This window comes from Streptomyces vinaceus (genome assembly GCF_008704935.1).
Classification (GTDB): domain Bacteria; phylum Actinomycetota; class Actinomycetes; order Streptomycetales; family Streptomycetaceae; genus Streptomyces; species Streptomyces vinaceus.
On record NZ_CP023692.1, the window covers coordinates 7028683 to 7086353 of the forward strand.

At 73.7% G+C, this 57671-nt stretch carries 46 protein-coding genes (1 of these 46 running past the window's edge); 22 read left to right on the forward strand and 24 right to left on the reverse strand.

Annotation, left to right across the window (positions count from 1 at the left end; all coding sequences use genetic code 11):
• Positions 1-7: 7 nt before the first annotated feature.
• On the reverse strand, positions 8-1531 hold the full coding sequence (locus CP980_RS31685; protein ID WP_150529696.1) for an FAD-dependent oxidoreductase: 1524 nt from the start codon (positions 1529-1531) through the stop codon (positions 8-10).
• A 360-nt stretch (positions 1532-1891) separates the two neighbouring features.
• Here CP980_RS31685 and CP980_RS31690 point away from each other — a divergent pair, with 360 nt between their 5' ends.
• From CP980_RS31690 to CP980_RS31705, 4 genes are all read left to right on the forward strand, one after another.
• Positions 1892-2164, forward strand: coding sequence for a hypothetical protein (locus CP980_RS31690; protein WP_132760093.1), 273 nt, complete (start codon positions 1892-1894; stop codon positions 2162-2164).
• Positions 2165-2673: 509 nt separating this feature from the next.
• Positions 2674-3078 carry an aggregation-promoting factor C-terminal-like domain-containing protein gene (locus tag CP980_RS31695; RefSeq protein WP_099888073.1) on the forward strand — a complete coding sequence of 135 codons (405 nt, stop codon included), beginning with the start codon at positions 2674-2676 and terminating at the stop codon, positions 3076-3078.
• A gap of 285 nt (positions 3079-3363) precedes the next feature.
• Positions 3364-4641 (forward strand): enoyl-[acyl-carrier-protein] reductase FabV, encoded by a 1278-nt coding sequence (fabV, locus tag CP980_RS31700; protein ID WP_150529697.1) that lies wholly within the window; start codon positions 3364-3366, stop codon positions 4639-4641.
• A gap of 177 nt (positions 4642-4818) precedes the next feature.
• Positions 4819-7917, forward strand: a complete 3099-nt coding sequence (locus CP980_RS31705; RefSeq protein ID WP_229907447.1) for a glycoside hydrolase family 3 N-terminal domain-containing protein — start codon at positions 4819-4821, stop codon at positions 7915-7917.
• Between the two features lie 71 nt (positions 7918-7988).
• Here CP980_RS31705 and CP980_RS31710 read toward each other — a convergent pair whose 3' ends face one another.
• Entirely contained in the window at positions 7989-9290 is a 1302-nt protein-coding gene (locus tag CP980_RS31710) for an NAD(P)/FAD-dependent oxidoreductase (protein WP_150529698.1), read from the reverse strand.
• Positions 9291-9422: 132 nt separating this feature from the next.
• On the opposite strand from CP980_RS31710, the gene CP980_RS31715 reads away from it, so the two are divergent.
• The 3 genes from CP980_RS31715 (at position 9423) to CP980_RS31725 (ending at position 11627) form a co-directional block, all read left to right on the forward strand.
• Positions 9423-10151 (forward strand): HEAT repeat domain-containing protein, encoded by a 729-nt coding sequence (locus CP980_RS31715; protein ID WP_132761546.1) that lies wholly within the window; start codon positions 9423-9425, stop codon positions 10149-10151.
• Positions 10152-11156: a HEAT repeat domain-containing protein gene (locus tag CP980_RS31720; RefSeq protein WP_132761547.1), complete on the forward strand. Its 1005-nt coding sequence runs from the start codon at positions 10152-10154 to the stop codon at positions 11154-11156.
• 207 nt (positions 11157-11363) lie between these two features.
• Positions 11364-11627 (forward strand): hypothetical protein, encoded by a 264-nt coding sequence (locus CP980_RS31725; RefSeq protein ID WP_132761548.1) that lies wholly within the window; start codon positions 11364-11366, stop codon positions 11625-11627.
• A 49-nt stretch (positions 11628-11676) separates the two neighbouring features.
• Here the strand turns inward: CP980_RS31725 and CP980_RS31730 are convergent, their stop codons facing one another.
• Positions 11677-12294, reverse strand: a complete 618-nt coding sequence (locus tag CP980_RS31730; RefSeq protein ID WP_150529699.1) for a TOPRIM nucleotidyl transferase/hydrolase domain-containing protein — start codon at positions 12292-12294, stop codon at positions 11677-11679.
• 411 nt (positions 12295-12705) lie between these two features.
• Between CP980_RS31730 and CP980_RS31735 the strand changes: the two genes are divergently transcribed.
• Both CP980_RS31735 and CP980_RS31740 read left to right on the forward strand, forming a co-directional pair.
• A complete protein-coding gene (locus CP980_RS31735) occupies positions 12706-15897 on the forward strand; it encodes a S8 family serine peptidase (RefSeq protein WP_150529700.1) in 3192 nt (1063 codons plus the stop codon).
• A gap of 255 nt (positions 15898-16152) precedes the next feature.
• Positions 16153-17679: an MFS transporter gene (locus CP980_RS31740; RefSeq protein WP_150530428.1), complete on the forward strand. Its 1527-nt coding sequence runs from the start codon at positions 16153-16155 to the stop codon at positions 17677-17679.
• Here CP980_RS31740 and CP980_RS31745 read toward each other — a convergent pair.
• Positions 17636-18298, reverse strand: coding sequence for a DUF998 domain-containing protein (locus CP980_RS31745; RefSeq protein WP_150529701.1), 663 nt, complete (start codon positions 18296-18298; stop codon positions 17636-17638). The two genes, CP980_RS31740 and CP980_RS31745, sit on opposite strands and share 44 nt — an antisense overlap.
• A gap of 129 nt (positions 18299-18427) precedes the next feature.
• Positions 18428-18898, reverse strand: a complete 471-nt coding sequence (locus CP980_RS31750) for a hypothetical protein (protein WP_229907448.1) — start codon at positions 18896-18898, stop codon at positions 18428-18430.
• Positions 18899-19155: 257 nt separating this feature from the next.
• Between CP980_RS31750 and CP980_RS31755 the strand changes: the two genes are divergently transcribed.
• Both CP980_RS31755 and CP980_RS31760 read left to right on the forward strand, forming a co-directional pair.
• Positions 19156-19509, forward strand: a complete 354-nt coding sequence (locus CP980_RS31755; RefSeq protein ID WP_150529702.1) for a hypothetical protein — start codon at positions 19156-19158, stop codon at positions 19507-19509.
• 209 nt (positions 19510-19718) lie between these two features.
• Complete coding sequence (locus CP980_RS31760) at positions 19719-20807, forward strand: nucleotide disphospho-sugar-binding domain-containing protein (protein ID WP_150529703.1); 1089 nt, start codon at positions 19719-19721, stop codon at positions 20805-20807.
• A 51-nt stretch (positions 20808-20858) separates the two neighbouring features.
• Here the strand turns inward: CP980_RS31760 and CP980_RS31765 are convergent, their stop codons facing one another.
• From CP980_RS31765 to CP980_RS31790, 6 genes are all read right to left on the reverse strand, one after another.
• Positions 20859-22649, reverse strand: a complete 1791-nt coding sequence (locus CP980_RS31765) for a thiopeptide-type bacteriocin biosynthesis protein (RefSeq protein WP_150529704.1) — start codon at positions 22647-22649, stop codon at positions 20859-20861.
• An 11-nt stretch (positions 22650-22660) separates the two neighbouring features.
• Positions 22661-24649 (reverse strand): TOMM precursor leader peptide-binding protein, encoded by a 1989-nt coding sequence (locus CP980_RS31770; RefSeq protein ID WP_229907449.1) that lies wholly within the window; start codon positions 24647-24649, stop codon positions 22661-22663.
• Complete coding sequence (locus tag CP980_RS31775; RefSeq protein WP_150529705.1) at positions 24646-26478, reverse strand: hypothetical protein; 1833 nt, start codon at positions 26476-26478, stop codon at positions 24646-24648. The genes CP980_RS31770 and CP980_RS31775 overlap by 4 nt, the downstream gene beginning before the upstream one ends.
• Positions 26475-27647: a lantibiotic dehydratase C-terminal domain-containing protein gene (locus CP980_RS31780; protein ID WP_150529706.1), complete on the reverse strand. Its 1173-nt coding sequence runs from the start codon at positions 27645-27647 to the stop codon at positions 26475-26477. The genes CP980_RS31775 and CP980_RS31780 overlap by 4 nt, the downstream gene beginning before the upstream one ends.
• 107 nt (positions 27648-27754) lie before the next feature.
• Positions 27755-30337, reverse strand: coding sequence for a lantibiotic dehydratase (locus CP980_RS31785; protein ID WP_167535909.1), 2583 nt, complete (start codon positions 30335-30337; stop codon positions 27755-27757).
• Between the two features lie 268 nt (positions 30338-30605).
• A complete protein-coding gene (locus tag CP980_RS31790) occupies positions 30606-30797 on the reverse strand; it encodes a thiazolylpeptide-type bacteriocin (protein ID WP_099888074.1) in 192 nt (63 codons plus the stop codon).
• 656 nt (positions 30798-31453) lie between these two features.
• Between CP980_RS31790 and CP980_RS31795 the strand changes: the two genes are divergently transcribed.
• Positions 31454-32191, forward strand: a complete 738-nt coding sequence (locus CP980_RS31795; RefSeq protein ID WP_229907450.1) for an aquaporin — start codon at positions 31454-31456, stop codon at positions 32189-32191.
• 346 nt (positions 32192-32537) lie between these two features.
• Positions 32538-32942, forward strand: a complete 405-nt coding sequence (locus CP980_RS31800; protein WP_099888073.1) for an aggregation-promoting factor C-terminal-like domain-containing protein — start codon at positions 32538-32540, stop codon at positions 32940-32942.
• Between the two features lie 225 nt (positions 32943-33167).
• On the opposite strand, the gene CP980_RS31805 is transcribed toward CP980_RS31800, so the two are convergent.
• Positions 33168-33833, reverse strand: a complete 666-nt coding sequence (locus tag CP980_RS31805; RefSeq protein WP_150529708.1) for a response regulator — start codon at positions 33831-33833, stop codon at positions 33168-33170.
• Entirely contained in the window at positions 33830-35065 is a 1236-nt protein-coding gene (locus tag CP980_RS31810) for a sensor histidine kinase (RefSeq protein WP_132761478.1), read from the reverse strand. Before CP980_RS31810 ends, CP980_RS31805 begins: the two co-directional genes overlap by 4 nt.
• Before the next feature lie 268 nt (positions 35066-35333).
• On the opposite strand from CP980_RS31810, the gene CP980_RS31815 reads away from it, so the two are divergent.
• Complete coding sequence (locus CP980_RS31815) at positions 35334-37574, forward strand: MMPL family transporter (RefSeq protein WP_150529709.1); 2241 nt, start codon at positions 35334-35336, stop codon at positions 37572-37574.
• A 36-nt stretch (positions 37575-37610) separates the two neighbouring features.
• Positions 37611-38645 (forward strand): helix-turn-helix transcriptional regulator, encoded by a 1035-nt coding sequence (locus CP980_RS31820; protein WP_150529710.1) that lies wholly within the window; start codon positions 37611-37613, stop codon positions 38643-38645.
• Here the strand turns inward: CP980_RS31820 and CP980_RS31825 are convergent.
• Both CP980_RS31825 and CP980_RS31830 read right to left on the reverse strand, forming a co-directional pair.
• Entirely contained in the window at positions 38636-39616 is a 981-nt protein-coding gene (locus CP980_RS31825) for an SDR family oxidoreductase (protein WP_150529711.1), read from the reverse strand. The genes CP980_RS31820 and CP980_RS31825 overlap by 10 nt on opposite strands.
• A gap of 36 nt (positions 39617-39652) precedes the next feature.
• Complete coding sequence (locus CP980_RS31830) at positions 39653-41074, reverse strand: beta-propeller fold lactonase family protein (RefSeq protein WP_167535910.1); 1422 nt, start codon at positions 41072-41074, stop codon at positions 39653-39655.
• 238 nt (positions 41075-41312) lie between these two features.
• Between CP980_RS31830 and CP980_RS31835 the strand changes: the two genes are divergently transcribed.
• On the forward strand, positions 41313-41726 hold the full coding sequence (locus CP980_RS31835) for a VOC family protein (protein WP_150529713.1): 414 nt from the start codon (positions 41313-41315) through the stop codon (positions 41724-41726).
• Positions 41727-42273: 547 nt separating this feature from the next.
• Here the strand turns inward: CP980_RS31835 and rph are convergent.
• On the reverse strand, positions 42274-44877 hold the full coding sequence (gene rph, locus CP980_RS31840; RefSeq protein WP_150529714.1) for a rifamycin-inactivating phosphotransferase: 2604 nt from the start codon (positions 44875-44877) through the stop codon (positions 42274-42276).
• Positions 44878-45140: 263 nt separating this feature from the next.
• Here rph and CP980_RS31845 point away from each other — a divergent pair, with 263 nt between their 5' ends.
• Positions 45141-46061 carry an aminoglycoside phosphotransferase family protein gene (locus tag CP980_RS31845; protein ID WP_150529715.1) on the forward strand — a complete coding sequence of 307 codons (921 nt, stop codon included), beginning with the start codon at positions 45141-45143 and terminating at the stop codon, positions 46059-46061.
• Positions 46062-46076: 15 nt separating this feature from the next.
• Here the strand turns inward: CP980_RS31845 and CP980_RS31850 are convergent, their stop codons facing one another.
• Both CP980_RS31850 and CP980_RS31855 read right to left on the reverse strand, forming a co-directional pair.
• Positions 46077-47636 (reverse strand): MFS transporter, encoded by a 1560-nt coding sequence (locus CP980_RS31850; protein WP_150529716.1) that lies wholly within the window; start codon positions 47634-47636, stop codon positions 46077-46079.
• Positions 47637-47870: 234 nt separating this feature from the next.
• Positions 47871-48683 carry a helix-turn-helix transcriptional regulator gene (locus CP980_RS31855; RefSeq protein WP_150529717.1) on the reverse strand — a complete coding sequence of 271 codons (813 nt, stop codon included), beginning with the start codon at positions 48681-48683 and terminating at the stop codon, positions 47871-47873.
• 127 nt (positions 48684-48810) lie between these two features.
• Here CP980_RS31855 and CP980_RS31860 point away from each other — a divergent pair, with 127 nt between their 5' ends.
• Positions 48811-49575: an SDR family oxidoreductase gene (locus CP980_RS31860; RefSeq protein WP_150529718.1), complete on the forward strand. Its 765-nt coding sequence runs from the start codon at positions 48811-48813 to the stop codon at positions 49573-49575.
• A 7-nt stretch (positions 49576-49582) separates the two neighbouring features.
• Here the strand turns inward: CP980_RS31860 and CP980_RS31865 are convergent, their stop codons facing one another.
• Together CP980_RS31865 and CP980_RS31870 are read right to left on the reverse strand one after the other, a co-directional pair.
• On the reverse strand, positions 49583-50245 hold the full coding sequence (locus CP980_RS31865; RefSeq protein WP_099888058.1) for a deoxynucleoside kinase: 663 nt from the start codon (positions 50243-50245) through the stop codon (positions 49583-49585).
• Positions 50246-50476: 231 nt separating this feature from the next.
• Complete coding sequence (locus tag CP980_RS31870; RefSeq protein ID WP_150529719.1) at positions 50477-51256, reverse strand: type 1 glutamine amidotransferase domain-containing protein; 780 nt, start codon at positions 51254-51256, stop codon at positions 50477-50479.
• 194 nt (positions 51257-51450) lie between these two features.
• Here CP980_RS31870 and CP980_RS36075 point away from each other — a divergent pair, with 194 nt between their 5' ends.
• Together CP980_RS36075 and CP980_RS36450 are read left to right on the forward strand one after the other, a co-directional pair.
• A complete protein-coding gene (locus CP980_RS36075) occupies positions 51451-52170 on the forward strand; it encodes an AraC family transcriptional regulator (RefSeq protein ID WP_150529720.1) in 720 nt (239 codons plus the stop codon).
• Positions 52062-52496, forward strand: coding sequence for a helix-turn-helix domain-containing protein (locus tag CP980_RS36450; RefSeq protein WP_167535911.1), 435 nt, complete (start codon positions 52062-52064; stop codon positions 52494-52496). The genes CP980_RS36075 and CP980_RS36450 overlap by 109 nt, the downstream gene beginning before the upstream one ends.
• A 27-nt stretch (positions 52497-52523) precedes the next feature.
• Here CP980_RS36450 and CP980_RS31885 read toward each other — a convergent pair whose 3' ends face one another.
• Positions 52524-53024, reverse strand: coding sequence for a VOC family protein (locus CP980_RS31885; RefSeq protein ID WP_099888055.1), 501 nt, complete (start codon positions 53022-53024; stop codon positions 52524-52526).
• A gap of 119 nt (positions 53025-53143) precedes the next feature.
• Complete coding sequence (locus CP980_RS31890; protein WP_150529721.1) at positions 53144-54040, reverse strand: LysR family transcriptional regulator; 897 nt, start codon at positions 54038-54040, stop codon at positions 53144-53146.
• Positions 54041-54121: 81 nt separating this feature from the next.
• Here CP980_RS31890 and CP980_RS31895 point away from each other — a divergent pair, with 81 nt between their 5' ends.
• On the forward strand, positions 54122-55060 hold the full coding sequence (locus CP980_RS31895) for a DMT family transporter (RefSeq protein WP_132761493.1): 939 nt from the start codon (positions 54122-54124) through the stop codon (positions 55058-55060).
• Between the two features lie 13 nt (positions 55061-55073).
• Here CP980_RS31895 and CP980_RS31900 read toward each other — a convergent pair whose 3' ends face one another.
• Together CP980_RS31900 and CP980_RS31905 are read right to left on the reverse strand one after the other, a co-directional pair.
• Positions 55074-55532, reverse strand: coding sequence for a VOC family protein (locus tag CP980_RS31900; protein WP_132761494.1), 459 nt, complete (start codon positions 55530-55532; stop codon positions 55074-55076).
• A gap of 133 nt (positions 55533-55665) precedes the next feature.
• Positions 55666-56337: a MerR family transcriptional regulator gene (locus CP980_RS31905; RefSeq protein ID WP_132761495.1), complete on the reverse strand. Its 672-nt coding sequence runs from the start codon at positions 56335-56337 to the stop codon at positions 55666-55668.
• A 134-nt stretch (positions 56338-56471) separates the two neighbouring features.
• Here CP980_RS31905 and CP980_RS31910 point away from each other — a divergent pair, with 134 nt between their 5' ends.
• On the forward strand, positions 56472-57671 hold the 5' portion of the coding sequence (locus CP980_RS31910) for a YhgE/Pip family protein (RefSeq protein WP_150529722.1). The gene runs 165 nt beyond the window's last position; 1200 of the gene's 1365 nt are visible here — the first part of the coding sequence; the start codon lies at positions 56472-56474; its stop codon lies beyond the right edge, outside the window.

Below are 57671 nucleotides of genomic sequence, written 5' to 3' on the forward strand. Positions count from 1 at the left end.
GCCGTACTCAGATCGCCGGACTGCCGAACCAACGGCCCGCGGCCCGCTCGAACCCCTCGGGATCAGGGCGGCCCTCACCCGCCCAGGCGACCACGCCGTCCGGTCGTACCAGCACGGCACCCAACCCGAGGTCCTGCGTGGCGGTCCCGGCCGCGTACCGTATCCGTCCCTCCCAGCGCATCGCCGAAGCGTTCAGGCGCCGATCGGTGCTGAAATCGAGCACGACGCCCCGTCCGTCCTCCATCAGGTCGGCGAGGCGAGTCCCGTCGTCGAGACGGAACTCCGGGGCGGCGCGGCCGACCAGTGGGTGCCCGTCGCCCACGTCGTAGCGGATCCACGATCCCGACACCCTCTCGAACACGTAGGTCGCCCCGTCACGGGTCCCGATCAGATCGCGGACCACCGCCTGGACCGCCTGGGCGTGCGGGCCCGGCTTCATGACCGCCACCTGGGCGCGCGACCAGTCGAGCACCGCCGCGCCGATCGGATGGCGCTCGTCGGTGTAGGTGTCGAGCAGCCCCTCCGGTGCGTGCCCGCGGACGGTCGCCGCGAGCTTCCAGCCCAGGTTCACGGCGTCGCCGAGGCCCGTGTTGAGTCCCTGCCCGCCCAGGGGGGAGTGGATGTGGGCGGAGTCGCCCGCGAGCAGGACGCGTCCCCGCCGGTACGTCGTCGTCTGCATGGCCCGATCGGTGAAGCTCGACGCGATGTGGACCTCGTCCAGCGTCACCTCGGTGCCGGACACGCGGCGCAGGACCGCCTGGAGATGGTCCCGGGCCGGCGGCCGCGAGCGGTCGAACGCGCCGCCGTCGAAGTCCATGATGCCGATGTGCCCCTGCCTGGGCATCCGGATGTACATGCCCGCCGGGGTCAGGTTGAACCCGGGGCGCAGCTGGTCGATACCGGAGATGGTGGCGTGCATGCTGTATCCGGTGAACTGCGGCTCGGTGCCGACGAATTCGAAGCCCGCGAGCCTGCGCACCGCACTGCGTCCGCCGTCGCAGCCGACGAGCCAGCGCGCCTCGTACGTGTCCGGGCCGGCGTGCGCCGCCACCGTCTCGTCGCCCTGGGTGACGTCGGTGACGGTGACGCCGCGCCTGATCTCCACGCCCACCTTGGCGGCCTGCTCCGCCAGCACCGTCTCGATCGCGTCGAGGTGCGTCATCACGGACCGGAACGCCGGGCTGGGAAGCCAGTAGGGGAAGGCGGCCACATCGATCTCTGCCCCGTCGAGCATGATCCCGGCGAAGTGGCCACCGAAGCGGGGGCGCGACGGCTCGTCCGCCTCGGGCCGCGTAGCGAAGAAGCCGTTCTGGGCACCCGATGCGGTCAGGAGCGGGTCTAACAGTCCGCGCCGGTAGAACGCCTCGACCGACGCGGCGGACAGGCCCCGCATCCCGAGGGGGGCCGCCTTCCACGGGGAACCGGGCTCGGGCTCGCGTTCGAGCACCAGGACGGAACAGCCGGCGAGGCCGAGCTCGCAGGCGAGGGAGAGGCCGACCGGGCCGGCTCCCACGATCACCACGTCATGCACGAGAGATCCCTTTCGTAAGTTCCACGCCGGAAGTGCACCGGCAGGACCTCTCGAAAGGTGTCAGCCTCCACCGACATCGGACCGACACCCCCGACACACCACCGACACCGGGCGTGGCCGGGCAGGTGGGCCCCGGGGCCCGTGCGGCCTCCTATGGGTGTCCGACCGGACCCGGGCCCGGTCGCGGAACCAGTCGCGCGCCCCCACGAGCACCGCGACCCGAGAGGCGTCGGGCGGGCGGACCGGTGCACGCTGGAGGTGAAGACCCCGCCGGGCGCCGGGCTCGGCGCCGTTTCCCGCACGCTCGGGCATTCCGGGGGACACGGGCCGCGGGACGATCCCGGAAAGCAGGTGCGTCCCATGCGCACGTCGACCCGTATCGCCGGTCTCCTGACCGGCCTGACCCTCGCCCTTGGCGGCGCGCTCGCCGCCCCGGCCGCTCAGGCGGACATCCCGGCCTGTACCCAGATGGCCACCCAGGCGGGTGCCACCGACACCTCCGGCCTCTCGTCAGCGTGCCAGCGTGGTGTCAGCGGCGACCTCCAGGGCTGCGTGTCCGGACTGACGGCGTCCGGCGTGGCGGGCGGGGCCGCCACCGGCGCCTGCCGGATGGCGGCCACCGAACCCCGCTAGCGGGCGGTACGCGCAGGGGGCCGTCGTTCCCTGCGCGTACGAGCCTATGCGGGCGACCTCCGCTGCGGCGGGCGGTGCGGAAAGCGGCGTTCGAGGCACCCGTTTCCTTCGGTTCGCGTTGAAAGTGGCCCGGCGCACACACCAATCCGTGTAACGAACCGCCACAGAACGCGACATTCCGGCCCTCTGGCGGTGACCCGCCCCACAGGACCCACGTCACATACGACCCACGCTAGTAGCCCCCACCACCCCCGATCCCCACCCCGGAACCCGGCCCCCACCTGCACCGACACCCACCGTCCCCACCCGGGCCGAAGGACACCGCTCTGCGAGGACGGCTAGTAACAGGGGCCTTTGCCACGGCGCCCGGGACCTGGCTAACTGGTGATGTCGCCACGGCGGCGGGGCCTTCGCCCCCCGCCCGACGAACCCCTCTCCACCGCGTGAGTGGCTCACGCATGCCCCTGGCGTGCGGCGACCGCCCTTGTCCCCGTCGGAAGGTTCCCTCCGTGTCGAAGTCCGTCATTCGCAGCATCGCCGCTTCCAAGAAGGCCCTGGCCGGTTCGATCGTCGCCCTGGGCGTCGCCGGCACCATGCTCGCCACGGTCCCCGCCCAGGCGGCTCCGACGAGCGCCAAGGCGATCGCCCAGCAGATGATCAAGGACCCGGCGCAGTTCGCGGCGTTCAACAACATCGTTTCCCGTGAGAGCGGCTGGAACCACACCGCGACGAACGCCTCCTCGGGCGCCTACGGCCTGGTCCAGGCCCTGCCGGCCTCGAAGATGGCCTCCGCCGGTGCCGACTGGAAGACCAACCCGGCCACCCAGATCAAGTGGGGCCTGGACTACATGAACTCCCGCTACGGCAGCCCCGTGGGCGCCTGGAACTTCTGGCAGACCCACCACTGGTACTAAGCCACCAGCGGGCAGCACCCCAGACATTCCCGAAGACGCTCGGCCGGACCCCCGGCCGGGCGTCTTCCGCGTTCCGTGCCCCGTCCTACCGTCAACGGGCCGTCGGGAACCAGGAGATACGCCGCCACGCGGCGCGGCGGGAAATGGCGGAACGCCCCAAGATCGGCTCGTGATCGTTGTCGCGGGACAGGACCACTGAACGCGCCCCCGCCGGAACAGACTTGCAGGGCGCGTGGCCCGACCCGCCGCCGCGTCCCAGTTCCGGCGAACCAAGGACCTGCCATCGTGAACGAGCACCTTTTCACGCCCCGCAACCGGGGCTTCCTCTTCCTCGACTCCCACCCCGCGGGATGCGCGCGCTCGGTCGCCGACATGTGGGAGGCCTGCCCCGCACCCTCCGGCCCTTCGGCCGCCGCCGCGACGGAGGGCGAAGGGCCGGCGGCGCTGGTCATCGGCTCCTCCGCCGGATACGGCCTCGCGGCCACGCTCGCCGGACTCAAGCGCGCCGGCATCCGCGGTATCGGCGTCTCCTTCGAGAAGGCCCCCACCGTACGGCGCACGGCGACCGCCGGCTGGTACCGCACCGCCGCCACCGCCGACCTCGCCCGCGCGGCCGGGCGGGACCTGGTCCTCCTCAACGGCGACGCGTTCTCCGACGCGATGAAGGACCAAGTCGCCGACCTCATCGAGCGGCGTTTCGGAGGCCGGCTGGACCACCTGGTCTACTCGGTGGCCGCGCCCCGGCGCACCGACCCCGTGACCGGGACCACGTACGCCTCCGTCCTCAAGCCGATCGGCCTGCCGAACCGCACCAAGACCCTGGTCTTCGACGAGGAGGGCGTCCCCGAGGTCCGCGAGGTCGAGACCGGGCCGGCCGAGGGCGACGACGTGGAGCAGACCGTGGCCGTGATGGGCGGCTCGGACTGGGAACGCTGGATCGACCACCTCGCCGGGCGGGGGCTGCTCGCCGAGGGTTTCGCCACCGCCGCCCTGTCGTACATCGGCTCGCCCCTGACGGCGGCGATCTACCGGCAGGGCACCATCGGGGCGGCCAAGGCCCACCTGGAGGCCACCGCCCGCACCCTGAACGAGCGGCTCGGCAGGACGGTGGGCGGGCGGGCCGTGACCTCCGTCAACGGCGCCGCCGTCACCCAGTCCTCCACCGCGATCCCCGGCATCGCCTTGTACACGGGCCTGCTGCGCGGCGTACTCGGGACCGGCCTCGTCCCGCCGATCCGTCAGCTCGCGACCCTGTGGGACCAGTTGACCGGCGCGGCCCCGCTCGCTCTGGACGACGAGGGCCGGGTGCGTCTGGACACGTGGGAGCTCACCGAAGAGGTCCAGGCGGCCGTCGCCGAACGCTGGGAGAGCGCCACCACGGACACCATCGCCGCCCTGGCCGATCTCGACTGGTTCCGCACCGAGGTCCGGCGCCTCTACGGGTTCTCCGTCCCCGGCGTCGACTACGCCGCCCCGGTGGCCACCGACGTCCCCTGGCCCGTCCCCACGCCCCGTGCGGCCGACGACGACTCCGGGCCGGAAGCGGTCCGGTCCACCGTGTGAGCGGTGTGCGCGCGGCACGTAGCCCCGCTCTGGTTCAGGAGCCGAACCCAAGCGGGCGCCGTTCCCCCGGAACGGGCGGCATTCGGCCAGTCGTCGCGTGAAGTCTTGACGACAGCAGGGCGGTTCAGTTGACTCACGCGGTGTCTTGCCCGGTGGTGTAGACCTCGGAGGCGCTTCGTGAGTACCGCACGCGTGACACCGGCCCGGCGCCGGCTCAGAACCGCCCTGCTCGGTGTGGCCGGCGTGCTCGCCGGACTCCTCCCGCTCGCCCAGGCCACGGCCACGGCGGCCGCCGGGGAACCGCCGCCCCCGACGGCGGTCGACCGCTTCGAGGGTGAGGTCCCCTTCGCCGGACCGCCCGCCGAAGGCATCTTCACGTGGGGCAGCGACGGCGACGACCAGCCCCGGCTGGAGCTGCGGGAGCGCGCCGACGCCCCCGAGGGCGCCAAGGTCCTGCACGGCGACTACGACATCAGCGGCTGGGGCGGCTACAGCCACGACTTCGCCTTCGACAGGCCCGCCCACGACTGGAGCGCCCGCGGCGGCATCCGCTTCTGGTGGTACGGGCAGAACACCGCGCCTTTGCCGCCCGGTTCGGGGCCCCGGATCTCCTTCGAGCTCAAGGACGGCGGGGCCAACGGCGAGGCCTCCGAGCTGTGGACGACCTCCTTCACCGACGACTGGCAGGGCTGGCACCTCGTCGAGATCCCGTTCTCCCGGTTCGAGTACCGCACCGACTACCAGCCGGTCGGCGGCATCGACCACGTGCTCGGGCTGACGCAGATGTGGGGCTACGCCTTCACCTTCCCGGTGGGCCGCGCGGGCGAGTTCATGCTCGACGGGGTGGAGGTGTACGGGACCGCCGATCCGGTCGCGCAGACCAAGGTCCTCACCGATGCGACCGTTCACCCTGTGAAGGAAGGCGGTTCGGCCGAGGTACGCGTCTCCGTGGCCACCACCGGCTCCGGACCGCTCTCCGATCCGGTGACCGTCGGCTACTCCAGCGAGGGCGGCACCGCGACACCCGGAGCCGACTACGAGCCGGTGACCGGCACCCTCACCTTCCCCGCCGGGACCCCCTCCGGCACCTCCCGCACCGTCACCGTCACCACCGCCAAGGACCGCGACGGGGAGACCGCCGAGACCGTACCGCTGAAGCTGACCGTGACCGGGGCCCGGCCGCCCGCCGAGGACCCCCTCGTCGTCATCGACGCCCACGGGCTCCCCTACCTCGACCCGAAACTGCCGGTGAAGAAGCGGGTCGCGGACCTGCTGGCCCGCATGACCCCGCAGGAGAAGGCCGGCCAGATGACCCAGGCCGAGCGCAACGCGCTCAAGTCGCCGGGCGACATCGCGGCGTACGGCCTGGGTTCGCTGCTGTCCGGGGGCGGCTCCGTACCCAGCCCCAACACCCCCGCGGCGTGGGCCGACATGGTGGACGGCTACCAGCTGCGCACCCGGGCGGCCCGCCTCCAGATCCCGCTGGTCTACGGCGTGGACGCCGTGCACGGCCACAACAACGTCGTCGGTTCCACGATCATGCCGCACAACATCGGCCTGGGCGCCTCCCGCGACCCGGAGCTGGCCGAGCGGACCGGCGCGGTGACCGCCGCCGAGGTCCGGGCGACGGGCGTTCCCTGGGATTTCGCGCCCTGCCTGTGCGTGACCCGTGACGAGCGCTGGGGCCGCTCGTACGAGGCCTTCGGCGAGGACCCGGCGCTGGTCACCTCGATGGAAACGGTGATCCGGGGCATGCAGGGAGCGCCCGACGGCCGGGACCTGGACCGCCCGGACAAGGTGCTGGCCACGGCCAAGCACTACGTCGGCGACGGCGGCACCGCGTACGGCTCCTCCACCACCGGCTCCTACACCATCGACCAGGGCGTCACCCGGGTCACCCGGCAGGAGCTGGACGCGGTGCACCTGGCGCCGTTCCGGGAGGCGGTCAAGCGCGGGGTGGGGACGGTCATGCCCTCCTATTCCTCAGTGGACTTCACGGACGACGCGGCCGGTCCGGTGAAGATGCACGCCAACGCGGAACTGATCAACGGTGTGCTCAAGGACAGGATGGGATTCAGGGGCTTCGTCATCAGCGACTGGCAGGCCATCGACCAGATCCCCGGCGACTACGCGAGCGACGTCCGCACCTCGGTCAACGCCGGCCTGGACATGGTCATGGTGCCGAGCGCCTACCAGGACTTCCACCGCACGCTGGTCGGTGAGGCGGCCGCGGGCCGGATCCCGCAGGCGCGGATCGACGACGCCGTGGCGCGGATCCTGGAGCAGAAGTTCCGGCTGGGCCTGTTCGAGAAGCCGTACGCCGACCGTTCCGGCCTCGGGGCGGTCGGCTCGGCCGAGCACCGGGAGGTGGCCCGCGAGGCGGCGGCGAAGTCCCAGGTCCTCCTGAAGAACGAGGGCGGTCTGCTGCCGCTGAAGCCCTCGCAGAAGGTGTACGTCGCGGGCTCCAACGCGGACGACCTGGGCAACCAGGCGGGCGGCTGGACCGTGAGCTGGCAGGGCTCGTCGGGGCGCAACACCGTGGGCACCACGATCCTGGAGGGCATGCGCAAGGCCGCCGCCTCCCCGGAATCGGTGACGTACTCGAAGGACGCGAGCGCGCCGACGGCCGGGTACGACGTGGGCGTGGTGGTCGTCGGCGAGACCCCGTACGCGGAGGGCGTCGGCGACGTGGGCAACGGTCACGACCTCGAACTGTCCGCGGCCGACAAGGCCGCCGTCGACCGGGTCTGCGCGGCGATGCGGTGCGCGGTGCTCGTGGTCTCCGGGCGCCCGCAGCTGATCGGCGACCGGCTGGACCGGATGTCGGCCCTGGTCGCCTCCTGGCTCCCGGGCACCGAGGGCGACGGGGTCGCGGACGTGCTGTACGGCAAGCGGGCGTTCACCGGCCGGTCCCCCGTCACCTGGCCGAAGTCGCAGGCCCAGCTGCCGATCAACGTGGGCGACGCGGCGTACGATCCGCAGTTCCCGTACGGCTGGGGGCTGACCACGCTCGGCGCACCCGCGCAGGGCGGCGAGGCTGCCCTGCGCGCCCTGGCGATCGCCGCGGTGGCGGTCGAGCGTACGACCGGGGCCGACTCGGAGGCCGGTCGTGCCGTGGCGGACCGGGCGCGGGCCATCGCCGCACAGCGGATCGGCGGACGCTTCACGCAGGCCACGTCCGGACCCTTCGCGGAGGCGGACCACCTCCTCCTCACCGGCGACCTGACGGGGTCGGTGGCCGCCCTGACCGCGGCCTTCCGCGCCGCGCCCCGCTAGCCGGGCGAGGCCCCGACCCTCCCTCGCGGCAGGCCGCGGGGGAGGGGCGGGCGGGCTTCAGCGGCCGGGCTTCAGCGGCCGGGCGCTGGCGCTGGCGTGGAGGCGGGCGTGCCCGTTCCGCGGTGCCTGATGTTGACGACCGCGGCCTTGGCCAGCGCCGTCGGGTTCAGGAACCGCAGCGGCCCGATCAGGCGCTGAGCGAAGAGGTGCATGTGCCGCGCCAGCGACTCGTCGCGGGCGGCCGCCGCGAACACCAGCCGCTCCGCGGGATTGAAGGGGCGGGCCTTGGCGAAGTCGGCGGCCATGGACTGGTGACCGCGCAGCCGGCGCCGGTGTGTGCGTGCGTACGCCGCTAGCGACCTGTCGAGGTCGCCGCGACCGGTCGCGGCCGCGGCGACCGCCTCCGTCAGCCACCCCGCGGACTCCAGGGCCCATCCGCATCCCACGCCCCACAGCGGATCGCTGGTCAGGGCGGCGTCGCCGATGAGCGCGACGCCCGGTGCGGTCGGCTTGCGGGTGTGCAGCGGGTAGTTGACCGTACCGATGATCTTGGTGATGCGTTCGGCGGAGTCGATGGGGGGTGCCTCGGGCAGGGCCCGGACGAACGCGTAGAAGCTCTCTTCCAGGTCCTCCCGGAAGGCGGGCAGCCGCTCCCTGTCCGGAAGCACCGCGAGGACCGTCACCCCGTCGTCGTTCGGGAACGCGTAGGCCATGTCGGGCTCCAGGAACCAGGTCTGCCCGATCCCACCGGGCAGCGGGAGGTTGCGGAAGTGGGCGAGATAGCCGAACCGGGTGTTCTCGTACTGCCGCTCCGCCACCCCGGCCAGCTTCGCCACGGCCGAGTCCTTGCCGTCGGCGCCGACCACCAGACGGGCCCGGATCTCCCGCTCGCCCTGCGGTGTCGAAGCACGGAGCCCCACGGTCCGGCCGCCGGCACCGCGGACCAGCCCGGTCACCTGGTGACCGAGGAGCAGGTCGACGCCGGGGGTCTGCCCCGCGCGCGACCTGATCAGCGGGTCGAGGGTGCTGCGCCGGACGTTGTACGCGTACGGCAGCTCGGGACCGGTCGGCGCGGCCCTCGGCTCGATCCACCCCCAACGGGTGTACCAGCGGGCGTGGTTGCGGACAGCTCCGGCCTTCTCCAGGGCCGGGACGAGGCCGAGCTCGTCCAGGACGGGGTAGGCGTTGGCCGTGAGGGAGTGGGTGCACAGCACCTTGTACGCCTCGGGGTCCGACCGGCGTTCCAGCAGGGCGACGCGGACGCCGCTCCGGGCGAGCAGGATCGCTGCCGCGCTGCCGGCGAGACCGGCTCCGCAGACGGCGACGTCGTACGCGTACCCCGCCCCGTCTCCCGCGCTCTCAGGCCTGGTCATGCGCTGATCGCCCCCTTCTGTCGCTCTGTCAGGCACAGGACCGATCCTAGGGAGCGGTGATCCCGATGGCTTGGACACATTTGACCTTGACACGATGACAAGGTCTTCACTGTGGCCGAGGAGGTGGTTCCGATGACCACGACGAACCAGGACCCGGGCACGGACACGGACCCGGACACGGACACGGGCAGGGGCACGGACAGGGGCACCGACATGGCGGGGGCGGTCCGGGGGCTCGACGACGCCCGCCCTTCGGTACGGCTGCGGGCGGCGCTGGCGATCGGCTCGACCCCGCACCCCCGGTCCGTGGACGAGCTCGTCGAGCGGTGCGCGGTCGAGCCCGACTTCTCCGTGCGCGAGATGCTGACGTGGGCGCTCACCCGGCACGCGCCGTCCGTGACGGTCCCGAGGCTCGTCGACGAGCTCCGGTCCGGGCGGGCGCAGGCGCGCAGCCAGGCCCTGCACACCCTCTCCAAGATCGGCGACGGGCGGGCATGGCCGGCGATCACGGAGGCTCTCCTGTCCGACGCCGACGACGAGGTGGCGCGCAGCGCGTGGCGGGCCGCCGTCGTACTCGCACCCGAGGGCGAGGAGCCCGGGCTGGCCGCAGCACTGGCGGCGCAGCTGGGGCGGGGCGGGCGCGAGACGCAGTTGAGCCTGAGCCGGGCGCTGATCGCCCTCGGCGAGGCGGCCGCGGAGCCGGCCCTGGGCCCGGCGATGAAAGATCCCGACCCCGGCGTGCGTCATCATGCGATGGCCACGCAGCGGCTGCTGCGCGATCCGGAGTCCGGATTCGAGTACGCGATCGAGGAGGCCAAGCGCGTCACGGCCCTGCAGGACCGGCCCGGAGGAGAGCGGTAGGTGTTGATCGGCGAGGTGGCCAGGCGGTCCGGGGTGAGCGCCCGCATGCTCCGGCACTACGAATCGATCGGCCTGGTGCGTCCGACGGAACGTACCGGGTCCGGGTACCGGGAGTACTCCGGCGAGGACATCCGGCGGATCTTCCACATCGAGAGCCTGCGCTCCCTGGGCCTTTCGCTTCGGGAGGTCGCACGCGCCCTGGACGACCCGGGCTTCGAGGCCACGGTCCTGGTGGACGACCTCATCCGCACCACACAGGAACGCATCGCGGCCGAGACGGAGCTCCTCACCCGCCTGCGCCGGATCGGCGCCGCGGAACCCACCGGCTGGGAGGAGGTCCTGCACACCGTCGCGCTCCTGCACGCGCTCGGATCGGAGAGCCCCGGCCGACGCCAGCGCGCGGCGCTGGCATCGGCCGACACGACGCCGCTCCCGGTGGAGGCGCTCGTCGAGGCGGTGCTCGGCGAGAGCGATCCGAACGTGGCCGGAGCCCTGCGCTGGGCCGTGGCCCGATCGGGCGACGACGCGCTGGAACTGCTGGCGCGGGGCCTGGCCTCACCGGTCGCCGAGGTACGGGAACGGGCCGTCCGGACGATCGCCGAGATCCCGGGCGAAGGGGCGACCGCCCTCCTGCGCACCGCCCTCAGGAGCCCCGACGGCGGGGTCCGCGGGCCGGCGGCCCTGGCACTCGGAGCGCAGGGAGCGGCCGACGCGGTACCGGTGCTCATCGACATGATCGTCGAGGGGACGAACGACGTCGAGGCGGCCGACACGCTGAGCGCGCTGGCGAGCCGCCCCGCACTGGCCGACCGGATCGCCGGCCGGCTCGCGGCCCGCCTCCCGCACGGCCCCGCCGCACCGCCCGTACGCCGGCGGCTGACGCAGGCGCTCGCGGAGATCCCGGGAAGCACGGCCACCCGCGCCCTCACGGACCTGGCACGGGACGAGGACCGGGCCGTCGCCCTGACGGCGGCGTACGTCCTCACCCTGCGGGACGCCCGCTGACCCCGCCGGTGCGAGGGCTCCGGTCCGTCAGTTCGTCCACGCCGATGCGCCGGCCGTCCGGGGCCGGGGTGATGGCGCCCGAGACCGCGGCGAGTGCCGGCCCGATCCTCCGCCGCTGCCACGGAGGAGGAGCACTGGGAGAGGAGGGCGGGCCCGGATTCTCGTACAGGGCCGTGACCTGCGGCGTTCGAAGGCGTTGAGCAAGACATGAAGAAGATCATCGCCAGCGGCCTGATGGCCGCCGCAGCCCTCGCCGGTGCCACCCCGGCCTTCGCCGACAACGACAGCAACTTCGGTGGGGGTGTCAACGCCGCGAACAACTGGAACTTCACCGCGGCCGCGGTCTGCCTCCAGGAGGTCGCCGTGGTGCCGGTCATGGGTGACTGGGTGGGCGACCACGCCAACAACTGCTCCAACGGCAACGTCATCGACCACTCGGGCGGCGCGTCCGAGGACCAGACCGCTCGCTGACGCCGCACCGGTACCACCCCCGTGACCCGGGCTGCGCCGGCGGCCCGGGTCACAGGCTCGCCAGCAGGTTCCCGAGCGGCGCCGGTACCCGGCCGGGGCCGAGGCTCTCCACGAGGAGGCGGCCGTAGCGGATCTTGCGGCCCTTCTTCGTGCCGAGGAAACGCCGCAACTGCTGCTCCCGAGGGCGGCCCTCCTGTGCGGGCTGCCGCAGGAACGTCTGCCAGGCCCGCACGTCGCCTTCGGCCCGGACGATCTCCTCGACCGCCGCCGCGCCGAGCGCGCGGATCAACTCGTCCTCCAGGTCCGCGGCGCACACGAAGAACTCCCCGCCCTCCGCCCCGGCGCGCTTCAGCCCGCGCTCGTAGTACGGCCGCTCCCTCGCGTCGCACAGCCCCGTCAGGCGCAGGCCGAGTCCCGGCGGCCCGAGCAGGCCGGCGTAGCGGCCGACGTTCATCGCCCCGCCCATCGACACGACGCACACCCCTTCGGCGGCGAGGTCCCGGCCCCTGCGCTCCGCGAGCGCTTCCACAGCCGCAAGATCGCTCAGCCCTTCCAGCAGGACCGCCGTCCGCAACCCCAGTCGTACCGCCAGATCGCTCGCCGGTCCGCCGGGACCGCCCGCCGCCCAGCCGCCGACCGCCTCCCGGAACGCCCCCATGTCCACCATGGGGCGAGTCTGCACGCCCGGCGACCGGCGCGACACGCAATATCCCTCCTCCCACCAGAGTGGGTGTCCGCCTCCCACCAGGGGGAGCGCCCGTCTACCACCACGGTTGTATTTCTCCGCCGAACGCCCTTCGACCCGCGTCCGCCGCGAACCGGAAGCCGCCGGGAGGCGTGCATACCGGCGAACACATCGGTAGGCACGCCACGTTGGGGGACACGGGTGGGAATCGTTTCGAGGGCGAGAGCGGCGGCACTGTCCGCCGGCGTGGTCGCCGCACTGATCACGGGGGCGGCATCGGCGGGCATCCAGCCGGCGCGGGCCGCGAGCCCCACCGCGCCGGACGGTACGACGGCGTCGGCCGGGCCGTCGGCCAGGACGCCGGCCAAACCACCGGAGAAGGCGCCTGCGACCGTGACACTGGTCACCGGAGACCGCGTCGTCGTCGGCGGCGACGGCCGGGTCGGCCAACTCGTGCGCGGCAAGGGCCGGGAGGGGATCGTCTTCTCGGTACGGACCGAGCCGGACCACACCTACGTCATCCCCCAGGACGCCCTCCGCATGATCGGCGAAGGCGTCCTCGACCGGCGGCTGTTCGACGTCGCCCAGCTGGTCCGGGACGGCTACGACGACGCGCACCGCACCACCCTGCCCCTGATCGTCGGCTACCGCCGGGACGGCGCCGCGGCGGGGGCCTTCGCCCTGCCCGAAGCGCTCGCCGGACTCGCGCGCGGGCGCCGCCCGCTGCCCGCCGTCCAGGGCGAGGCCTTCCAGGCGCCCAAGGTCGACACCGCGGCCCTGTGGGCGACGGTCATCGGCCGCACGTCCGGCCCCCGTACGGCAGGAGCCGCCCCCGCGGAGCCCATCGCCCGCCTGTGGCTGGACGGCAGGGTGCACACGGCCCTCGACAAGAGCGTGCCGCAGATCGGCGCGCCCGCCATGTGGGCGGCCGGCTACACCGGCAAGGGCATCAAGGTGGCGGTCCTGGACACGGGCGTCGACGAAACCCACCCGGACCTCGCGGGGATGGAGGTGGCGCAGCAGAACTTCAGCTCCTCGCCCGGCTCCGCGGACATCGACGGGCACGGTACGCACGTGGCGTCCACCATCGCCGGGTCCGGAGCGCGATCGGGCGGCGTCTACAAGGGCGTGGCGCCCGGCGTGCGGATCCTGGACGCCAAGGTGTTGGACGACGACGGCTTCGGCGCCGAATCGAGCATCGTCAGCGGTATGCAGTGGGCGGTCGACCAGGGTGCGCAGGTCGTCAACATGAGCCTCGGGTCCCAGGACTCCGCAGGGGTCGACCCGATGGAGGAAGCCGTGGCCCGGCTCTCCGACAAGGCCCTCTTCGTGGCGAGCGCGGGCAACGAGGGCGACAAGGCCGCTACGATGCGTTCGCCCGCCAGCGCCCCGGCGGCGCTGGCGGTCGGAGCGGTCGACAAGCAGGACCAGCTCGCCGATTTCTCCAGCCGCGGCCCGACGGCCGACGGGGATTCCAAGCCGGACCTCACCGCCCCCGGTGTCGACATCACCGCCGCCCGGACCACGCAGAACCCGGACGTCCCGCCGGGCGACGGCTACGTCTCCATGAGCGGCACCTCCATGGCCGCCCCGCACGCCTCGGGCGCCGCCGCCCTCCTCCTCCAGGAGCACCCGACCTGGAGCGGCGCCCAGATCAAGGCGCTGCTGACCGGATCGGCCGAGCCGAACCCGGCGCTGGGCGCCCACCAGCAGGGCGCGGGACGGATCGACCTGGAACGGGCCATGAGCGCCGTGGTCGTCTCCGAGCCCGGCGCCCTCTCCTTCGGCACGCAGTCCTGGCCGCACGGTGACGACGAGCCGGTCGCGAGGACGCTCACCTACCGCAACTACGGAACCGAGCCCGTCACCCTGCGGCTGACCGCGGCCGGGACCGATCCGGCGGGCCGCCCGGCCCCGGCCGGGATGTTCACCTTCAAGGACCCCGAGCTCACCGTCCCCGCGGGCGGCAGCGCGCAGACCACCGTGACCGCCGACACCCGGCAGGGCACGGTCGACGGGGCGTTCGGCGGCAGCGTACTGGCCACCGGCGAGGGCCAGTCGGTGCGTACGGGACTCGTGGTCGAGCGAGAGGTGGAGTCGTACGACCTCACCCTGCGGCACACGGGCGGCACCGGCCCGGACCCGCTGTCCTACTACGCCACGGTCACCGGGACGGGTCCGCAGACGCGGGAGCGCCACGACTTCCCGAACGACCCGACCGGCGTCGTCACCCGGCGGCTGCCCAAGGGCGACTACCAGCTGGAGAGCTTCGTCTACGGCTCGGACGACCGGTTGGCCATCTTCGTCCAGCCGGTGCTGAAGCTCGCCGCGAAGACCACGATCACGCTCGACTTCCGCAAGGCGAAGCCGTTCGCCGTCACCGCCCCCGATCCGGCCGCACGGCTGGTCAGCGCCACCGTCGGGTACGAGGACGGGGCCGCGAGGGTGGGCAACGCCTGGTTCACGGACGGCCGGACACGGATCCTCACCGCAGCACTGGGCCCGGCCGGCTCCGCGATGCGCTCCCAGTACAACGGGGTGTGGAAGAGGCCCGGCGCGGAGGGCGGGAAGACGGACTACCGGCTCGCGTTCCACCGCAAGGGCACCTGGTTCACCGGCCTCGACCGCACCGTCACCCGGGCCGACGTCGCCGAAGTCAAGCTCGGCTTCGGGGCGTCGGTCGCCGGGGCGAAGGGCCGGATCCGGGTGACCCCGACCGACGCGGACGGCTTCGGCGCCGGCGTGTGGGACCCGGTCGACCAGGACGTGCCGTTGGCCTCCACGCAGTACGTCAGCACCGCGGGTGTGTGGTGGTCCTGGAGCGCCTCGCAGGTCAACGCGCGGGGCGAGGAGCGGATCATTTACACCGAGGGCCCGGTGGCCTACGAGCCGGCCACGCGCCGGACCCTGAACTTCAACACCGGCGTGGTCGGGCCCGATCTGGGAGCCGGGGAGGACCAGGGCGCCTTCCGGAGCGGCGACTTCATCGACACGAGGGTCCCGCTCTTCGACGACGGCGCCGGCCACGCGGGCTCGTCCGTGACCACCGGGGGCTTCGCCCGGCTGGAATCCGGCGGCCGGGTCCTCGCCGAGGGGCAGCCCAACGACTGGCTGAGCGCGGAGGTTCCGGCCGCCTCCGCACCGTACCGGCTGAGCATGGAGGCGAGCCGCTCCGCCGAGGACACGTCCACCAGTACGAAGGTCGCCGCGGTGTGGACGTTCGCCTCCGCTCGCCCGTCCACCGACGAGGCGGTCCGGCTGCCCCTGTCGACCGTACGCCTCGCGCCGGCCCTGGGCCTGGACGGGACCGCCCCGGCGGGCGGCACGCTGCGCGTGCCGCTGGTGCTGGGCGGAGCGGCCGCGGGGCCCGGCCGGGTCGCCGCGCTCACCGTCGAGGTCTCGTACGACGAGGGCGCGAGCTGGCAGGCGCTCCCGGTGCGGACGGACGCGAAGGGGGCGCGCTCGGTGAGCGTCAAGCACCCGGCTGCGGCGACGGCCGTGTCCTTCCGCGTGCACCTGAAGGACAAGGGCGGCAACACCGCGCAGGAGACGATCACGAACGCCTACCGGCTCGCCGCACCCTGACCCGGCCGGGTCAACGCCGCCGAGGGGGCCTGGGGGGCTGGGGCCGGGAAGGCGTGGAAAGCCCCTGCCAGGATGCCAGGGGTCCGATGGCGCCGACGCCGGCGACATCCCCCTCACCCCACCGGCGTGCGCAACGGATGTGCGGCGGGGAGGATGAGGACTGTGCGGGACAGAGACCGGCAGGGGAAGGCGCCGAACCAGGGAAAGGAGCCGGACCGGGGGAAGACGCCGAACCAGGTCGTCGCCCTCGCGGCCATGGTCTTCGCCGTCGCGATGATCTTCGTGGACCAGACGATCGTCAGCATCGCCGCCCCCAGCATCGTCGAGGAGCTCGGACTCTCGGCCTCCGGAATGCAGCGCGTGGTCAACGCGTACCTGCTCGCGCTCGCCGCGTGCTTCGCGCTCGGCGGGCGCCTCGCCGACGTCCTCGGGCACCGCCGCGTGGTGGTGGCGGGCACGCTGCTGTTCGTCGTCTCCTCCGTGCTGTGCGGATCGGTGCCCTCGGGGGACTTCGCCCAGAGCTGGCTCGTCATCTTCCGCGCCACCCAGGGCGTGGGCGCGGCACTGGTGTACCCCGCCGCCCTCGCCGTCGTCGTGTCCGTCGTCCCCGTCGACCGACGCGGCCGGGCGCTGGCCCTGTTCTTCGTCCTCGCCGGTGCGTTCACCGCCCTCGGGCCGCTGCTCGGCGGCTGGCTGACCGCCTGGACCTGGCGGGCCATCTTCTGGATCAACGTCCCCGTGGCCGTCGTCGCGCTGGTCCTGACCGCCCGCGCCCGCGTCCCCGAGGCCCGCAAACGCGAACGCCTCGACGCGCCGGGCGCCGTACTCGTCGCCACCGGCATGGCGCTGAACGTCTTCGGGATCCAGCAGTCGTCCACCTGGGGCTGGACCAGCCCCGCCACCTGGGCGTGCATCGCCGGCGGGCTCCTCGTCCTCGTCGTCTTCTGCCGGTACGAGCTGCGCACCGACGAGCCGCTCATCAAGCTGCGCGTCTTTCGCGACCGGGCGTTCACGGCCGATACCCTCGTGCTCTTCTTCTCGATGCTGGCGTTCATCCCCGTGCTGTTCTTCGCATCGGTGTACGCACAGACCTCGCTCAGCTCCTCGCCCCACCAGGCCGCGCTCTACGTCCTGTACTTCTTCGCGGGGTTCGGCCTCTCGGCCCAGTGGGGCGGCCGGATCCTCGACAAGCACGGAGCCCGGCCCACGATGAAGCTCGGCACCGCGCTCGCCTGCGTCGGATTCGCCCTGTGGGCGTGGAAACTGACGGACCTGTCGGCCCATGACCAGTGGCCCTACGCCTGCATGGCCGGGGCCGGCATGGGCCTCGTGCTCTCCCCGGCCTCCGCCGACGCCGTGAACCGGGCCATCGGCGCCTCGTACGGCGAGGTCACCGGCATCACGCAGACCGTACGCAATTACGCCGGAGCCCTGGGCATGGCGGTCTTCGGCACGCTCCTCACCCACGCCACGACCAGCCGCGTCGCGCAGACGCTCACCGCGAAGGGCCTGCCGGAGCAGGCGGTGCCCGGCGCGGCCCGCGGCATCGCGGAGGCGGTCATCGGCCACCCGGACGACCGCGCGCCGACCGGCGGCGGACCGACCGCCACCCTGATGCGGAGTTCGTTCGAGGCCGTCCACATGGACTTCGCGCAGGCCAACCAGTGGGTGTTCTACGGGATGGCCGTCGCGCTGGGTCTGGCGTGGCTGTGCACGTTCCTGCACCCGGGGACACGGGTCACGGACGGCGACCGGGGGACGCCCGCCGCGCCGAGACGGTGAGGTACGCCCCGAAGCAGATGACCCATACGACGCTGGGCCAGGCGGCGATCCGCTCGAACAGGCCTTGGACGTAGGGGTCCGGCCTGAGCGCCGTGAGCGTGGCCGAGACGATGGAGACGACCCCGCACACGATCCCCGCCGCACCCCAGTAGGGCCGGTGTGCCTGCCGGAGCATGCCGCCCAGCAGCAGCACGCCCAGGGCTCCGCAGAAGAAGCAGATTCCGGCGGACAGCAGATGGACGGCCGGGCGGAGGTTGTACGGATTGAAGCCGGTGGACACCAGTCCCACCCCGCTGGCGCCCAGGACGCCGAACGCGAGGTTCCGGAGCCGGTCCGGGGGCAGCACCGCGGCGTTGAGGAGCGCGCCGAGGACGAGGCAGAACCCTCCGACGATCCAGGCGACGTCGGCGGCCTCGTGCCAGGGGGAGCAGAAGCGGAATCCGCCGACGCGACCGCACCGGGTCACGCCGAGCGCCGAGATGATGTGGTCCACCAGGTTCTGGCTCGAAGCCCGGGGCAGGACGACGGCGTTGTTCACCACGAAGATCTGGACCAGGGAGGCCCACAGGACGCCCCCGGCCATGAGTCGCCTCGAAGCCGTGAAGGTGAGTTCGCGCATGCCGCCTGTGCCTTCGGGTCCGCTGTGAGCCGTGCGGTGGCTGCGTGATCAGTATGTCCCGCGCGGGCCGGAGCCGGGCCATCTGACCGCGGCGAGTCCCGGGCCGGCCTCAACCTGACGCACGTCCGCCTACCCGTAGGGGTTGAGCGCCGAGAAGCGGACGGTGTCGGTGCCGCGGTCGAACCACAGGTGGGTGGACCGGCCGGCGGTGTCGCGGTCGAGCTCGTCCGACCGGATCCACTGCGGGTTCTTCGGGCCCTCGCCCCTGAGCGGTTTCTCGAACCACGAGGTGAAGTCGGAGGCGGGCGCGCCGGGGACGAAGGTGTGGGCGGCTGTCAGTTCGGCGAGTTTGCCCGGTGCCAGTGTGGCGAGGCCCGAGATCGCCAGCTCCGGTGACGGTATGCCCGACCGGTCGTCGCGGTCCCGGCTGCTGACCCACCGGGCCTCGGTGAGCGGGCCCAGCAGCGGGAACGCCTGCTCCAGCGGCGCCGCGTCGGTGTGCCAGCCCGGCCCGTCATCGCCACCCGACCGGGTCAGGGCCCACGCCACGGGCAGGACCACCAGCCCCGCCCCGATCCCGATCAGCTTCCGTCGCTCCAACGCGATCCCCCCTCGGTCCCCGCCCCCGGGCACCCTATCCGTCGGCGACGGCGATCCTAGGAGCCGCCGTCCCTCTCCTCGCAGTGGGTTTTGCCTGCTGCTCCCGGGGGCAGCCGGGAGCAGTGTCGTTACTGCGGTGAACTCGTGCGCCCGCTCGGGTGAGTTCCGGGGCCGTGCCCTGTCCCTCGGCTCCCGGGGCCACTACAACTCTGGTCCGGCTCTCGCAACCTTTCCCGCCGACGGAGAGAAGGCCTTCCATGAACCACCGCCTGCGCCACCTGACCGCCACCCTGGCCGCCGCAGCCGCCCTGGCGCTCGCCGCGGCGGCGCCCGCCGACGCGCGCCCGAGCGGTGTCGACAGCCACTGCGGGAGGTACATCTGCGTGATGACCGCGCACCACAACCGCTTCGTCCAGGACATCACGGTGCAGACCCGGGACGGACTGCACGGCACGCTGCGCTCCTACTGGGGCAACTTCCGCAGCGCGAAGGTGAACGCGGCCTCCCACCGGTGGGAGGTGGGTTACGAGCAGAAGGAGGCGAAGCTGGTGTGCGGCGGGCTGGAGCGTGACGGCCGGACCATCGAGGACGGCATCTGCGTCACCATCTGACCGAGGGTGGGGCCGTCCCGCGTGGCCGGTTCGAGAACGTCCGATTATCGACCCCTTTCCGGGGAACACAGCCGGCCTCGCCCCCAGTTCACTGAGGGGAACCGGGGGCGGGCTCGTACGGTCTGTCTCCGACTGTCAGACCGCGGGCAAGGAGAACGGCTGTGCGCATACTTTTCACCGGTCCGGCTTCGGCCGGCCACCTCTTTCCGATGATTCCGACCGCCCAGGCCTTACGTGCCGCCGGTCACGAAGTGCTGTTCGCGGGTTCGCAGCCGCTCGACCGGCTCCGTGAGGCCGGCTTCGCGATCGTCGAGATCGGCGACGGCCGCACCATACGGGAGGCCATGGAGCAGTCCTCGGCGGGGCAGTCCCCGGGCGAGGAGATGCGCTACGTCGCCCCCGACCTGTCGCAGGACCAGATCCTCGACAGGGCGGCCCGCGGATTCGCGATGATCTCCCGCTGCACGGTGGACGGCTTGTTGGAGGTCGCCGGGAACTGGGGCGCCGACCTGCTGGTCTACGACTCCTTCCAGGCCTCCGCCCCACTGGTCGCGGCGAAGCTGAAGATCCCCTCCGTGATCCAGAACTTCGGTGTCACCTCCGGCCTCGACATGGTCGGCCGCCTGGCCGCCAACTTCACCGAGGCGTACGAGACGTACGGGGTCTCCGGCCCGGCCGAGGCCGTCGCGCTGAACATCGTCCCCGCCTCGCTCGGCGGAGACGCGGGCGGCCTGCGGATGCGCTACCTCCCGTACAACGGCGGCGGTACCGTGCCCGCCGCGCTGCTCCGCCGCGGCGAACGGCCCCGCGTCGCCATCACCCTGGGCACCGTGCTCACCGAGATGGACGGCGTCCGCGCCATCGTCCGCCTGATCGAGGCCGCCGCCTCCGTGGACGCCGAGTTCCTGCTCGCGGTCGGCGACGCCGACCTCGCCGCGCTCGGCACCCTGCCCGACAACGTCCGCCCGCTGCCCTGGGTCCCGCTCGCCGAGCTGCTGACCACCTCCGACGCGCTGATCCACCACGGCGGCTCCGGCACCCTGCTCACCGCCCTGCAGGCGGGCCTGCCCCAGCTCCTGCTGCCCCAGGGCGCCGACCACTTCGCCAACACCGACGCCCTCACCGCGACCGGCGCCGCCCTGCGCTCCGCCTCCGACGACGTCGACACCCCGCTCCTGACCCGCCTCATCACCGATCCGGCCCTGCGCGAGAGCGCCGCCCGCCTCCGCGCGGAGAACGAGGCCCTGCCCTCCCCGGCCGAGACGGTCCCCGCCCTGGAGGCCCTGGCCGCCTCCTAGAACACGCCACGACCGCCGGTGGCGGAGCGCCGCCGCGCCCAGCCACCGGCGTCACGTCCGCGGGGCCTGGCGGCCGAGCGGTATGAGGTACTGGACCGGCTCGTCGAGGTCGTCCAACCCCAGCAGCTCGTGCGCCAGGTCGTCGTGCAGGCCGCCGAGCGGGATCGTGCCCAGCCCGAACGCGCCCGCCGTGAGCTGGAGGGTCTGGGCCAGGTGCCCGGCCTCCAGGAGGCCCAGCCGCAGCGCCCGCAGCCCGTAGCGACGGCGGAGCAGACCGAGGTCCAGGTGGACCGCGAGTACGGCCGGCGCCTCGTCGATCCCCACGGAGTCCGGGTCCTCGGCCGGGCGCGAGAAGTACGACGACAGCGCCTTCAGCCCGTCGAGGTCCGGCGCGGGGCCGAGGGCGACCAGCGACCGGCGCTCCGGCACGCAGTGGTAGGTGCCCGGGGCCAGTCCCGACACGGACAGCGCCAGGAGCCGCACCCGGACGCTGTAGAGGGCGCCCGCGCTCGGGTACGGGCGGTGGCGCAGGGCGCGCTCCGTTCCGTCGGCCAGCGCCTGCCGGGACACATGGCTCGGGGCGTGGGCGTGCCACAGCACCCCGCCCAGTTCCTGCGCGGTGAGCGGCCCGCGCAGCGCCCCGCGCGCCGAACTGCGGCGGCTCAGCGCCTCGGCGAGGGACAGCTCCGGCAACGGGGCCGCCGGGAGCTCCCGTTCGGCCCCGGGGCGGTGCCCGGACGCGGCCTCCGGCCGCGCGAAGCTCCGTACGGCGGTGTCCTGGGGACGGCCGATCTGGAACTTGCTCTGCTCCAGGTACCGGTAGTCGGCCGCGCGCGCCCCGGCGCCGAAGAAACCGCCCCCGTCCTCCGTCTCCAGCAGCGCGCGTCCCGCGAGTCGGCAGACCGCCCGCTCCTCGTCCGGCGTCACGCCCAACCGGTTGAACAGCATGTGCAGTTGTGATGCCCACACCCACAGCCGGCGCTGCGTGCGCTCCGGGGCCTCCGGTCGCTCCGCGAGGGGTACGGCGGTACGCAGCCGGGCGTCGGCCGCGCGCACCTGCCCGGCCCACTCCGCGAGCCAGGCATCGGCGGAGCCCTCCTCCAGCCCGGCGCGGACGGCCCGGGCACGCCGGGCCAGGCTCGTACGCTGCGCCGCGAACACCGTGTTGACGCGGGTGTGGACGGCTGCCCCGGGCAGCGGCCGCACCTCGGAGGCCCAGCGCCAGGAGGCGGCGTGCCGGCGCAGCCAGCCCGCCGAGGCCAGTTCGTCCAGGCCGAGGGCGTACGCCGTGGCGTGGGCGAGGTCCAGTGCGAGCCGCAGCCGGTCGGCGGGCCCGGGCACGGCACGCAGGGCGGCGACGGCCACCCGCGTCGAGTGCGCGAACAGTTCCTCGGCCACCGGCAGTGCCGCCGGCCCGCCGTACCGTTCGGTCTCCGGCTCGTACGCCACCGCGCGCACCTCTGCGTGCCGGCCCGGCCAGGTGCCGGCGGCGGGGGTGGTGCCCGCGGCCGACCGGGCCAGTTCCTCCGCGAGTCCGGCGGCCTCTCGCGCCGCGTCCCCCGCGGATCCCGCACCGCGGAACCTGATCCGCAGGTGGGGGCCGCCCTCGTGGTAGCGGATGAAGAACCAGGCGCCCGTCCGCGGACCGTACCGCTCGTCCATCAGGGGGGCGAGCGCCCCGGTGACGAAGGCGTCGGTGTCCGCGCCGTCGGTGTGCAGGGTCAGGTGGAGGCTCTGCCAGCCCCCCGCCGGAGCCGGTGCGAGGGTCGCCGTCGCGGAGGCGGACTCGGATACGGACGCGGAAGCGGGTGCGGATGCGGTTGCGTACGGGGTGTCGGTCATGGGGGATCGCCTCACGGGAACGGGTGCGGATGCAGGGGGAGTTCGTCGTGGCGCAGCGGACGCGCGGTGCGCCCCAGCCGGTGGGGCACCTCCAGCAGCCGGTCCAGCCCGAGCGTGCGGCGGTTGACGTGGCCGAAGGTCATCGGGAGGGTGCCGGGCACGATCACCTTGGCGCAGTGCAGCCCCAGACGGTCCCGGATCCCGGGCTCGTCCTGCGTCACGACGACCACCTCCAGCCCCTCGGCGGCCAGCCGGGCGACCGTCCGCGCCAGTAGCCGGGTGAGGTCGGCCACCGGCGCGGGCGCACCCGGCCACCGTTCCTGCCAGGGGAGCTCCGGGACGTCGCCGAGCAGGAACTCCAGCCGGTGCTGTGCCTCCGGCAGGGTGTTGAGCCCCACGTGGTCGTCGAGGCCGACCACCAGCTCGGGTTGCCCCAGCATGGGGCGCAGCCGCTCCGGATCGCGCGCCCCGCCCGGACCGGCCGGACGGTGCACCGCGTCCTGGACGTTGGTGACCACTTCCGCCACCGCCGAGCGGATCGCGGCGCGCGGATCGTGATGGGCCCCGGCGGCCAGGAAGGTGCGGGGAGCGTCGGGGTGAGCACCCTCGTAGTGGCAGAGCGAGACCACCGCCGGGATGCCGAGGTCGTTGGTGGCGTCCAGCAGGCGCAGCCGGTAGCCGAGCAGCGCGGCGCGCGAGGCCAGGGCGGTCACCAGCGGGTCGTCGCCGGGCAGGGCGATGCCCGGCAGCGGCGTGCGCGCGTACCAGGCCATCAGGAACGCGTCCCGTTCCGCCACCTCGAACAGCCCGTAGAGCGCGGCCTCCTGGGGGCTGTTCCCGAGCCCGCAGCCGTTCGACGATTCGTAGACGACCCGGGTCCGGCCGGGCCCTTGGGCGAGGTCCCAGTACGCCACGTGCTCGGGCACCGCCCGGGCCCGGCCTTCGGTCAGCGACCAGCCGTGCACCCAGTCCAGTTCCAGGTCCGCGTCGTACGGGACGGTCAGGGAGGCGGGGTGCCCCCGGTGGGCCGGGTCGGGCAGACCGAGCCGGGTGGGATCCACGGCGGCCTGTGGACCCAGCTCGGCGAAGGAGGCGCGCAGGACGGTACGGCGGCCCAGCGGGCGCATTCCGGCCAGCCGCTCCACCGCCTCGAACAGGGCCACCCGTTCGCTGGAGCGGAAGTCGGCGGAGCGTCCGTAGCCGCCGTCGTCGACCAGTCGGCCGTCCGTCACCCAGGCCGTGGTGAGGGCGAAGGCGGAGTCCTCGGTACGGAACAGTCGGCGCACCGGGCCGAACCGCTCGTCGAACAGCTCGTCCCGCAACCGGTCGGCCTCCGTACGGGCGTTGGGGCCGCGCAGCACGGACGGGTCGGCCAGCGGCAGCGGCGTGTCCGGGAACCCGGCCGCGGCAGGGGAGTCGGCCGGCAGCGGGCGGCACACCGGGCAGCCGCCGACCGGGCGGACGCGATGGGTGGACCAGGTGGCCCGGTGGCCCTGGACGATGTGGACGGTGGCGGGGGGCGCCGCCGTCTCGGCCCCCGTTTCGGGCTCCCCCGTCCCGGCCCCCGTCTCGGGTTCCGCCGTCTGCCCGAGTTCCAGAAGCGCGGCGGCGAGCAGCAGGGCCGCCTCCGCCATGGCCGGGGTGCCGGTGCCGCCGAGCGCCAGCCGGGGGCTCTGCCAGGGCACCCGGCCGCCCGCGGTGGCCAGCCGCCGGTACTCGACGCACGACAGGCAGGCCCGCGCCGAGGGTTCCAGTACGGGACCGATCACGGTCAGGGCACCGTCCTCGCGCACCGGCACCAGGCGTACGGGACGGGACCTCGCGTGGCGGCTGAGCCGCTCCGCCAGCTCCAGCGTCCAGGAGGTGAGGTGGACGATGGCGGCGCCGGCGGTGGTCTCCAGGGCGGCGGCCGGATCCAGGACCGGTACGGCGCCGGCGGCGCCGGCCGGCACGGTCGCGCCGTCAGCCGTCCCGTGCGTCGTCATCGTGGTGCCGCTCATCGCGCTCCTCCCTGCCCGGTCAGAACGGTGAACCCGCAGGCGTACAGGGCGGCCAGGACGGGCCCGGCGGACCCTGCGGACCCTGCGGATCCGGTCGGCCCGGTGCCGGCGGGATCCGCCCCGCCCGGCCGCCAGGGTTCGGGGCGCAGTCCGGTCAGCCGGGACAACGCGGTGCACAGCTCGGGCTCCCGCCGTGCGATGCCGGTCAGCCAGCGGTCGGTCCAGCCCTCGTCCGTCCACGCGGCCGGCTCGGCTCCGGCAACGGCGAGCGGCGCCTCGGCCCCGCTGAACGCGGCGTGCACGGCCCCGGCCGGACCGTGGTCGGCGGCCATCGCCCGGGTCACCGCGCCGAGGGCGGCCAGAGCCGCGGCGTCGGCGGGTGTCGCCTCCACCGCACGGGCGGCCGCTCCCGCGGTCCCGGTCCGGCCTGCGGGATCCCGTACGACGGCCAGGTACGCCTGCTCCGACGCCAGCCGGTGAACCGTCATCCGCATCGGAAGCTCCAGATGCCGGGTCAGTACGGTCCACCAGTGACGGGCCTGGGGATGTTCGCGCCACTCCTCCTCGCCCAGGGCGTGGCCGGTGCCGGAGGAACCGGTCGTGGCGAGCACGGCCCGGCGCAGGGCCCGGCCGAGGGCGTGCTCGGAGCCCGCGCCGACCGACACCGGGCCCTTTGTCCCTTCGTCCAGGTGCAGTTCGGCCGCACGGCAGGCCGCCGCGAGCCGGGCGAGGTCCGTACGGGGAGCCCCGGCCACCAACGGCCCGGCCACCGAGGCACAGGTCGCCAGCGCCGCGGGCAACTGGGGCAGATCGTCCGGGCGCGGCGCGTCGAGCACCCCCAGGTACGGGTCGGTCAGTGCACCGATCCGGCGCAGGGACTCCGACAGGTCCCCGGCCGGGGCAGGGGCGGGGGAGGCGGGGCCGGCCGGTCCGGTCACCCAGGGGCGGTACGACGCGTGCGGCGGCCGGGCCACGGCGACCAGCACGGCCGGACGGCCGGGAAGCAGCCGCGGGTCCTCCTCCTGCCCGGCCGGATCGGGCAGGCCGGCCGCGGCGCACAGCAGCCGCTGGGCCGCGGCGCCGGCCAGCAGGGCCGTCACCGCCGCGCCCGACGCGCCCGCCATCCGGTCCGTCGTCCCCTCCGCCCCCTCGGCCGACGCTCCGGCGGGCGCGGAGCCGGTGTCGCGGTCGAGGCGCACGGCGATCGACTCGGCGTCCGTACGCGCCCGTTCCGGCTCGGTCGGGGCCGTGACGAAGCCGCCTTCGGACGTACGGGCCACGGCGACGGCCACCGGCGGAGTCCCCGCGACCGCCACGACGCGGTCTGCGGCCAGCCCGGTGTCCCGGTACGGCCGCGGCAGGGTCCCCGCCCGGTCCAGCGCGCTGATCAGGGCCGTGGCGAGCGGGCCTTCGGGGTCGGCCGCCGCGACCACGGGCCGCGCGGCGGCCAGCGCGGCGGCCGCGGGTCCGGGCCGCGGCGCACAGGCTCCCAGCCAGGCGGCCGGCTCGGGTCCTCCTGCCGGGTACTCGGTGAGCAGATCGTGTGCGCGCAGCTGCGCGGTCAGCGCGTCCAGCGCGGACTCCACCCGGGGGTCGGCCGGATCGAGGCGGGGCGTGCCGGGCCCCGCCTCGACGTACCCCCGCACGCCGGGCCGGTGCTCGTCCTCCTCGCCGAGCCGCTCGCGCAGCAGCTCCCACAGGGCGGGCAGAGCCCTGCTTCCTTCGAGCGTCACGCTCGCGTCCCGGCCCCGCAGGTGCAGGCCGTGGCGCAGCGGGGTGACCGCCAACCCGGGCCGCAGCCGCGGGCGTGGCGGTTCGGCGCCGGTCACCGCGTGCCCTCCACGGCGGCGACGGCCTCGCCGACGCGCGTCTGCCACCGGTGCCCGGTGAGCTCCGGCACGCTGCGCACGACGAGGTGGGCGGCGAGGTAGCGCTCCACGGGCCGGACGTCGCAGATGGTCAGGAGCCGGTACAACCCGTTGGTGCAGGCCCGGTAGACCAGGTAGTCGGGACGGCTCCACATCGTGCCCTGGGGGTCCGAGCGGTGCAGCAGCCGGTGGAAGTCGCTGTACCGGGTCCGTGTCCCGCGGTCCCAGCGCTCGGCGGTGGCCCGGCCCAGTGCCGCGGCCCGGTCCACGTACTCCGCGCGCACCCCGGTGAAGTCCGCGCCCGCGTCGAACCGTTCCTCAGCGATCCGCCAGGCGTCGGCGGACCAGTCGGCCCAGGCCCGCTCCCATCCCGTCTCCCCACCGTCCGCGATCCGGCCCACCAGTGCGGAGATCCGCCCGCCGACCGCGTCCCAGCGGCGTTCGAAGGCCGCCCGGATCCGCCCGTCGTGGTCCTCCTGCACGAGGAAGTCCTCCAGGTGGGAGACGTACGAGTAGTGGCCGCCGACCAGCCCTTCGGGGTGCGCGGCCGCATGGGCCGCCAGGGCCGCCACCACGAGTTCGACCCGGGCGGTGGAGGTGTTCGCACGCTCTTCGAGGAACGCGGTGCCCGCATCGAGGGCGGGCAGGCCCAGCGCCAGCAGGTCCTCGCGCAGCCGCACCCCGTCCGGGCCGATCAGTGCGGTCAGTGAGGACCGGTCCACCGGCTCCACCCGCACCGTGTTGTCGGGTACGAGAGGTCCGTACGGGGGCGGGACCAGTTCCGCCCGCCCCGCGGCCTCGGCCTGTGCCAGCAGGCGCCGCTCGTCGACGGCGGCCCGCGAGGGATGCGAGGCCACGCGGGCGCGCAGCTCGGCCGCGGTGCGCTCGGCCGCGGCGGCGACCGGGCCCGGGAGGCCGCGCAGGCGCAGCCGCAGGTGCGGGCCGTACAGCCAGTGGCGTTCGACGTGGGCGGTCAGCCCGTCCGCGGCGGCCTGTCGCGCGAGGGGCAGCACGGCTTCGCGCAGGAGCGGTGCCTTGACCGGCTCGTAGTGGTGGACGACCACGTCGAGGGCGGTGGCGGCCGTCGCGGCGGGCCGGGCGGTGTCCGGGCTGGTGGCCGGGGCGTTCATGGGGTGTCTCCTCGACGGATGACGGACGACGGGCGGATGGGGGGAGCGCGCCGGGACGGGTGGCGCGGGCCGGGCGGGGGCTGGACGGGGCTGGGTGGGCACGGGAGTCAGCCCGACCGGGCGGTGCGTGCGGCCCGGTACGTCTCGGCGATGAGTTCCACGGCATGCGCGGGGCGGCTCCGGCCGCCGAAGACGGGCAGTGATTCCTCCAGGACCACGCCGCGCGTATGGCGGGCCAGCCAGCCGGAGAGGCAGCGCAGGTGCAGGGCGCTGCCCAGGTCGAGGGCCTGCGGCTTCGGCGCGCGCAGACTCCGTACGAAGTCCTCGGCGGGGCGCCCGGCGGCGGGTTCCGGCACGGCGTGCAGGAACAGCTGCTCCGGAAGGCCCAGCAGGGCCCGCCAACGCGCCACCGCGGCGGCCGGCACCACCGCGGGGTCGGCCGCGAGGTCGGCGCGGAGTGCGGCCAGTACATCTGCGGGCAGGTGCCAGCGCTGCCGGGCGAGCACCGCGTGCCCGTGGCGCAGCCGGGGGGTGTGCCGCACCTCTCCGCCGGGGGCGGCCAGGGCGCGGCGGGGGAGGAGCCGCCGGAAGTCGACGACGCCGCCCGGGTGGTCGCAGAGGAACGGCGCGAGGCGCTGCGGCAGCATGACCGGGGCGAGGAAGCCGAGGTAGAGGACGTCGAGGGGTTCGCCGGTGGCCCGCAGCCGCAGCCGGAGCTGGTCGGCGGCGGTGTCGTGGACCAGCTCCACGTCGGCTTCGGAGAACGTGCTCCGGAACCGGTCGGGGCCGATCTCCTCGTCGACCAGCAGCGGATGGAGGTTGGCGTTGAAGCCGCCGACCGGCCGGATCTGGGCGGCCCGGGCTCCGTCGCCCAGCGCGCGGCGGATCTCGTGGGCCACCTGTGCGGCGGCGCCCGCGGGCAGGTCGTCCAGGAAGCGGCTGGTGAAGCGACCCCAGCCGCCGTAGACGTGGTTGACGCAGAGCAGGCCGCGGGGGAGGGCCCGCTGGACGAACCACGCGTAGCTCAGGGGGCGGGCGGAGGTCCAGTGGGGCAGCCGGCCGGCGAGGGCGCGGACCTCCTCGGCGGGCAGGACGAGCTCCTCGGCCCAGCCGCCGGGTGCGGCAGCCGCAGCGGCCCGCACACTTTCGGTTAACTCCTCCCGCAGCAGGGCCAGTTCGGCCAGCTCGCGGGAGAGTCCCGGGTCGCCGGACGGCCGGACGGCGAGACGCGCGGTCTCCTCCCACGCGGCGGCGGTGTCGGGGCCGAACTCCCAGGGGGCCGGGCAGGTCCCGCCGCGCCCGTAGCGGGCGGTGAAGCGCTCCAGCGCGGCCCGCCGCATCAGGTGCCCGAGGTCGAAAAGCTCTGCCAGGGCGGTGAGTTCGCCGAGTACGGCCCGGTCCGCGCCGGTCAGCGCACCGGCGGGGCCCGGGCTGGGGTGCCCGCCCTCGACGAGTACCTCCCCGGAGGGCCCGCCCTCGACGAGCACGTCCCCGGAGGGCCCGCCCTCGACGAGCACGTCCTCCGAGAGCACGTTCAACGCGGCGGCATCGGCCGGTACGGGCCGGCCGACGTCCGCGAGCAGGCGGCGCCAGCGCTCCGCCAACTCGGCCAGCAGAGCGGGCCGCTGCTCCGCCGGGGCGTCCGCGAACCCGGCGGTGTCGGCGGCGATCCGGTCGATCCGGTCGCCGAGCGCCGCGTCCTCGGGCCATCGGCGCAACCAGTCGGCCAGAGCGCGCAGCGGGTACGGGTGCTGCGGATCGACGGGGGCCACGGGGACCAGCAGACCGCCGTCGGTGAGCTGGTCCAGGAAGCGGACGACGGCGGGGTCGGCACCGGAGCGGCCGAGGGCCGGACCGAGCCGGGCCGCCAGCTCGTCGAGGGGCGCGGGTTCGGCCGCGAGCGCGTCCAGCGCCGTCAGGGCGGGGCGGACGGCGAGCTCGACCGACTCCTCGTGGGTGACCAGGTACCGGCCGCCCGCGAAGAGCGTGTGGTCCCGTGTGTACAGGGCCCGCCCGTCGTCGGTGTGCCGGGCGCTGCTGGTCATACGGTGGGCCAGGGCGCGTCGGCGGCGCGGTTCCTCCAGCAGCGCGGCGGCGAGCGCCTCGACGAGGGTCCGGTGCTCGCGCACCACGGACCGCAGCGCCGCTTGCGGCCCGGCCGACGGGCCCGGGGCGCCGGACCAGCCCACGGCGGTGAACCACGACAGGGGACTGGTCTTCGTACTGGCGCGCAGGGCGTGCCGCAGTACCGAGGGCTCCTCCTTGCGGGCCCTGCGCCCGCCTTCGTCCCGGGCCGCCCGGGACACCGCGCGCAGCAGATCGGCGCTGGTGAGGGCGACGGCCCGGGTGAAGCCGGGGGAGCGGCACAGCTGCGCGAGGGCGGAGCGTTCGGCGGTCAGGGCCTCGGGTGCGGCCGCCGCCAGCTCCGCGAGGAGGGCGTCACGGAGCCCGCACAGGTCCAGCCAGCTCCCGAGCCGGGGCACCCGTACGGGCAGATCGGCGAGGCGGGCCAGCAGGGCGGGGCGGGGGACGCGGCCGTTGTGCAGGGCCCGGCGCAGCGGGAGCACCACCTGCCGGTGGAAGTCCTCGTCGTGTCCGGGCCGGGAGGCGAAGAGGTCGTCGCACAGGGCCGGACGCAGTGCGTCCTCCTGTGCGGTGAGGGCGGTGAGCCGGCCGATCAGGGACCGCACCCGTGCCGCTTCCCCGGGCTGTGCGGGGTGCGCGGTCACCGTCGTGCGGACGAGTGCGTACGGGGCTGTCCCGGCGGGAGCCACCGCCGAGGGGCGGGCGGTCCCCGACACGGGCGCGACGCGTTGCGGTGCGACTGGTTGGGCGGGGTACGGCAAGGCGGGCTCCCGTGGTGCGGTCTGGGCCAGTGAGCTGTCCTCCGGCTCGGGCCGCCGCCCGCGCGGCCGGCCACGGAGGGCCGGCCGCACGGGAGCGGCCTCGTCACGGCCGTCAGACGGTGGGCGTCTCCACCTGCGGCTGGGCGCAGGAGGACGAGCCCTGACAGGAGCAGGAGCCCCAGGAGGCGCCGTTCTCGGGCAGCGCGGCGGTGTCGCTGAGCGCGGTGACGGTCAGCTCGCTGAGGTCGAGGTCGAGGTCCAGGTCGTGGTCGTCGTACCCGGGGGTGGCAGCGTTTTCGGACATGCGGATTTCCTCTCGTTTCTGAGGGATTGCGGTACCGCGAAGACGGCGTCGGCTGGCCGGCGCCCGCGGGGGACGGGCGAAGTGCCCCTGAGGAACAGATGGTTCGTGGTCGGGTCCATCTGGGTGAGCGGGTGGCGCAGAACGAGTCTCCGCGCAGTCGGGATCGACGGCAACTGCCCGTGTCACGTTGGCGAGTTGTCTCGTCATGTCCGTCACTTCACCCCTGACCACCGGTCTCTTTCCGACACCAGGAAGGGCGGCGCCCGCCTCGGGGAGCGACGGCCGTCACCGCTCGTGGTCACGGGCAGGGCGGCCGGAAGGGGCGGTTCCGTCGAGTGGCGCGGGATGCCGGCGGCCGCTCCGCACCGCCGGCGCGAGGCATGGTGTACCGGCCAATCCCCCCTCGCGACGTCAGCCGCCCCGGCGCTCCCGCCGGCCACGCCCGGTCCGCCGTGTCACCCATACCGCCTGATTCCGGGGCGCCCGGCCCCGGCCGTCGGCGTGTGCGCGCACCCGCGGCCCGGGAGTGCAGCACGCTTCCTCGGCGGGCGCATCGTGCGCACACGCGAACACCGCAGTCCCGATCGAAGGGAGAAACCATGAGCGGAGCCGAGATGTCCAGGACCGGTTCCCTGGCCGCTTCACCCGGAACACGCGTGGGATCAGGCCCGGCGCCCGTGCGCACCGGGTCCGTACGCGCCGGTTGGCCCCTGTACGAGTTCGCCCTGACGGCGATGCTGATGTTCGCCGTGGTGACGGTCATCCGCTGGGTACTCGATCCGGCTTCCCCGTTCTTCCTCGCCGACTTCCAGCAGGCCCTGCTCGTCGTGGGCGCGCTCACCGGGGCGATGGTCTGCGGACTGATCCTCTCCCCCTGGGGGCGGCTCTCGGGCGCGCACATGAATCCCGCGATCACGTTCGCCCTGTGGCGGCTGAAGTTCTTCCCGGGCCGGACCGTGGTGGTGTACGTCTTCGCGCAGCTGTGCGGGTCGCTGGTCGGGACGGTGCTGGCCCGCCTGGCCTGGGGGCCGGCGGTCGCGCGGGTCGGCTACGGCGCGGTGGCCGCGGCCCCGTCGTGGGACGGCTGGGCCGTCTTCGCGGCCGAGGGCGCCTGCCTGGTCCCCGTCACGCTGATGATCGGCTTCTTCCTGGCGCACCCGGCGCGGGAGCGGTGGTTCCCCTGGGTCCTCGCGGTCCTCGTCTGCGCGATCATCGCCGTTCTGGGCCCGCTCAGCGGCGGGGCCGCCAACCCCGCCCGGCAGTTCGGACCCGCCCTGATGTCCGGAACCACCGCCTACCTCTGGATCTACCTCGTGGCGCCGGGCCTGGGAGCGGCCCTGGGGGCGGCCGCCCACCACCGGATGACGGCCCCCTCGTACGGGTACGGCCGATGACGTTCGGTGAGATGCGGGTGCCCTGGGGGTGAGCCGCCCCATAGGGCCCACGTCACATACGAGCCGGGTTAGTAGTTTCCGCGGGGCGGCCGCCGGCGCCCTCGCGCCCGCTGCGGCCTGAGGGAATCCCGTCGACACAGGCGGCGGCCGCGGGCGCGCCGCTGCGAGGTCCACTAGTAGGTGGGGTCGTTGCCAGGGGGTGGGGGCGTCGGTAGAACTGGACGAGTCGCCGGGCGGCACGGGTGATGCACCCCGCCGCCGACGAACCCCTCTCCACCGCGTGAGTGGCTCACGCATGCCCCTGGCGTGCGGCGACCGCCCTTGTCCCCGTCGGAAGGTTCCCTCCGTGTCGAAGTCCGTCATTCGCAGCATCGCCGCTTCCAAGAAGGCCCTGGCCGGCTCGATCGTCGCCCTGGGCGTCGCCGGCACCATGCTCGCCACGGTCCCCGCCCAGGCGGCTCCGACGAGCGCCAAGGCGATCGCCCAGCAGATGATCAAGGACCCGGCGCAGTTCGCGGCGTTCAACAACATCGTTTCCCGTGAGAGCGGCTGGAACCACACCGCGACGAACGCCTCCTCGGGCGCCTACGGCCTGGTCCAGGCCCTGCCGGCCTCGAAGATGGCCTCCGCCGGTGCCGACTGGAAGACCAACCCGGCCACCCAGATCAAGTGGGGCCTGGACTACATGAACTCCCGCTACGGCAGCCCCGTGGGCGCCTGGAACTTCTGGCAGACCCACCACTGGTACTAAGCCACCAGCGGGCAGCACCCCAGACATTCCCGAAGACGCTCGGCCGGACCCCCGGCCGGGCGTCTTCCGCATACCCGGGGGGCGGAACCCACCCGTTCGATGAGGATCAGCTCAGCTCCGTGCCCGCCTCGGCGAGGGGGACGAGGAGGCGGTCGTACCCCTTGCGAACTCCTGGGCCGGGATGCGCCGCCGACGGCGCGGCCGGGGCGCCGGTCGCGCGCTTGCTCAGCCGTTGCGGTGTCCCGCGGCCACCAGGCCCGATTCGTAGGCCGCGATGACGGCCTGGGCGCGGTCGCGGACGCCCAGCTTCGTGAAGACGCCGGTGATGTGGTTCTTGACCGTGGAGACGCTGATCTCCAGGCTCCCGGCGATCTCCGCGTTGTCGAGCCCGCTCGCGAGCAGCTGCCAGATCTCCAGCTCGCGGGGCGTGAGCCCGTTCGGGGCCGTCGGCGCCGGGCGCGGGCGCGCGGGGGACCGTACGTACGTGGAGATCAGCCGGGTGAGCAGGCGGGGCGCGACGGCGGCCTCCCCCGTGTGGACCGTGTGGACCGCGGCGATGAGCTCCTCCGGCGAGATGTCCTTGGGGAGGAACCCGTACGCGCCGGCGCGCAGGGCGGCGACCACGTACTCGTCCATGTCGAAGGTGCTGAGGGCCAGGACGCGGGATTCGGGCCGCGTCCGCGCCAGCTCCTCGGTGGCCTGGACCCCGTCGAGGACCGGCATCCGGATGTCCATGACGACCACATCGGGGCGCAGCTCGTGCGCCAGCGCGACCGCCCGGGCGCCGTCCTCGGCCTCGCCCACCACCTCGAACGCCGGGTCGGGCGCCAGGATCAGGGCAAGGCCCCGCCGTACCAGAGGCTGGTCGTCGGCTATGAGCACACGGATCATCCGCGGCAGTCCTCTCGCTGTCCCCCCGGGTCGCCCGCCGGGAGCCTGGCCGCCACCCTGAAACCGCCGCCGTCGCACGAGCCGGTTTCCAGGGTGCCGCCTTGCAGCGCGACGCGTTCCCGCATTCCGATCAGACCGTACCCGCTGCCGGTTGCGGTCCGCGAAGCCCCCGTCCGCGCGCCCCCCGCGCGTGAGGCCGCGGGCCGGGCGCCGCCCGCGCCGTCGTCCCGTACCTCCACCTCGACGCCGTCCGGCCCGTACGTCAGCCGTACGTGCGCACGGGCGCCGACCGCGTGCTTGCGCGCATTGGTCAGGGCCTCCTGGACGATCCGGAACACCGTCAGGCCGACGGTCGGCGGCAGCGGCCGGGCGGCGCCCCGCACGGTGAACTCGGTGGGCGTGCCGGCGAGCCGGGACTCGGCGATGATCCGGTCGAGGTCCCCGGTCCCGGGCTGCGGCGCCGCAGGGGCCTGCTCCGGTTCCTCCCCGGCCCGCAGGACGTCCAGGAGCTGGCGCATCTCGCGCAGCGCCATGCGCCCGGAGCCCTCCAGCGTGACCAGCGCCTCGCGGGCCACGTCCGGGTCGTGCGCGAGGTTGGCGCGGGCGCCGCCGGCCATCAGCTGCATGGTGGTGATGTGGTGCGCGACGATGTCGTGCAACTCGCGTGCGATGCGCCGCCGTTCCTCGGCCACCGCCCGGTCCGCCAGCAGGGTGCGCTTCGCCTCGGCGTCCCGTTGCCAGCGCCGCACCACCAGCCCGGTGCCGACGACGAGCACCACCGCGACCGTGTTGCCGAGCAGGCCGGTCAGGACGGACGGGTCACCGTAGCCGCCGCTGATCACCGTGACCGGTACGGTCGCCACGGCGGCGGCCGCCGTGACCACTGGACCGCGCAGGCGGGTCACGGTGTAGAGCGCGACCATGTAGGCGGCCGAGAAGTGCGGGCCCTGCGGGGTGGTCAGGTTCAGCGCGGCGCCGAGCGCGAGGACCGCGCACAGCACGGTCACCGGCCTGGACCGGCGGGCCAGCAGGCAGGGCGCGGCGAGGACGACGAGGACGAGGGCCCGCACGGTGAGGGGCCGGCCGTCGTCCGCCGCGCCGAGCGAATAGCCGATCAGGTCGTTCACGGCCGCCCCGATGGCCACGAGCGCGTCATTGCGGGTCCAGTCGAAGACCGGCCCGCGCGCCTTCGCCCCGTCGTCGCCCGTACGGCCCCCACTGCGTATCGGCATGCCCGCCGGTCCCCCTCCGTCACCGGCCCGCCGGATCGTTCCGGGGCACCGCCATTCGCGTACGGAAACCATTCTCGCAGCGGTGGCGGGGCGCTCCCCGGACCCTGAGGGGGAGGCCGGACCAGGACTCCGGTCCTGGTCCGGGGGGTGCGCCGGACCCCGGTCCCGGGCTCGGGTTCCTCCCGGGCAACGACGTTTCACGGCGCGGGCGCTGATGAGCTGGACGACGTCCGGGAATCCCCGGTCGATCCAGTTACGGAGGACCCCCTTGATCCGCGCCCTGACCGGCTTCGCCACCCGAAGTCCCTGGAAGGTCATCGCCCTCTGGGCGGTGCTGGGCATCGCCATGACCGTCCTCGGCCAGGCCTTCCTCTTCCGCGTCACGCAGCCCAGTACCGGAGAGTTCCTGCCCGCCACCTACGATTCGGCGGCCGCGCTGAAGGTCGCCGAGGAGCACTTCGGGGCCGAGCCCGACGCCAATCCGCTCACCATGCTGGTGGCCCGGGCGGACGGGGCGAAGCTGACCGACGCCGACGAACGCCGGATCGACGACGAGGCCGCGAAGCTGGCCCGGCGCGAGGTGGCGATGCCGAAGCCGAAAGACGCGCCGCCGTTCACACAGGACCATTCACAGGTCCCCCGGGTCAGTCCGGCGATGACGGCACCGGACCGGAGCTTCCGGCTCCTGGCGGTCGAACTGACCGGCAATCCCATGGACCCCGGCATGCAGGACCTGTACCGGGCCTTCCGGGACCACGCCCGGGCCGATTTCGCCGAGGCCGGGCTGCGGACCGGGTTCACGGCCGGACTCGCGGACACCGTGGACAGCGCCGATGCCGAGAAGACCCGCTCGACGGTGGTCGGCATCGCCATGCTCGTGGTGATCGTCCTGCTGCACGTCCTGGTGTTCCGCAGCCTCCTGGCCGCGCTGCTGCCGCTGCTCGTGGTATCGGTGATCGGCGGCGCGGCCGCCGGTGCGGTGGTCGGGGCCTCGCTGCTCACCGGCATCCAACTCGATGCCTCCACACCGCAGTTGATCAACGTGGTGCTGATCGGGATCGGGATCGACTACTTCCTCTTCCTGCTGTTCCGCTTCCGCGAGCAGCTGCGCACCAGGCCCGAGCAGACCGGGCGCGCGGCGGCGGCCGAGGTGGCCGGCCGGGTGGGTACCGCGGTCACCTCCGCCGCGCTGACCATCGTCGCCGCGTTCTCCACCCTCGCCGTCGCCTCCTTCGGCCAGTTCCGCGTGCTGGGACCCGCGATCGCCGTATCCGTACTGGTCATGCTCCTGGGCAGCCTCACTCTGATGCCGGCGCTGCTCGCCGTCACCGGGCGCAAGATGTTCTGGCCCTCGCGCGGCCTGCGCCGCGAGCCCGCCGAGGGCATGGCCGGGCGGATGGGCCGCCGGGTGGCGAAGCGGCCGGTGACGATGGTGCTCGCCTCGCTGGCACTGCTCGGTGCGCTGGCGGCGGGCCTGGCCGGGATGCGCATGGACTACGGAACGGGCGGCGGGGGAGACGAGAAGACGGCGTCGGCCCGCACGGCGGCCGAGATCTCGCGCGCCCTGCCCGCCGGAGTGTCCGACCCGACCACCGTGTTCGTCACCGCCTCCGGCGGCGGCCCGGTCGACCCCCGGGCGCTCGGCGGACTGTCCAAGGCGCTCGCGGCGGTCGACGGCGTCGGCCAGGTCGCCCCGCCCGTACCCAGCCAGGACGGGAAGGCGGTGCGGATCGACCTCTTCCTGACCGCCGACGCGCACGGACAGCAGGCCCGTGACCTGGTGTCCGGGCCGGTCCGGGACACGGTCACCGCGCACCGGCCCGACGGCACCGAGGCACACGTGGGCGGCACGGCAGCGCTCTTCGCCGACATCTCCGCCGCCGTATCCGGCGACCTGAAGCTGGTCTTCCCGGTGGCCGCGGGCCTGATCGCGCTCATCCTGATCCTGCTCCTGCGCAGTCTGCTCGCACCACTGGTCCTCATGATCTCCGTAGGCCTGGCCTTCGCGGCGACTCTCGGCGCCTCGGCGCTGGTCTCCGAGGACCTCCTGGACCGGCCGGGGGTGAACTTCATGCTGCCGCTGGTGCTGTTCCTGTTCGTGGTCGCGCTGGGCACCGACTACAACATCCTGATCAGCGACCGGATACGGGAGGAGATGGAGAAGCCCGGTCCGGCCCGGGCGGCCGTGGCCCGGGCCGTACGGCACACCGCTCCGGCGATCGCGACGGCGGGCCTGGTCCTGGCCGCCTCGTTCGGGAGCCTGGCCGTCAACCCGAATCCGGGTACGCAGGAGATCGGCTTCGCCACGGCGCTCGGGATCATGCTGTCGGCCTTCGTCCTGTCCATCGTGCTGGTCCCGGCACTGGTCGCGCTGCTGGGCCGCTCGGTGTGGTGGCCGGTACGGCCGCGCCGCGCCGACGACCGCACCGCCGGGCACCACGGGCACGACCGGCACCACGGGCACAACGGTCCCGCGGAACACGAGGAGCGGTCGCTGCCGGTGGGCTGACCGGGACGCAGGGGCGGCGTCCGTGATCCTTGGAGCATGCGCGCCGCCCGCCTGATCCGTATGGCCCTCCTCATCCAGTCCAGCCCCGGCCTGACCGCGGCCGCCCTCGCCCGCGAGCTGGAGGTGTCCGAGCGGACCGTGATCCGCGACGCCCAGGCCCTGCAGGACGCCGGCATCCCGGTCAGGTCCGAGCGCGGCCGGGTCGGCGGCTACTTCCTGGCCCCGGGCTACCGGACCCGCCTCACCACCTTGAACCCGAGCGAGGCGGAGACGCTGTTCCTGTCGGGGCTGCCGTCGGCCCTACGGGACCTCGGGCTGTCGGCCGCGGCGGACACCGCCCGGCTGAAACTGACCGCGACCCTGCTCCCGTCCCTGCGCGAGGCCGCCCGGTCGTCGGAACGCCGCTTCCACCTCGACGCCCCGGCCTGGTTCCGCGAGCCGCCCACCCCGGACGTGCTGCCGGAGCTGGCCCGCGCCGTATGGGCCGACCGGGCCGTCGAGCTCTCCTACGCGCGACCGGGCCGCGACGGCGCCACGCCGGCTCCGGTGTCCCGGGTGGTGGAGCCGTACGGACTCGTCCTGAAGGCCGGCACCTGGTACGTCGTGGCGCGCGTCCCCGGCGGGGCGGACCTCGACGGCGGCTGGCGCACCTACCGCGTCGACCGCGTCACGGCCCTGGCCCCCGCCCCCGGGCGGGACGAGCCCTTCGTACGCGACCCGGCCTTCGACCTCGCCGCCCACTGGGAGGAACGATCCGCCGCCTTCGCCCGCACGCTGCTGCGCACCACCGTCCGGGTGCGGCTCACCGCACGCGGACTCGGTGCCCTGCCCGGCGTCGTCGACGGGGCCGCCGTCACGGACGCGCTGGCCTCCGCGACGGCCCCGGACTCCGCCGGGCTGGTCACCCTGGACCTGCCCGCGGAATCCGAAGAGGTCGCCTACGACCAGCTGGCCCGGCTCGGCGCGGACGCCGAGGTACTGGCCCCGGCCAGGCTGCGCGCCCGCTTCCACGAGCGCGCGGCGGCCCTGGCCGCCCTCTACGGAGCGATGGAACCGGACGATCAGCGGTAGTCCTCGGCCGAGCCCTCGTGCCCGCCGTACACGACGTCCTCGAAGTACGCCCAGACGTCCGGCCGGCTGCCGTCCACGTCCCGCACCCCGTACGTCCTCGCGAGCTCACTGCTGGACGTGGACTTGCCGTTCCACTTCTCGGCGCGGTCCGGGTCGGCGGCCAGCGCCGCGACCGCGCGGGCCAGGAACCACGGGGACTCCGCGATCGCGAAGGCCGGATCCGTCGCGACGGCGTCGCGCCAGTTCTCCTCGCTCACCCCGAAGTGGGCGAGCATCTGCTCCGAGCGCAGGAAGCCCGGCGAGACCGCGACCGCCGCGCCCCCGTACTCCGCCAGCTCCTGGCCCAGGCCGAACGCGAGCCGGATCGGGGCGTTCTTCGCCAGGTCGTAGTACATGTTCTCCCGGTAGCGACGGTTGAAGCGCGCGGTGCCGTCGGTGACCTCCACGTGCAGGGGCGCGTCCGAACGGATCAGCAGCGGCAGCAGCAGGGCCGCGGTGATCACGTGGGAGCGGGCACCGAGCTCCAGGATCCGCAGGCCGTCGGCGAGCGGTGTCTCCCAGCTCTTCTTCCCGAACACCGAGCGCGCCAGGAGGTGTTCGCCGCCCCACAGGTCGTTGATCAGGATGTCGAGCCGTCCCCGCTCCCGCTCGATCCGCTCGGCGAGGGCCCGTACCTGCTGCTCGTCGAGGTGGTCGGTGGGCACCGCGATGCCGACGCCACCGGCCGCGGTGACGAGCTCGGCGGTCTCCTCGATCGTCTCCGTCGTCCGGCCGACTTCACTGGCACGGGTACGCGTCGTGCGCCCGGTGACGTACACGGTCGCTCCCGCCCGGCCCAGCTCGACGGCCTGGGCCCGCCCCGCACCGCGCGTGGCCCCCGCCACGAGTGCGATCCGGCCGGCGAGCGGGCCCGCCGGAGCGTCGCGCCCAGTCCGGTCCGCGTTCTGTTCGGTCTTGTCCTCGTTCTCCATGGGATCCATCGTTCACGTCAAACCTGACAGAACCCGTCACCTTTTCCCGTCCACCGCACCCCGCCGTTCGGTACAGGTGGTCGCGGTGGCGGGCGCGTGCGTGCCGTCGCCGGGGAACGTGGCGGTGTAGCAGGCGTCGTCGTCCTGTTTGCCGCGTACCACGCACGCGGCCCGGCCACGGCTGTCGGTCGTTTCGGTGCACCAGACGTGCGAGTCACCGGCGAACAGGATGCTCTGGCCCGCCAAGGGCCGGCCGCCTGCGGTCAGCCGGGCCTTGAGGGTCGGGCCGCGTTCGCCCCGGACGCCGGATGCGTCCCTCCCGTGGCCGTTGCCGTGGCCGCGGTGCTCCTCCGTCAGCGTCAGAGAGGTCGGGGCCCCACCGACCCCCCTCGTCGCCGTCGCCACCCCCAAGGGGATGTCGAAGCCGCCGATGGTGTCGGTGACCGTGCGCGTGGCGGTGTCGATCACGGAGACGGTGTTGTCCATGGAGCTGGTGACGTACGCCCGGGAGCCGTCCGGGGTGAGGGCCACGCCGAGCGGTTCCTCCCCTACGGGGACGGCGGCGATGACGGCCGGCGGGTTCGCCGCGGTATCGATCACCGATACGTCGTCCGAGCCGAAGTCGGCCACGTAGGCGCGGCTGCCGTCCCGGCTCACCGCCACGTCGGCGGGGCTCGTGCCGTTCCCGAGGGGCACGGTGGACAGGACGGTGTTGCTCGCGGTCTCGATCACGGAGAGGGTGCCGTCGCCGAAGTTGGTGACGTACACGCGGGTGCCGTCCGGGCTCGCCGCCACACCCTGCGGGAGCTGGCCGACGGGGACCGTGGTGAGGAGGGTGTTGTCGGTGGTGTCGACCACCGCCACCGTCCCGTCGAGGAGGTTGGCCACGTACGCGCGCGTGCCGTTGACGGCGATCGCCACGTCCTGGGGCCGGGTGCCGACGTGCACGGTGGCGATGACGGACGGCGGGATCGCGTCGGCGGCGAGCACCGTCATGTTGTTCGAGATCGTGTTGGTGACGTAGGCGCGCGTGCCGTCCGGGCTCACCGCCACGCCCACGGGGTTGTCACCGACGGGGACGGAGAGGGCGGCCTCCGCGGCGGGGACGACCAGCGACACGGTGTCCGACAGCCTGTTGGCGACGAAGACGCGGCTGCCGTCCGGGCTGACGGCCACGCCGTTGGGGTCGTCACCGACGTCGATGGTGGAGGTGACGGTGTTGTCGGCGGTGTCGATGACCGACAGGCTGCCCGCGAGGCCGTTGGCGACGTAGGCGAAGGTTCCGGCGGCCGGCACGGGGACCGGCTGCGTGGTCGCCGAGGCGCTCGGGACGACCGCCGCGGCCAGCAGCGCCAGCCCCGCGAACCCGGTCCTGGCCGGCGCCCACCACGGGCCCCCGCCCCCACCTCGCCGCGCCCGCCCCCGCCCTGGTGTGTCCGAGACCGCGATACCCGACATCCAACCTCCCGCAGCGCGCGACACCGACGTACGATCTTCTGCGCGGCCGACGCTAGGCAGCGCGAGGACACACGGCCCGGCTCCACGCGCGCGGACGGGGACCATACGGACCACCCGAATACCCCGAACGGCTCCGCGCCGGCTGCTCGGCGGTGCCGCTCGGCTCGTCGTCAAGCTCCGCGCACACCTCGCCCGCCGGCCTGCACGCGGTCGTTTGATCTTGTGGCAAGATCGCGGAATGTTGCGACTAACCGATTTCATTGTCGATTGCCCGGACACGATGAAGCTGGCGGCCTTCTACTCCGAGGTGACGGGGTGCCCGGTCAAGGCGAGCAGTAACGAGCACTGGGCCGGCATCCAGTTCGGCGCGATCGAACTGGCCTTCATCCAGGTGGAGGACTACCGCGCCCCGCAGTGGCCTGACAGCGAGCACCCCAAGCAGTTCCACATGGACTTCGAAGTGGACGACATCGAGGCCGAACAGTCCCGCGTCCTGGCCCTCGGTGCGACCCTGCTGAGGGACTGCATCGAATCCGACGGCTACGGCTTCCGCATCTACGCCGACCCCATTGGCCACCCCTTCTGCCTCTGCCGCAACAAGGGTGTCGTCTGGACCGATCAGGGCCCCGTCTGGCCCGAGCGCGACTCCTAGGAGCTGATGCCGTCGCCGGGCAGCAACTCGATCGGCTCGCGCAGGCGCAGCGCGGGCCGCGGTGGCCGTGGCTGAGCAACACGTATCCCGCGAGGGCCGGCAGGGCCGCGCCGAGCAGAGCTTGGAGTTGACCAGGCAGAGGGCGGTGACGTCGTAGCTGCCCGGCGTGGTGCCGGCCGGCACGGTGAGCTCGGTCTCGGACTCACCGGCGACGTCGGCCGTGACGGGCGCCGTTGCGCCGCCGCCCTCCCAGGTGGCGCGGATCTCGATGGGTCCGGGAGGGCGCGGCCGCAGCACGAGGCCGTCCCCAGTGCAGTGCTCGAACCCGTAGCCGCGGACGCGCACCGTGCTCCACGCGAACACCGTACTCAGCAGCACCGCGGTCAGCGTGCTTCCCATTGTCCCCCGCCCCGCCCCGCCTGCGCCGCCCCCGATGCCGCTCCTCGGCCGTCGCCGCCTGCGGGTCCAGCGCGACGTCGACGGGGGAGAACGGGCCGGGCCCGAGCGGCTGCCGGTGGGGGACGGGCGCGGCCGCTGCCGCGCGCGGTTACGGCAGGAGTTCGACGTAGCCGTCGGTTCCGTGGACGCGGATGCGTTGGCCGTCGCGGATCAGCCGGGTGGCCCGCTCCACGCCCACGACGGCCGGCAGACCGTACTCCCGGGCGATCACCGCGCCGTGCGTCATCAGGCCGCCCACCTCCGTCACGAGGCCCGCGATGGCGACGAACAGCGGCGACCAACTGGGGTCCGTGAAGGGCGTGACCAGGATGTCGCCCTCTTCGAGATCGGCGTCCGCCATGTCGAGGATCACGCGGGCCCTGCCCTCGACGGTCCCGGCGGAGACCGGTACGCCGGCCAAGGCGCCGGCCGGCACGTCGTCGCGCCGGTACGCCCCGGTGAGGGCTTCGCCGTCCGAGGTGAGCACCCGCGGCGGCGTGAGCGCGTGGTGGGCCCGGAACGCCTCCTCGCGCTCCCGGATCAGCCGGGGGTCGACCACCCGGTTCGAGCGCACGACGTCGTGCAGTTCCTGGAAGGTGAGGTGGAAGACCTCCTCCCGCTCACGGAGCACACCCGCCCGGACCAGGCGCCCGGCCTCCGCCAACAGGGCCTGCTTGTACAGGAAGTAGCGGCTGATGATGCCGTACTTGGGGTACTCGCGGTACCCGATGAAGGTTCTGACCCGGTCGATCATCGCCTTGGTCTCGTCGGCCTTCCGCTCGCCGTCCGGCAGCGCGCGCAGGCGGGACAGCACGTCCCGTTCCTTCTCCTGCGCCTTCCGCCGGCCCTGCTCGAAGCGCCGTTCGGCCGCGCCCGGTTCGAAGTTCCGCACGTTGTCGAGGATCACGGGCACGAGCGTGCTCGGGCGTTCGCGCCAGCGCGGCCTCGTGATGTCGATCTCGCCGACGCAGCGCATGCCGTACCGGTCGAGGTACGCCTCGATCGCGTCGCGCGCCTCCGCGCCGCCCGGGACCTTCGCCAGCTCCTCCAGGAAGTCCTCGTCCCGCGCGCCCTCCAGGTACGCCACCACCTCCGGATGCGGGCGGACCACGTCCGCGACGTCGAGCAGCGCCAGACCCATCTCGGACGTGATGTTGTCGGGGGCGGACAGCGTCAGCGTGTCAGCGGCGTTCTTCTCGCCCAGCCACTCCCACAGCGTGTCGTTGAGCCACCACGTGGCCTCCATCCCCGCCATGATCGCCTGAATGCTCAGCGGATCACTGAGCACGCGCTTGTGCTCCTCGAAGGCCTCCAGCAGGAAGTCGAAGAGCGCCGGTCCGCTCTTGCTCCTGATGTCGCGCTCCAGGGCGGCGATCGACGCCTCGCTGCGCTCGATCAGCCCGGCGACGAGGGCCGGATCGGTTTCGATCGGGGCGGGCGCACCGCCGCCGGGCGGCGGCCCGCCGGGCCCCGTGTCCGGGAGCGACGGGACGAAGCCCTCGCGTTCGAGGACGGTCTCCAGAGCGTCCCTGATCAGCGGATCGCCCTTCCCCATGGCCTCCAGGAGTCCGGCCCGGGCCGCGGGCGAGGCCAGGCGCCGGGTGACGTCGACGAACAGCCGCCCGCCGGCCTCGTGCATCGCCACCATGGCCGTCAGCTGCCACATGGAGTACCCCAGCGGCTTCATGGGGTCGGTCATCATCTGCCCGTGGCCGACGGAGACGTAGACGTGGTTCTCGTCGTCGTCGGTGACCGGGACGGGGAACAGCGTGGTGATCGGCCGGCTCTGCACGATCCGGAAATCGTCGTCGACCAGGCACCACTCGATGTCCTGCGGGCTGCCGAAGTGCGCTTCGATCCGCCGCCCGAGCTCCACCAGGCGCACGGCCTGCGCATCCGTCAGCGCCGGCAGCTCCTGCCGCCGCGCGTCGATCGCGACCTCCTGCGTACCGCCGTCCGGCAGGGGGGTCACGGCACGCCGTTTGACGGCGATCGTCCTGGCCACGACCTCGCCGTCCCGCACCTTGAAGACGTCCGGGTTCACCAGGCCGGAGACCAGGGCCTCGCCGAGCCCGAAGCCGGCGTCCACGGTGGCGACCTTGCGGTCGCCGGTCACGGGGTCCGCCGTGAACAGGATGCCGGACGACTGCGGGAAGACCATCCGCTGCACGACCACGGCCATGTGGACGCTGCGGTGGTCGATACCGGCCCGCTGCCGGTAGGTGACGGCCCGCTCGGTGAACAGCGAGGCCCAGCACCGGCTGACGTCCCGCAGGACGGCAGCGGCCCCCATGACGTTCAGGTACGTGTCCTGCTGGCCGGCGAAGGAGGCCGTCGGCAGGTCCTCCGCCGTCGCGCTGGACCGGACGGCGTACGCGGTCTGCTCACCGGGCCCGGCCAGCTCCTGCGAGATCGCCGCCGCGACGTCGTCGGGGATGGCGGTTTCCTCGATGGTCCGGCGGATCCGCGCACTGAGCGCGCGGATCGCCTCCCGGTCGCCGGGGTCCACGCGCGACAGCTCGGCGATCTGCTCGTCGAGCGACGGTGCTTGCGCCAGGATCCGCCGGAACGCGTCCGTCGTCACGCAGAAGCCCCCCGGTACGCGGACGCCCTCGATCCGCGACAGCCCGCCCAGGTGCGCGCCCTTGCCGCCGACGAGAGCGCCCTGATTCTCGCCGACCTCGTGAAGGGCCACCACGTACCGCCGGCTCATCGCGACACCTCCGAGACGGCCGCGCCCGTCCTCATCCCCGGGTTCCTTCCATACGCCGACAGCAACACACGCACGTCGTGCCCTCATTTCCGCAGGTTGTGGCATCGGTCGCCGATTCTCCGCCGTGATGGGGGCCTTGTGGCAAGCCCCCTGGTGCGCTATAAGTTGAGAGTGGCAAGGAGAGTCCTCTCCTTGCCTTTGCTTTTTCCGCGGCCGCTTTTCTCCCGGACCGCTGCGCCCCCGCCCGGCTACGGTTGCTCCCCATGACGGACACCGGGACGGACATCACCGAGCACCTGATCCGGGACCTGCTGCGCGAGCAGCACCCCGATCTGGCGGAGCACCCCTTGGAGCTCGGAGCGCGCGGCTGGGACAACCAGGTGTGGCGGCTCGGCGACGACTTCGCCGTACGGCTGCCCTGGGCGACGCAGGACGCGGACGCGCTGCTGCGCAAGGAACACGCCTGGCTGCCCGTCCTGGCCCCCGGCCTTCCGCTGCGGATCCCCGTCCCCCAGCGCCTCGGCCGGCCCTCCGAACGGTTTCCGCGCCCCTGGCTCGTCACCACGTGGGTGCCGGGCGAGCCCGCCGACCGAGCGCCCGCGACGCACCCCACGGACGCGGCCGTCACCCTGGCCGCCTTCCTGACGGCTTTTCACCGGCCCGCCCCCGAGGGGGCACCCGAAGGCCGGGACCGCGGGGGACCGCTGCCCGACCAGAGCGAACGCTTCACGCTCGGGCTCGCCTCCGCCACCGAACTCGGCCTGATCCGCGACCCGGACGCCGTCCGCGCGGTCTGGGAGGACGCCGCCGCCGCGCCGGACTGGGCGGGACCGCGCCTGTGGCTCCACGGAGACCTGCATCCGGCCAACATCCTGACCGCGAACGGCACCTTCTGCGGCGTGATCGACTTCGGAGACCTGTTCGCCGGCGACCCCGCCTGTGACCTCGCCGCCGCCTGGATCCTGCTGCCGGACGGCGCCGTCGACCACTTCCACCGGGCCTACCGGCCGACCCCCGACGCGGCGACCCTGCGCCGGGCCCGCGGCTGGGCCGTGCTGCGCGCCCTCGCCGGCATCCACATCGGACACGCCGGCGTTCAGGGCCACCCCGGGGGCAAGCCCACCTGGGGCCCGCCCGCCCAGGCCGCACTCCGCCGCCTCACCGCGTCGGTCCGGCGCCGGTGAGCGGCGCCCCCTCGCTCAGGCGGGCTCGTCGCGGCCGCCGCCCGGCTCGGAGAACTCGGCCTTCCCGGGGAGGAGGACGACGGCCGCGGCCGCCACGACCATCACCGCCGCACCGACGTAGAACGCGGCCGAGACGGCGCCGGTGACCGCGGACTTGAGCGCCGGGACCAGATCCGCGGGGATCCCGGCGGGCAGCGGCGAGCCCTGCTGCGTCGCCGCCACCGCCTTCCCGATGGACCGCTCCACCCGGTCGAAGCGGTCGGAGGCGATACGGCCGTCCTCGTGCAGGATCCGGCTCAGCCGCCCGCCCTGGAGGTGCGCCACGATCGCGCCCATCACCGCCAGACCCAGCGCCGCGCTGATCTCCCGCGCGGTCTGGAGCACACCGGCCGCGTTGCCGCGCATCCGCATGGAGGTGTTGTTGAGCGCGGTGATCCAGGCCGGGCTGACGCAGAGCCCCATTCCGATGCCCATGGCGCAGTAGAAGGGCACCAGCCAGCCGTAGTGCTGGCGGTGCAGTTCCACCGCCGAACACAGCAGGGCCCCCACGCACAGGACCATCCCGGCTCCCAGCGGAACGCGCGGCCCCAGCCGGTCGTACAGCCTTCCCCCGAGCGGCGCGAACACCACCGTGGGGAGCGTGAGGGGCAGTACGGCGATACCGGCCTCGAAGGGCGACATCCCCACGACGTCCTGGAGCCAGACGACTCCGAACACCGCGAAGCCGACGAACGCGAAACGCACCGAGGAGATGACGCCGGCCCCCACCGCGAACTCCCTGTTCTCGAACAGCTCGAAGTGCATGAGCGGATCCGGACGTCGCCGCTCGCGCAGCACCAGGAGCGTCATCAGGACGGCTCCGGTGGCGAGGAGCGAGATGACGGCTGCCGAGTCCCATCCCCAGTACCGGGCCTGCATGAGGGGGAGGACCAGGCAGACCAGGGCGCCGATCAGCAGGGGGGCGCTCCTCCAGTCCACGGGTTCGCGCCGACGTGGCTCGCGCGCGAGCAGGAAGCGCGCGAGGACCAGTGCGCCGATGCCCAGGGGCGGATTGACGAAGAAGATCGCGCGCCAGGAGAACGCCGTCGTCAGTACGCCGCCGATCAGCGGAGCCGTTCCGTACAGGAGGGTGGCGATGCTGGAGGAGATGCCCATGGCCTGGCCCCGCTCGCGGCGTCCGAACTCCTTGATGATGAGCACCTGGGAGGCGGGCCGCAGGATCGCCGCACCGGCCCCCTGGGCCGCGCGCGCGGCGATGAGCCAGGCCTCCGTCTGGGCCAGGCCCGCCGCGACCGAGGCCAGGACGAACAGGGCGGTGCCGAAGCGGAAGGCGCGTTCGTGGCCGAAGGCGTCGCCGATGCGTCCGCCGATCGGGCTCATGCAGGCGAAACTGAGCAGATAGGCGTTGATGACCCACTGCAGTCCGGTGGTCGAGGCGTCCAGGCTCCGCTGGATGGTGGGGAGCGCGACCAGTACCACCAGGGCGTCGATGGCGACCATCGACGAGGCGCAGGTCATCACGCCCAGGACCCACCAACGGTGACGCTCGCCCTTGAACCGCTGTCGCCGCGTCACGGGTTTCCTTCCGGCAGATTCGGTCCGCCCCTTCCTTCTTACACGGTTTTGCCGCCGCTCTTCCGCAGCCGTGCAGGACACCCCGCGAGGTGGTGCCCACCGACCGGCACGACAGACGCGGAGTGGGCACGGCACAGGTGAGCGCGGCACGGTGTTCGCCCGTGCGGCCGAGGGCGGCGGCGCGGAGGTGGGCTTCCACCTGCCGCCCCACACCCCGGTCCGGGTCCGAAGCCGTCAGGCCGGGTCGTTCGACGCCGCGTAGACGACGAGGGTCTGCTCCGGCCGCCCCGCGACGTGGAACGCCGTGTAGGCGTACGTGACCACGCCCCCGTCCGGCGACCGGAGCCGCTTGTGCCCGCCCCCGCGTGGCTCGACCTCGAACCGCGGCCACCATTGCCGCACTTCGGGGCTGCCTTGGTGCAGTTCGTCCACCAGCCGGCCGAAGCGCGGATCGCCGGGGCGGGCGCCGGCCAGGGTGCGCAACCGCGCGAGCAGCCCCCGCGCCTCCGCCTCCCAGTCCACCAGGACCTCCCGGGCCCGCGGTTCCAGGAACGTCCAGCGTGCGAAGTTCGGCGGGCGGCCGCCGGCGGTGACGAGGCCGGGGAACACCCTTTCGGTGGCCGGGTTGTGGCTCAGCACCTCGTACGCGCCGTCGATCACGAACGCCGGATGCGACGGGAGCAGCAGCGGTACGGCGGCCACCTCCGGGTCGATGGGCTCGGGGCGCGGCTCCCCGGCGGCCGGGGCGCGTCCGGCGAGCCGGAAGAGGTGGCCGCGCTCGTGCTCGTCGAGGCGGAGGGCGACGGCGAGGGCGTCCAGGACCTGGTCCGAGACACGGATGTCGCGGCCCTGCTCCAGGTACGTGTACCAGGTGGCGCTCATCCCGGCGAGCAGCGCCAGCTCCTCGCGCCGCAGCCCGGGGGTGCGACGACGGCCCGTCGACGGCAGACCGGCCTCGCGCGGGGTGATGCGCTCGCGGCGGCTGCGCAGGAAGGCCGCGAGCTCGCGGCGCCGCTCCACGGCGTCGGACAGGTCGCTCTCCGACATGGCACTACCACCCCTGATTCCAGAATAAGTCGGCTCTGGATACCAGGCTAAGCCTCTCGCACACTGGCCATGGCCGGCCGTCGACAGGGGGGCCGGGGCGAACGTCATGAGAGGGCGGAACGAGGACATGGGCAACAGCACGCAAGGACCCGTCACGTCGGGCATCACGGGCAAGGTCGTGGCCATCACCGGGGCGAGCAGCGGGATCGGGGAAGCGACCGCACTGCTGCTCGCCGAACGCGGCGCCCGCCTCGTGCTGGGCGCACGCCGCACCGAGCGCCTCGCGGAGCTGACCGCGCGGATCGAGGATGCGGGTGGTGAGGCGGTCCACCTCCGTACGGACGTGACCCGGATCGACGACCTCCGGGCGCTGGTCGCCCACGCGGTCGAGCGCTTCGGGCGACTGGACGTGCTCGTCGGAAACGCCGGGGTGGGCACGATCTCGCCGCTGGACGATCTGCGCACCGACGAGTGGGACCACATGGTCGACGTCAACATCAAGGGCGTGCTGCACGGCATCGGCGCTGCCCTGCCCGTGTTCCGCGCCCAGGGCGGCGGCCACTTCGTCACCACGGCGTCCACGGCCGCGTACCGGGTCGTCCCGGCGATGGCCGTGTACGCCGGCACGAAGGTCGCCGTACGGGCCATCTGCGAGGGCCTGCGCCAAGAGGCGGGGCCGGCCCTGCGGGTGACGACGGTCTCGCCCGGCCTGATCTCCACCGACTTCGCCGAGGCGTCGAGCAACGACCGGGTCCGCGGCGACATCACGCGCATGCGGGACGAGGTCGGCATCGAGCCCGCGGCGGTGGCCCAGGCAGTCGCCTACGCGATCGAGCAGCCGGCGGACGTGGACGTGAACGAGATCGTGGTCCGGCCGACCGCCCAGAGCTGACCGGGGCTCAGGCGCGGTGCGCGACCGCCGCCAGGGCGTCCTTGACCTCCTGGGCCACGCGGGCCGCGTCCTCGGGGTTGTGCACCACGTCGGTGCGGTTCATGTCGATGACGAGGACCTCGCTGGCCGAGTAGTGCTTGTGCACCCAGTCGTCGTAGCCGGACCACAGCGTCCGGTAGTACTCGACGAGGCTCTCGTCCTGTTCGAAGTTGCGGCCCCGCAGTCCGATGCGGTGCAGCACCGTCTCGAAGTCGGCCTTGAGGTAGACCATGAGGTCGGGTGCCTTGCGGTACGGCAGGCCGTCGATCTCGCGCATCATCTCGCTGAGCAGCCCCTCGTACACCTGCATTTCGAGGGAGCTGATCCGGCCCAGGTCGTGGTTGACCTTGGCGAAGTACCAGTCCTCGTAGATGGACCGGTCGAGGACGTTGTCCCCCTGCTTGTACGCCTCCTTGATCGCGGCGAACCGCGTCTGCAGGAAGTACAGCTGGAGCAGGAAGGGGTAGCGCTTGGCCTGGATCTCCTCGGGGCTCGCCGTGTAGAAGAGCGGGAGGATCGGATTGTCTTCGACGCTCTCGTAGAAGACCTCGCTGCCCAGCTCCTTGGCGAGCAGCTCGGCCACGCTCGTCTTGCCGATTCCGATCATGCCTCCGACGCAGATCACTGGCATACCTCACTTCTCCCCTGGGGATCTTCTGTTCGTGGGCGGGTGGGCCGGCGACCCACAACGCGAAGACGCACGCCGGCGCTCACGCGATTCCCCGGGATCTTCATGATCAGCGTCGTGTGGCCCCGTCCGGACCGTTCCGCGGCCGCCGTGAACAGGGGCGAACCGCAGCCGAGAGGCCGCCCTGAATCTTAAATGAAGATTCACTCGGTCCCGGCCAGAGCCGGCCCGGCCTCAGGGCCGGCCGCCCCCACGTTCCGGGGCGTGCCGGTACGAGCGGACCAGCGCGAGGTAGTCCGCCGCCAGGCGGTGGCAGTCGCCCGGCCAGCGGGCGGAGACGTAGTTGCCGTCCCGTACGGTGAACCCGCGGCCGGGGCGCGCCGCCGTGTCCCTGACCGGCAGCGCAGGACCGGCCAGGAAGTGGGCCGGGTCGGCGAGGGCCGCGGTGACCTCCGCCTGGACGGTGGTCGCGTAGGTGCGGTAGTAGCGGCCCAGCCACATGCGGGTCAGGTTCCAGGCCGTGAGTTCCAGCAGCGAGGTCAGGGCCGTGGTCCGCCGCCCGTACAGCACGGAGCGCCCGGTCGTCGGGTCCTTGGCCCGCGCGGCCAGCAGTACGCCGTGGCACACCGCTCCCACCGGCAGACCCAGTAGGAAGACCCGGGCGAACAGCCGCTGCGCGGCCGGGTCCTCCAGCAGCGTGCGCATCCCCTGGGCGTGGCCGCCGGGTACGAACAGCCCCGTCAGGCACGCCGGATCCACCTTGGCGTAGGACAGCGGGGCCCGGAACCGGGGGTCCTCGGTCAGCCGCCCGTAGGCCGCCAGCCCGGCGCGCCGGGTCATCAGCCACGGGGAGAGCCAGGAGAAGCCGGTCTCGGTCAGCCGGCGGTCGGCGAGAGCGACGCGCCCGTCGGGCGTCGCGAACCGTACGTCGTATCCCGCGTCCCGCAGCGCGGCCCAGGGCACGGCCGCCTCGGTCGGGTCGTAGCCGGACGAGGGCAGCAGGAAGACGATCAAAGGGGTGCTCCTTCGGGTGCGCACGGGGCGGACTGCCGCGCGCCGGCGCGCAGGCGTCCCGCCCCGCCGCAACGGGCAGCCCGACACTAAGGGCCCGGGCGAGCCCGGTCATTGACCCCGGCGGCCACCTCGTTGACTCCCGGGCCACCGCCGCCGGTTGACTGGGGGCCGCGGCCCGGCCTTGACTGGCCGCCATGCCCAGCATCGAGCCGTCCACCGTCGCCGCGTCCTACGCGCGCGCCGTCCTGAACGCCGGAGCGGACGCCCCCGGCGCCGAGGGCGGGGCCGACGGCACCGCCGGACCCGGCGCCTGGGGCTCGCCCCTGGACCGGCTCCCGTTCACCGAGGTACGCGCCCTGTGGGACTCGGTGATCGGCGGCGCCGACGGCGCGTCAGGCGCCGGCGGGGGCGACCCGCACGCCGGGCTCCGCGTCGGGGACGCGATCAAGCCGGGCAGCCTGCACGTCCTCGGCCACGTGGTCCTCACCTGCGCGAGCCTGGCGGAGGCCGCCGAAGCGGCGGTCCGCTACCACCCCCTGGTCAGCCAGGCCGGCACGGTCACCGTGCACCGAGGGGCCGGGACGACCCGGATCGGCTATCGGCCGACCGTCGACCCGGCCGCCATGCACCCGCAGCAGGTCGAGGCGGTCGTCACCGGCATGGTGCGGGCCGCCCGCTGGATCGCCGGGGACGGCTGGGCCCCGCGGTCGGTGTCCTTCACCCACGCCCGTACCGGCTCCGCCGAACCGTACGGCCGGATCCTCGGCTGCCCCGTCGCCTTCGGCGCCCCGAGAACGCGCTCATCGTGGGCAACCGCGACCTCGACCGGCGCCGCGCCCCGCACGACCCCGAACTCGGCGCCCTGCACCGGGCCTACGCCGACCGGCTGCTGCGCGAGCTGTCGGAGTCCGTGAGCCTCGCGGACCGGGTCCGGCAATGGCTGGACCACGCCCCGCTCGACGCCGCCGGCCCCGCCGACGCGTGCCGGGGCCTCCACCTCAGCCCCCGCACCCTGCGCCGGGCCCTCCAGGAGGAGGGCACCTCCTGGCGCGCCCTCCTCGACGGTGCCCGCCACCGCCGGGCCCGCCGGCTGCTGGAGACCACGGACCTGCCGCTCGACCGGATGGCCCCCCTCGTCGGCCTGAGCGGAGCCACCGCCCTGGTCCGCGCGTTCACCCGCTGGGAGGGCGTCACCCCCGGGACGTACCGCCGGGAAGCGAAGCGCCCGACGCGTCGGTGAGCGGCGCCGGGCGGGCTTCCGGATCCCTCAGCTGGCGGAGCCCGCCGCCGAACCCGTCGCCAGGTCCGCGCCCCAGCGCGCTATCGCGGCCGGCAGGTCGAGCGGGCCCGGGCGCGTGTCGGAGCCCTCGGCGGGCCAGTCCTCGCGGGGGACGCGCCACATCACCTCGAACTCGTTGCCGTCCGGGTCCTTGGCGTAGAAGGACTTCGAGACCACGTGGTCGCTCGCGCCGACCAGCGCGCCGCGTTCGGTGAGCTTGTTCCCGAGCTCGGCCAGCTCGCCGAGCGTGCCCACCTCCCAGGCCAGGTGGTAGAGGCCGACCCGGCCCTGCTCGGGACCGGGCGCGTCGGCGCCGATCGCGAACAGGCCGAGGTCGTGGTCGTTGAGGCTGCCGGGGGCGCTCAGGAAGGCGGCGCGGCCGGCGATCAGGTGGTCGACCTGGAATCCGAAGACGTCGGTGTAGAACGCCGCGGAGCGTTCGACATCGCGGATCCAGAGCACGGCGTGGTTCAGGCGGCGGACGGACATGCGGCGCTCCCGGTGGCTCGAATGGTCTGGCTCGATGTAGACACCTCCAGCATAACGTTCAAATTCGAACTACTGGCGCGGAAGCCTCCCCCTTCGGGTTCCGGCGCTCCGCCGGCCGCTCAGTCCTGGATCGCCGCCGCGGCACGGCGCAGCTCCGCCAGCACCGTCCGCACGGCCCTTCGCGCCGTGCGCTCGGGCCGGTGCAGTACGTCGATGTGGCGCCGGGCGTGCACCCCGCCCAACGGCCGGAGCACGACACCGGGGTGCGTACGGGCGGTCCAGCGCGGCATCAGCGCCAAGCCGCCGCCCGCGGCCACGACCTCGGCGACCACCGCGAACTCGTTGATGCGGTGGACGATGTCGAGCCTGCGGTTGGCCACACTGGCGATGGCCTCGATGGTGGCCATGAGCGGGAAGCCGTCGTGGACCGTGATCCAGGGCTGGCCGGCCACGTCCCGGGGCGAGAGCTCCGCACGGGAGGCCAGCGGGTGGCCGACGGGCAGGGCCACGTCGAGGGGCTCGTGCAGCAGAGTCGTCGCGGCCACGGAGCGCGGCCACGGCGGGCCGTGGTCGAGGCGGTGGGCCAGGACGAGGTCGTAGTCACGGGTGAGGGCCGGGAAGCGGTCCTGGGCGACGTCCTCGTCGGCGAGGGCCAGGCGGGGGCTGCCCGGGTCGGCGAAGGCGCGCAGCATGAGCGGGAAGAACGCCGAGCCCGCGCTGTGGAAGGCCGCGACCGATACGGCTCCGTCCGGTTGCTCGGCGAAGTCGGTGATGGTGTGCCGCGCCCGGGCCAGAGCCGTCTCCACCTCGATGGCCGCCCCGGCCAGGGCCTGCCCGGCGTCGGTCAGCACCACCCGGCGGCCGGCGCGTTCGGTCAGTGGCACCGGAATGGACCGCTGGAGCAGCCTCAGCTGCTGCGAGATCGCGGAAGGCGTCACGTGCAGCGCCTCGGCGACCGCGGTGACACTTCCCAGCTCTCCCAGCTCCCGCAGGATCCGCAGCTGCCGTTCGTCCATGCGCACAGTGTAGGACTGCTACAGGTTGGGTTAAGAAGTTGGTCGTAGCCTTCAAGATCCGCCGTCGTGCACCGTGGGGGCATGCCTGTCGCCCGCCGTACCGATGCGGTACTCCTGCTGGTCGCGCTCGTCTGGGGTTCCAGTTACCTCGCGGCCAAGACCGCCACCGTCGCCCTTCCGGTCCTGGCGGTCCTGTTCGTCCGCTACGCGATCTCCGCCCTCGCCTGTGGCGCCCTGGTCGCGGCGCGCCGCCGGACGCGCCGGGGATGGACGCGCGCGGAGGTCCGCTCCGGGTCGCTCCTGGGCGTCACCCAGGCGGCCGTCCTCGTACTGGAGACGTACGGGGTGGCGCACACCAGCGCCGCCAACGCCGGACTGATCATCAGTTTGACCATCGTTCTCACGCCGCTCATGGACCGGGCCCGGGGACGGTCCGGGCTTCCCCCGGCGTTCTTCCTCGCCGCCGGCCTCTGCGTCCTGGCCGTGGGACTGCTCATCGCCGGCACCGGCCTGCACGCGCCGCGAGCGGGGGACGCGCTGATGCTCGCCGCCGCGGTCGTCCGGGCCGGGCACGTCGCGCTCGTCGGGCGGCTCACCACGGGCCGCCCCGTGGATCCCCTGCGCCTGACGACCGTCCAGACCGTGGTCGGCTCGGCGCTGTTCCTCCCGCCCGCCCTCGCCCATCTGCCGGACCTGGCCGGCAGCAGCGCCACCACATGGAACCAGCTGATCTACCTGGCCCTGTTCTGCAGCGTGTTCGCGTTCCTCGCCCAGACCTGGGCCGTACAGCGCACCTCCGCCAGCCGGGCCAGCCTCCTCCTGGGCACCGAACCGATCTGGGCGGTCGCGATCGGGATCGGCCTCGGCGGCGAACGGCTCACGGTGTGGGCCTTCCTGGGCGCCGTCCTCATGATCACGGGAACCTATTGGGGCCAGGCGGTCGAACGCGCCCACCGCACCGCGGAACGGACCGGCGAGGAGACCCCCGCACACCGGCCGATGACACCCACCGGTGCCTGATCGCCCCGGAAGGTCAGCCCGGGGCGGCGCCGAAATCGGGCAGGGTCAGCGAGCCGTCGGCGGCGAGGGGGAAGCCCGGGTTGTGGGCGACCTCCCAGGCGTGCCCGTCCGGGTCGGTGAAGGCGCTGGAGTAGAACCCGATGGCGTTGACGGCGGCCGGCTTGGTGACGGTTCCGCCGGCCGCTTCGACGGAGGCGAGCAGCTCGTCCACCTCCGCCCGCGAACGGACGTTGTGGGCCAGGGCGATACCACCGAAGCCGCCGCCGTCCGGGGGCCCGTCCGCCCGGCCCGGCGGCAGGCCGCAGTCCGCGGCCAGGAGGTCGCGGTCCCACAGGACCAGGGCGAGGCCGCCGGCCTGGAAGAAGACGGTCCTCTCGACCTCCTGTCCCCGCCAGCCCAGAGCCTCGTAGAAGCGCCGGGCGCGCGAGAGGTCGCGCACGCCGAGGGTGACGAGGGTGATGCGCTGTTCCATACGGCCACGGTAGGGGGCCGCACCGCCCGGTGACCGCAGCCGCGTCGTGTCCGCGGCCGTGTCCCCGGCCGCGGTCGTGTCCCCGGCCGGGGCCCGGCCGTGGCCGCCGACGGTCTTTCCCCGTCCGGGCCGGCTACTGAGGCGCCGCGGCCGCGGCGCCGCCGTCCGCGACGCGGCGCCGGACCTGGTTCTCCTGGGCGAGGCGGCGCAGCAGCTCGAAGACCGGTGCGCAGATGGCGAAGACGATCACCGCCCGCTCGGCCAGGGCTACCGGATCGTCGAGCCCGGCCGCCCGCTCCAGGTCCAGCCGGGCCACCGCCTCGGCCAGTTTCGCGTAGGCGGCGAGCTCTCCCGGGGCGTACTGGGCGTCCAGCCTCCGCAGTTCCTTCAGCGCCGACGTCAGCCCCTGTACGTGCGGCGAGGTGTCGGGCGTCCGCCAGTCCAGCTCCGCGAGCAGCTCCGCCACCTCGGCTCCGGCGGCCGCCTCGGCCCCGGTCTCCTCGCCGGGAGCCGCGGGGCTCTGGCCCGCCACCGGCACGGGAAGGGCGTAGCTGACGGCTCCGAGGGCGCCCTCGGAGCTGTGCGCCTGGTCGACGGCCCCGAGCACCTCGCGGGTGGCCGCGATCGACAGACCGCCGAGCGTGGTCAGCGCCTTGATGAGCCGCAGCCGCTGCGCGTGCTCCTCCCCGTACTCGGCCAGCGTCGCGGCGGTCGCCCTGCCCGCGGGCAGCAGGCCCTGGCGCCGGAAGTATTTGATGCTGGCGACCGGCACGCCGGTCCGCCGGCTGAGCTCCGAGATCTTCATGTACGGCTTCCCTGCTGCTCACGGGGTCCGGTACCCGTCATCGGCGATTGGACACCACCACAAGATACTGCCAGTATCCAGTAGCTGGATACCTTGAGTATCCAGTAAGGAATCGCCGCCGCACCGGAGAATCGATGCCACAGCCCACCCAGCCCTCCGTGCTCCGCCGACCCCGGTTGTGGGTCGGAACGGGACTCATCGCCGCAGTCGTCTCGATCTTGTTCGCGCTGCTCTACGTCGGCGGCAACGTCAACCCCAAGGGCAATCTCCGCGATCTGCCCGTGGCCCTGGTCAACGCCGACGCCGGCTCCGACGCAGGGGGCCGCCACGTCAACATGGGCGAGCAGGTCGTCGCGGGCATCCAGAAGGCCGCCAAGGGCGACCACAGCATCGACTGGCAGATCGTGACCCGGGAGGAGGCCGACAAGCGGCTGGGCCGCGGCAAGGTCTTCGGCGCCCTCGTCATACCCCAGGACTTCAGCACCACGGTGACCGCGCTCGGCTCCCCGCAGCCCGCGCCCCAGGGCAAGGCCGCCCCGCCCACCCTGACCGTGCTGACCAACCAGTCCGCCGGCAGCATCGGCTCCTCGATGTCCTCCCAGGCCGCCCAGAAGGCCGCCCACGCCGCTTCCGCGCAGATCGGCCAGGAGCTCCTCAAGCAGGCCACGGCGCAGAAGACCCCGCTCCCGACGGCCGCCCAGCTCAAGCTGGCCGACCCGGTGACCGTCGCCGTCGCCGACGGCCACCCCGTCGGCTCCCGCAGCGCCCTGGGCCTGAGCGCCTTCTACTACGCGCTCGTGCTCGTCGTCTGCGGCATGCTCGGCGCCAACCTGGTCAACTCCCAGGTCGACACGGCCCTCGGCTACCTGCACACCGACTACGGCCCGGTCCGCAAGCGCGAGCCCGTCCGGCACACCAGCCGCGTCCGCACGCTGGCCATCGGCATGGCGCTCATGCTCGGCATCTCGCTCGTGATGGGCACCCTGGTCGAGGTCGCCACCGTCACGATCCTCGACATGGACGCCTCCCACCTCGGCCTGCTGTGGCTCTACTCCGTCGCCACCGTCGCCGTCGTCGGCATCGGCAGCCTGGCCCTGTTCGCCGCCTTCGGCACGCCCGGCATGCTGCTGGCCACCATCGTCTTCGTCGCGATGGCCGTCCCCTCCTCCGGCGCCACGGTGCCGCTCCAGGCGCTGCCCGGATTCTTCCGGGGCCTCGCCGAGTTCGAGCCGCTGCGCCAGATCACCGAGGGCATGCGCGCCATCCTCTACTACGGCGCCCAGGCCGACGCGGGACTGGGCCGGGCGTGGGCCTCGATGGGCATCGCCCTCGTC

What these genes read in the sequence shown, in the direction of transcription:
- CP980_RS31845 (WP_150529715.1), top strand. Translation starts at nt 45,141, where the DNA reads ATGACGGACACCGGGACGGACATCACCGAGCACCTGATCCGGGACCTG.
- CP980_RS31820 (WP_150529710.1), top strand. Translation starts at nt 37,611, where the DNA reads ATGCGCGCCGCCCGCCTGATCCGTATGGCCCTCCTCATCCAGTCCAGC.
- CP980_RS31715 (WP_132761546.1), top strand. Translation starts at nt 9,423, where the DNA reads ATGACCACGACGAACCAGGACCCGGGCACGGACACGGACCCGGACACG.
- CP980_RS31895 (WP_132761493.1), top strand. Translation starts at nt 54,122, where the DNA reads ATGCCTGTCGCCCGCCGTACCGATGCGGTACTCCTGCTGGTCGCGCTC.
- CP980_RS31900 (WP_132761494.1), bottom strand. Translation starts at nt 55,532, where the DNA reads ATGGAACAGCGCATCACCCTCGTCACCCTCGGCGTGCGCGACCTCTCG.
- CP980_RS31860 (WP_150529718.1), top strand. Translation starts at nt 48,811, where the DNA reads ATGGGCAACAGCACGCAAGGACCCGTCACGTCGGGCATCACGGGCAAG.
- CP980_RS31825 (WP_150529711.1), bottom strand. Translation starts at nt 39,616, where the DNA reads ATGGAGAACGAGGACAAGACCGAACAGAACGCGGACCGGACTGGGCGC.
- CP980_RS31755 (WP_150529702.1), top strand. Translation starts at nt 19,156, where the DNA reads ATGAACCACCGCCTGCGCCACCTGACCGCCACCCTGGCCGCCGCAGCC.
- rph (WP_150529714.1), bottom strand. Translation starts at nt 44,877, where the DNA reads ATGAGCCGGCGGTACGTGGTGGCCCTTCACGAGGTCGGCGAGAATCAG.
- CP980_RS31710 (WP_150529698.1), bottom strand. Translation starts at nt 9,290, where the DNA reads ATGACCAGGCCTGAGAGCGCGGGAGACGGGGCGGGGTACGCGTACGAC.
- CP980_RS31835 (WP_150529713.1), top strand. Translation starts at nt 41,313, where the DNA reads ATGTTGCGACTAACCGATTTCATTGTCGATTGCCCGGACACGATGAAG.
- CP980_RS31765 (WP_150529704.1), bottom strand. Translation starts at nt 22,649, where the DNA reads ATGACCGACACCCCGTACGCAACCGCATCCGCACCCGCTTCCGCGTCC.
- CP980_RS31865 (WP_099888058.1), bottom strand. Translation starts at nt 50,245, where the DNA reads ATGCCAGTGATCTGCGTCGGAGGCATGATCGGAATCGGCAAGACGAGC.
- CP980_RS31855 (WP_150529717.1), bottom strand. Translation starts at nt 48,683, where the DNA reads ATGTCGGAGAGCGACCTGTCCGACGCCGTGGAGCGGCGCCGCGAGCTC.
- CP980_RS31730 (WP_150529699.1), bottom strand. Translation starts at nt 12,294, where the DNA reads ATGGTGGACATGGGGGCGTTCCGGGAGGCGGTCGGCGGCTGGGCGGCG.
- CP980_RS31780 (WP_150529706.1), bottom strand. Translation starts at nt 27,647, where the DNA reads ATGAACGCCCCGGCCACCAGCCCGGACACCGCCCGGCCCGCCGCGACG.
- CP980_RS36075 (WP_150529720.1), top strand. Translation starts at nt 51,451, where the DNA reads ATGCCCAGCATCGAGCCGTCCACCGTCGCCGCGTCCTACGCGCGCGCC.
- CP980_RS31805 (WP_150529708.1), bottom strand. Translation starts at nt 33,833, where the DNA reads ATGATCCGTGTGCTCATAGCCGACGACCAGCCTCTGGTACGGCGGGGC.
- CP980_RS31740 (WP_150530428.1), top strand. Translation starts at nt 16,153, where the DNA reads ATGGTCTTCGCCGTCGCGATGATCTTCGTGGACCAGACGATCGTCAGC.
- CP980_RS31905 (WP_132761495.1), bottom strand. Translation starts at nt 56,337, where the DNA reads ATGAAGATCTCGGAGCTCAGCCGGCGGACCGGCGTGCCGGTCGCCAGC.
- CP980_RS31810 (WP_132761478.1), bottom strand. Translation starts at nt 35,065, where the DNA reads ATGCCGATACGCAGTGGGGGCCGTACGGGCGACGACGGGGCGAAGGCG.
- CP980_RS31770 (WP_229907449.1), bottom strand. Translation starts at nt 24,649, where the DNA reads ATGAGCGGCACCACGATGACGACGCACGGGACGGCTGACGGCGCGACC.
- CP980_RS31885 (WP_099888055.1), bottom strand. Translation starts at nt 53,024, where the DNA reads ATGTCCGTCCGCCGCCTGAACCACGCCGTGCTCTGGATCCGCGATGTC.
- CP980_RS31760 (WP_150529703.1), top strand. Translation starts at nt 19,719, where the DNA reads ATGATTCCGACCGCCCAGGCCTTACGTGCCGCCGGTCACGAAGTGCTG.
- CP980_RS31690 (WP_132760093.1), top strand. Translation starts at nt 1,892, where the DNA reads ATGCGCACGTCGACCCGTATCGCCGGTCTCCTGACCGGCCTGACCCTC.
- CP980_RS31790 (WP_099888074.1), bottom strand. Translation starts at nt 30,797, where the DNA reads ATGTCCGAAAACGCTGCCACCCCCGGGTACGACGACCACGACCTGGAC.
- CP980_RS31830 (WP_167535910.1), bottom strand. Translation starts at nt 41,074, where the DNA reads ATGTCGGGTATCGCGGTCTCGGACACACCAGGGCGGGGGCGGGCGCGG.
- CP980_RS31725 (WP_132761548.1), top strand. Translation starts at nt 11,364, where the DNA reads ATGAAGAAGATCATCGCCAGCGGCCTGATGGCCGCCGCAGCCCTCGCC.
- CP980_RS31890 (WP_150529721.1), bottom strand. Translation starts at nt 54,040, where the DNA reads ATGGACGAACGGCAGCTGCGGATCCTGCGGGAGCTGGGAGAGCTGGGA.
- CP980_RS31745 (WP_150529701.1), bottom strand. Translation starts at nt 18,298, where the DNA reads ATGCGCGAACTCACCTTCACGGCTTCGAGGCGACTCATGGCCGGGGGC.